This window comes from Streptomyces sp. NPDC001848, assembly GCF_042891915.1.
Classification (GTDB): domain Bacteria; phylum Actinomycetota; class Actinomycetes; order Streptomycetales; family Streptomycetaceae; genus Streptomyces.
Window position 1 is genome coordinate 54257 of sequence record NZ_JBIATP010000005.1, and the last position, 55911, is coordinate 110167.

The 55911-nt window shown below is 71.0% G+C and carries 47 protein-coding genes and 3 pseudogenes (1 of these 50 running past the window's edge); 22 read left to right on the forward strand and 28 right to left on the reverse strand.

Annotation, left to right across the window (positions count from 1 at the left end; translation table 11 throughout):
• The 7 genes from ACFYZJ_RS11530 to ACFYZJ_RS11560 all read right to left on the reverse strand — a co-directional run.
• A protein-coding gene (locus tag ACFYZJ_RS11530; protein ID WP_388565731.1) for a hypothetical protein crosses the window boundary here: on the reverse strand, positions 1-36 show its 5' end (the start). It extends 1050 nt beyond the left edge of the window; 36 of the gene's 1086 nt are visible here — the first part of the coding sequence; it begins with the start codon at positions 34-36; its stop codon lies off the left edge, out of view.
• 104 nt (positions 37-140) lie between these two features.
• The gene (locus ACFYZJ_RS11535; RefSeq protein ID WP_388565734.1) at positions 141-542 is read right to left on the reverse strand and encodes an SseB family protein; all 402 of its coding nucleotides are present in this window, start codon (positions 540-542) and stop codon (positions 141-143) included.
• Between the two features lie 141 nt (positions 543-683).
• Complete coding sequence (locus tag ACFYZJ_RS11540; protein WP_388565737.1) at positions 684-1238, reverse strand: cysteine hydrolase family protein; 555 nt, start codon at positions 1236-1238, stop codon at positions 684-686.
• Complete coding sequence (locus ACFYZJ_RS11545; RefSeq protein ID WP_388565740.1) at positions 1235-2731, reverse strand: purine-cytosine permease family protein; 1497 nt, start codon at positions 2729-2731, stop codon at positions 1235-1237. The genes ACFYZJ_RS11540 and ACFYZJ_RS11545 overlap by 4 nt, the downstream gene beginning before the upstream one ends.
• Positions 2732-3217: 486 nt before the next feature.
• A complete protein-coding gene (locus ACFYZJ_RS11550; RefSeq protein ID WP_388565742.1) occupies positions 3218-5029 on the reverse strand; it encodes a phospholipase C in 1812 nt (603 codons plus the stop codon).
• A gap of 227 nt (positions 5030-5256) precedes the next feature.
• Positions 5257-6495 (reverse strand): iron uptake transporter deferrochelatase/peroxidase subunit, encoded by a 1239-nt coding sequence (gene efeB, locus ACFYZJ_RS11555; protein WP_388565745.1) that lies wholly within the window; start codon positions 6493-6495, stop codon positions 5257-5259.
• Entirely contained in the window at positions 6492-7697 is a 1206-nt protein-coding gene (locus ACFYZJ_RS11560; RefSeq protein ID WP_388565748.1) for an EfeM/EfeO family lipoprotein, read from the reverse strand. Before ACFYZJ_RS11560 ends, efeB begins: the two co-directional genes overlap by 4 nt.
• A gap of 250 nt (positions 7698-7947) precedes the next feature.
• Between ACFYZJ_RS11560 and ACFYZJ_RS11565 the strand changes: the two genes are divergently transcribed.
• Both ACFYZJ_RS11565 and ACFYZJ_RS11570 read left to right on the forward strand, forming a co-directional pair.
• Complete coding sequence (locus ACFYZJ_RS11565; RefSeq protein ID WP_388565750.1) at positions 7948-9036, forward strand: Ku protein; 1089 nt, start codon at positions 7948-7950, stop codon at positions 9034-9036.
• Between the two features lie 101 nt (positions 9037-9137).
• A complete protein-coding gene (locus ACFYZJ_RS11570) occupies positions 9138-9509 on the forward strand; it encodes an ANTAR domain-containing protein (RefSeq protein WP_388565752.1) in 372 nt (123 codons plus the stop codon).
• Between the two features lie 13 nt (positions 9510-9522).
• Here the strand turns inward: ACFYZJ_RS11570 and ACFYZJ_RS11575 are convergent, their stop codons facing one another.
• Complete coding sequence (locus tag ACFYZJ_RS11575; RefSeq protein ID WP_388565754.1) at positions 9523-10086, reverse strand: hemerythrin domain-containing protein; 564 nt, start codon at positions 10084-10086, stop codon at positions 9523-9525.
• A 226-nt stretch (positions 10087-10312) separates the two neighbouring features.
• Here ACFYZJ_RS11575 and ACFYZJ_RS11580 point away from each other — a divergent pair, with 226 nt between their 5' ends.
• The gene (locus tag ACFYZJ_RS11580; RefSeq protein ID WP_388565757.1) at positions 10313-10636 is read left to right on the forward strand and encodes a hypothetical protein; all 324 of its coding nucleotides are present in this window, start codon (positions 10313-10315) and stop codon (positions 10634-10636) included.
• Between the two features lie 100 nt (positions 10637-10736).
• On the opposite strand, the gene ACFYZJ_RS11585 is transcribed toward ACFYZJ_RS11580, so the two are convergent.
• Positions 10737-11324, reverse strand: coding sequence for a hemerythrin domain-containing protein (locus ACFYZJ_RS11585; protein WP_388565759.1), 588 nt, complete (start codon positions 11322-11324; stop codon positions 10737-10739).
• A 248-nt stretch (positions 11325-11572) separates the two neighbouring features.
• Here ACFYZJ_RS11585 and ACFYZJ_RS11590 point away from each other — a divergent pair, with 248 nt between their 5' ends.
• Positions 11573-13000 carry a purine-cytosine permease family protein gene (locus tag ACFYZJ_RS11590; protein ID WP_388566641.1) on the forward strand — a complete coding sequence of 476 codons (1428 nt, stop codon included), beginning with the start codon at positions 11573-11575 and terminating at the stop codon, positions 12998-13000.
• A gap of 20 nt (positions 13001-13020) precedes the next feature.
• On the opposite strand, the gene ACFYZJ_RS11595 is transcribed toward ACFYZJ_RS11590, so the two are convergent.
• The 3 genes from ACFYZJ_RS11595 to ACFYZJ_RS11605 all read right to left on the reverse strand — a co-directional run bounded on the left by ACFYZJ_RS11595 (position 13021) and on the right by ACFYZJ_RS11605 (position 18068).
• Positions 13021-15189, reverse strand: a complete 2169-nt coding sequence (locus ACFYZJ_RS11595; protein ID WP_388565762.1) for a GAF domain-containing SpoIIE family protein phosphatase — start codon at positions 15187-15189, stop codon at positions 13021-13023.
• A gap of 182 nt (positions 15190-15371) precedes the next feature.
• Positions 15372-17594, reverse strand: a complete 2223-nt coding sequence (gene katG / locus ACFYZJ_RS11600; RefSeq protein WP_388565764.1) for a catalase/peroxidase HPI — start codon at positions 17592-17594, stop codon at positions 15372-15374.
• 36 nt (positions 17595-17630) lie between these two features.
• Positions 17631-18068, reverse strand: coding sequence for a Fur family transcriptional regulator (locus ACFYZJ_RS11605; protein ID WP_388565766.1), 438 nt, complete (start codon positions 18066-18068; stop codon positions 17631-17633).
• Between the two features lie 268 nt (positions 18069-18336).
• Between ACFYZJ_RS11605 and ACFYZJ_RS11610 the strand changes: the two genes are divergently transcribed.
• The 7 genes from ACFYZJ_RS11610 to ACFYZJ_RS11640 all read left to right on the forward strand — a co-directional run bounded on the left by ACFYZJ_RS11610 (position 18337) and on the right by ACFYZJ_RS11640 (position 25829).
• Positions 18337-19284, forward strand: coding sequence for an SGNH/GDSL hydrolase family protein (locus ACFYZJ_RS11610; protein WP_388565768.1), 948 nt, complete (start codon positions 18337-18339; stop codon positions 19282-19284).
• A 129-nt stretch (positions 19285-19413) separates the two neighbouring features.
• Positions 19414-20619, forward strand: a complete 1206-nt coding sequence (locus tag ACFYZJ_RS11615; RefSeq protein WP_388565770.1) for an acyltransferase family protein — start codon at positions 19414-19416, stop codon at positions 20617-20619.
• Between the two features lie 429 nt (positions 20620-21048).
• Positions 21049-21906 (forward strand): ABC transporter substrate-binding protein, encoded by an 858-nt coding sequence (locus tag ACFYZJ_RS11620; protein ID WP_388565772.1) that lies wholly within the window; start codon positions 21049-21051, stop codon positions 21904-21906.
• The gene (locus ACFYZJ_RS11625) at positions 21903-22652 is read left to right on the forward strand and encodes an amino acid ABC transporter permease (RefSeq protein WP_388565774.1); all 750 of its coding nucleotides are present in this window, start codon (positions 21903-21905) and stop codon (positions 22650-22652) included. The genes ACFYZJ_RS11620 and ACFYZJ_RS11625 overlap by 4 nt, the downstream gene beginning before the upstream one ends.
• Positions 22649-23419 carry an amino acid ABC transporter ATP-binding protein gene (locus tag ACFYZJ_RS11630; RefSeq protein ID WP_388565776.1) on the forward strand — a complete coding sequence of 257 codons (771 nt, stop codon included), beginning with the start codon at positions 22649-22651 and terminating at the stop codon, positions 23417-23419. Before ACFYZJ_RS11625 ends, ACFYZJ_RS11630 begins: the two co-directional genes overlap by 4 nt.
• Positions 23419-24543: a LacI family DNA-binding transcriptional regulator gene (locus tag ACFYZJ_RS11635; protein WP_388565778.1), complete on the forward strand. Its 1125-nt coding sequence runs from the start codon at positions 23419-23421 to the stop codon at positions 24541-24543. Before ACFYZJ_RS11630 ends, ACFYZJ_RS11635 begins: the two co-directional genes overlap by 1 nt.
• Before the next feature lie 128 nt (positions 24544-24671).
• Complete coding sequence (locus ACFYZJ_RS11640) at positions 24672-25829, forward strand: NAD(P)/FAD-dependent oxidoreductase (RefSeq protein ID WP_388565780.1); 1158 nt, start codon at positions 24672-24674, stop codon at positions 25827-25829.
• 236 nt (positions 25830-26065) lie between these two features.
• On the opposite strand, the gene ACFYZJ_RS11645 is transcribed toward ACFYZJ_RS11640, so the two are convergent.
• Both ACFYZJ_RS11645 and ACFYZJ_RS11650 read right to left on the reverse strand, forming a co-directional pair.
• Positions 26066-26611, reverse strand: coding sequence for a DUF488 family protein (locus tag ACFYZJ_RS11645; protein WP_388565781.1), 546 nt, complete (start codon positions 26609-26611; stop codon positions 26066-26068).
• Positions 26612-26699: 88 nt separating this feature from the next.
• Entirely contained in the window at positions 26700-27137 is a 438-nt protein-coding gene (locus tag ACFYZJ_RS11650; protein WP_388565784.1) for a hypothetical protein, read from the reverse strand.
• Positions 27138-27533: 396 nt separating this feature from the next.
• On the opposite strand from ACFYZJ_RS11650, the gene ACFYZJ_RS11655 reads away from it, so the two are divergent.
• The 3 genes from ACFYZJ_RS11655 to ACFYZJ_RS11665 all read left to right on the forward strand — a co-directional run bounded on the left by ACFYZJ_RS11655 (position 27534) and on the right by ACFYZJ_RS11665 (position 31165).
• Positions 27534-27938, forward strand: a complete 405-nt coding sequence (locus ACFYZJ_RS11655; RefSeq protein ID WP_388565787.1) for a hypothetical protein — start codon at positions 27534-27536, stop codon at positions 27936-27938.
• Positions 27939-28200: 262 nt separating this feature from the next.
• Positions 28201-29601, forward strand: a complete 1401-nt coding sequence (locus ACFYZJ_RS11660) for an amino acid permease (protein WP_388565789.1) — start codon at positions 28201-28203, stop codon at positions 29599-29601.
• Between the two features lie 193 nt (positions 29602-29794).
• On the forward strand, positions 29795-31165 hold the full coding sequence (locus ACFYZJ_RS11665; protein WP_388565791.1) for a protein kinase: 1371 nt from the start codon (positions 29795-29797) through the stop codon (positions 31163-31165).
• A gap of 86 nt (positions 31166-31251) precedes the next feature.
• On the opposite strand, the gene ACFYZJ_RS11670 is transcribed toward ACFYZJ_RS11665, so the two are convergent.
• On the reverse strand, positions 31252-33444 hold the full coding sequence (locus tag ACFYZJ_RS11670) for an MMPL family transporter (RefSeq protein ID WP_388565793.1): 2193 nt from the start codon (positions 33442-33444) through the stop codon (positions 31252-31254).
• 644 nt (positions 33445-34088) lie between these two features.
• On the opposite strand from ACFYZJ_RS11670, the pseudogene ACFYZJ_RS11675 reads away from it, so the two are divergent.
• Positions 34089-34593, forward strand: a pseudogene (locus ACFYZJ_RS11675) (SDR family NAD(P)-dependent oxidoreductase); the annotation flags it as partial.
• On the opposite strand, the gene ACFYZJ_RS11680 reads toward ACFYZJ_RS11675, so the two are convergent.
• Complete coding sequence (locus tag ACFYZJ_RS11680; RefSeq protein WP_388565795.1) at positions 34590-35156, reverse strand: TetR family transcriptional regulator; 567 nt, start codon at positions 35154-35156, stop codon at positions 34590-34592. The pseudogene ACFYZJ_RS11675 and the gene ACFYZJ_RS11680 overlap by 4 nt on opposite strands.
• A gap of 86 nt (positions 35157-35242) precedes the next feature.
• Between ACFYZJ_RS11680 and ACFYZJ_RS11685 the strand changes: the two genes are divergently transcribed.
• Entirely contained in the window at positions 35243-36169 is a 927-nt protein-coding gene (locus ACFYZJ_RS11685) for an SDR family oxidoreductase (RefSeq protein ID WP_388565797.1), read from the forward strand.
• A gap of 45 nt (positions 36170-36214) precedes the next feature.
• Here the strand turns inward: ACFYZJ_RS11685 and ACFYZJ_RS11690 are convergent, their stop codons facing one another.
• The 4 genes from ACFYZJ_RS11690 to ACFYZJ_RS11705 all read right to left on the reverse strand — a co-directional run bounded on the left by ACFYZJ_RS11690 (position 36215) and on the right by ACFYZJ_RS11705 (position 40644).
• Complete coding sequence (locus tag ACFYZJ_RS11690; protein WP_388565799.1) at positions 36215-37180, reverse strand: D-2-hydroxyacid dehydrogenase family protein; 966 nt, start codon at positions 37178-37180, stop codon at positions 36215-36217.
• A 423-nt stretch (positions 37181-37603) separates the two neighbouring features.
• Complete coding sequence (locus ACFYZJ_RS11695; protein WP_388565801.1) at positions 37604-38050, reverse strand: NUDIX domain-containing protein; 447 nt, start codon at positions 38048-38050, stop codon at positions 37604-37606.
• A 181-nt stretch (positions 38051-38231) separates the two neighbouring features.
• Positions 38232-39956, reverse strand: a complete 1725-nt coding sequence (locus tag ACFYZJ_RS11700) for an acyl-CoA dehydrogenase family protein (RefSeq protein ID WP_388565803.1) — start codon at positions 39954-39956, stop codon at positions 38232-38234.
• Positions 39957-40071: 115 nt separating this feature from the next.
• On the reverse strand, positions 40072-40644 hold the full coding sequence (locus tag ACFYZJ_RS11705) for a PadR family transcriptional regulator (protein WP_388565806.1): 573 nt from the start codon (positions 40642-40644) through the stop codon (positions 40072-40074).
• 429 nt (positions 40645-41073) lie between these two features.
• Here ACFYZJ_RS11705 and ACFYZJ_RS11710 point away from each other — a divergent pair, with 429 nt between their 5' ends.
• The 3 genes and pseudogenes from ACFYZJ_RS11710 to ACFYZJ_RS11720 all read left to right on the forward strand — a co-directional run.
• Positions 41074-41748, forward strand: coding sequence for a hypothetical protein (locus tag ACFYZJ_RS11710; RefSeq protein ID WP_388565808.1), 675 nt, complete (start codon positions 41074-41076; stop codon positions 41746-41748).
• Between the two features lie 214 nt (positions 41749-41962).
• Positions 41963-42082 (forward strand): annotated as a pseudogene (locus tag ACFYZJ_RS11715) (carbohydrate ABC transporter permease); the annotation flags it as partial.
• A 158-nt stretch (positions 42083-42240) separates the two neighbouring features.
• Positions 42241-43958 (forward strand): annotated as a pseudogene (locus ACFYZJ_RS11720) (hypothetical protein); the annotation flags it as partial.
• 63 nt (positions 43959-44021) lie between these two features.
• Here the strand turns inward: ACFYZJ_RS11720 and ACFYZJ_RS11725 are convergent.
• The 3 genes from ACFYZJ_RS11725 to ACFYZJ_RS11735 are packed head-to-tail and all read right to left on the reverse strand — an operon-like array spanning position 44022 to position 46155.
• The gene (locus ACFYZJ_RS11725) at positions 44022-45341 is read right to left on the reverse strand and encodes an MFS transporter (protein WP_388565810.1); all 1320 of its coding nucleotides are present in this window, start codon (positions 45339-45341) and stop codon (positions 44022-44024) included.
• Positions 45342-45370: 29 nt separating this feature from the next.
• Positions 45371-45763: an MmcQ/YjbR family DNA-binding protein gene (locus ACFYZJ_RS11730; protein ID WP_388565813.1), complete on the reverse strand. Its 393-nt coding sequence runs from the start codon at positions 45761-45763 to the stop codon at positions 45371-45373.
• Positions 45760-46155: an MmcQ/YjbR family DNA-binding protein gene (locus ACFYZJ_RS11735; RefSeq protein ID WP_388565816.1), complete on the reverse strand. Its 396-nt coding sequence runs from the start codon at positions 46153-46155 to the stop codon at positions 45760-45762. Before ACFYZJ_RS11735 ends, ACFYZJ_RS11730 begins: the two co-directional genes overlap by 4 nt.
• A gap of 128 nt (positions 46156-46283) precedes the next feature.
• On the opposite strand from ACFYZJ_RS11735, the gene ACFYZJ_RS11740 reads away from it, so the two are divergent.
• Both ACFYZJ_RS11740 and ACFYZJ_RS11745 read left to right on the forward strand, forming a co-directional pair.
• The gene (locus tag ACFYZJ_RS11740; protein ID WP_388565819.1) at positions 46284-47225 is read left to right on the forward strand and encodes a helix-turn-helix domain-containing protein; all 942 of its coding nucleotides are present in this window, start codon (positions 46284-46286) and stop codon (positions 47223-47225) included.
• A gap of 343 nt (positions 47226-47568) precedes the next feature.
• The gene (locus ACFYZJ_RS11745) at positions 47569-48951 is read left to right on the forward strand and encodes an MFS transporter (protein WP_388565821.1); all 1383 of its coding nucleotides are present in this window, start codon (positions 47569-47571) and stop codon (positions 48949-48951) included.
• An 84-nt stretch (positions 48952-49035) separates the two neighbouring features.
• Here the strand turns inward: ACFYZJ_RS11745 and ACFYZJ_RS11750 are convergent, their stop codons facing one another.
• From ACFYZJ_RS11750 to lnt, 4 genes are all read right to left on the reverse strand, one after another.
• Positions 49036-50961, reverse strand: coding sequence for a helix-turn-helix domain-containing protein (locus ACFYZJ_RS11750; protein WP_388565824.1), 1926 nt, complete (start codon positions 50959-50961; stop codon positions 49036-49038).
• Between the two features lie 68 nt (positions 50962-51029).
• Positions 51030-51818: a 3-hydroxybutyrate dehydrogenase gene (locus ACFYZJ_RS11755; RefSeq protein ID WP_388565827.1), complete on the reverse strand. Its 789-nt coding sequence runs from the start codon at positions 51816-51818 to the stop codon at positions 51030-51032.
• Between the two features lie 54 nt (positions 51819-51872).
• A complete protein-coding gene (locus tag ACFYZJ_RS11760) occupies positions 51873-52352 on the reverse strand; it encodes an NUDIX domain-containing protein (protein WP_388565830.1) in 480 nt (159 codons plus the stop codon).
• 9 nt (positions 52353-52361) lie between these two features.
• Positions 52362-54023, reverse strand: coding sequence for an apolipoprotein N-acyltransferase (gene lnt, locus ACFYZJ_RS11765; RefSeq protein WP_388565833.1), 1662 nt, complete (start codon positions 54021-54023; stop codon positions 52362-52364).
• 221 nt (positions 54024-54244) lie between these two features.
• Here lnt and ACFYZJ_RS11770 point away from each other — a divergent pair, with 221 nt between their 5' ends.
• Positions 54245-55294 carry an O-antigen ligase family protein gene (locus tag ACFYZJ_RS11770; protein ID WP_388565836.1) on the forward strand — a complete coding sequence of 350 codons (1050 nt, stop codon included), beginning with the start codon at positions 54245-54247 and terminating at the stop codon, positions 55292-55294.
• A gap of 66 nt (positions 55295-55360) precedes the next feature.
• Here the strand turns inward: ACFYZJ_RS11770 and ACFYZJ_RS11775 are convergent, their stop codons facing one another.
• Positions 55361-55906 carry a hypothetical protein gene (locus ACFYZJ_RS11775; RefSeq protein ID WP_388565839.1) on the reverse strand — a complete coding sequence of 182 codons (546 nt, stop codon included), beginning with the start codon at positions 55904-55906 and terminating at the stop codon, positions 55361-55363.
• Positions 55907-55911 lie beyond the last annotated feature (5 nt).

Here is a 55911-nt window from a genome sequence, read left to right on the forward strand (position 1 = left end):
CACCAGCGCGCCGGCCACGCCGGAGATCCACCTCATGCGGTCATTGTGGACCGGACGCCGCTCAGCGCAGCGGATCGCGGGGGATCCCCAACCCCGGCAAGGGCCGGTGAGCCGCCCGGTCCGCCGCCCCCGGGTCAGCCCTACGGCCGGGCCAGCAGGGTGCGCACCCCGTCCGAGTTCAGGGTCAGGCCGTGCGGTGATGCCGCGTCGATGGTGAGGGTGAGGTCGCCGGTGGGCCACTGGGACGCGAGAGCGCCGAGCGGCACCAGGCGGTAGCGGGAGACGAACGGCAGCAGGTCCGCCATCTCCGTCTCGGAGGTGAACACCGGTACGGTCTGTTCGCCGTCCGGCTGCTCCAGGACGGGCAGCGCGACGGTGTTCGGGTTGTTGGCGTCCTCATCGCTGGCGTCGTCCGGCACGGGGACGAGCACGTCGCTCCCGGCCAGCGTGTCCAGCGCCTCCGCGTCCCCGGCGTCCACCGCAAGGGTGTCCAGTGCCGCCTGGGCCGCGGTCGGGTGGTGGTTCTTGTCCGGAGTGTCCATGGCGAATCCCCAGGTAGATGCGGGCGGGCATGCCCTGGAACCAGCGGCTCCGGGCGCACTCCCGCCTCGCGTACCCATCCCACGCCGGGCCATGCATACGGCGCCGCCAGGTGTCGGCCGGTCGTGCGCGGGCGGGGCCTCTCAGGCCCGCCGCTCCTCGAGCAGCTCCTGCACGGTGACCACCCGGATCAGCGGACGGTACAGGTCCATCAGCCGCAGAGCCCTGTCGTGGGCGGTGTCGTCGGCGCCCGCGCAGGCGTCGGCGACCACCAGCACCTCGACGCCGCCGTCCGCGGCGGCGAGGGCCGTGGACAGCACGCAGCAGTCGGTGCTGACGCCGGCCAGCACGAGGCGGCCTTCGGGCCCCACACGCCGGGCCACTTCGGGCGTCCACTTGCCGAACGTCGTCGCGTCCACGACGTGCCGCGCCAGGGCGGCGAAGTCGTCGGTCAGCCGCCACAGCGGTGCGTCCGGTGGTTGCAGTGCGAACGGCCACTGCTCGTAGTACGCCCGCCAGGCGCCCCTGGGCTGCGGGGGTGCCACGAAGCGGGTGAAGGTGACGCGCTCACCGAAAGCGGGCAGCAGGCGCCGTACGCCCTGCGCCGCCTCCCGGAATCGGGGCGCGGCCCAGGGGCTCGCGGGATCGGCGAAGACGCGCTGCATGTCGATCACGGCGAGGAGGTCGGCGGCCGTCATGCGATCGGTGCCGCCTCGTTCGCCGCCCGGCCCGCGGCCTCCTGCTCCTGTCGGCGCACGCGGCCACGGCCCAGGGCGAGGGTGCCCAGGAAGCCCACCACGAGGGCGGCCACCACGCCCAGGTTGGCGTACGCCCAGGCGCCCGACGTGCCGCCGAGGCCGAGCGGACCGAGGAGATAGCCCTGCCAGTCCAGCCAGCTCGCGGCGGTGTTCGTCACCAGGCCCCAGCCGATCGCCGTGGCGGCCAGGGTCAGCAGCAGCGGCGTGAGCGGGACGTCGCCGTAGCGGCCGCTGGGGCGGTAGAGGTCGTCCTCGTCGTAGTCGCGGCGGCGCAGGGCGAGGTCGGCCAGCAGGATGCCGCACCAGGCCGCGATGGGGACGCCGAGCGTGGTCAGAAAGCCCGTGAACGGGCCGAGGAAGTCGTCGGCGAAGAAGACGATGTAGACCGAACCCGCGATCATCAAAACGCCGTCGACCAGCGCCGCCACGGGGCGGGGCACCCGCAGTCCGGCGGAGAGCAGGGCCAGGCCCGACGAGTAGATGTCGAGCACCGCGCCACCCACCAGGCCGAGCACCGCGACCACCGCGAACGGGACCAGGAACCAGGTCGGCAGGATCGTGGTCAGCGCGCCGATCGGGTCGGCGGCGACGGCCTTGCTGAGGGCGTCGGACGAGCCTGCCAGCAGCAGCCCGAACACCAGCAGGAGCAGGGGGGCGACCGAGGCGCCGAAGGTGGTCCAGCCGATCACGCCTCGGCTGGAGGAGGTGCGCGGCAGATAACGGGAGTAGTCCGCCGCGGCGTTGACCCAGCCGAGCCCGAAGCCGGTCATCATGAAGACCAGGGCACCGATGAACTGCTGGGCGGAGCCGGCCGGATGGGCACCGACCGCGTGCCAGTGGATGTGGCCGGCGACGAGCGCGATGTAGACGATGGTGAGCACGCCCGTGACCACGGTGATCACCGTCTGCAGGCGCATGATCAGGTCGAAACCCATGACGCCGCCGACGACGGTCAGCGCGCCGACCAGGACGAGCGCGGCCACCTTGGTCCCGGTGCCGCCGCCCCAGCCGAGCCGTCCGAAGACGGTGGCGGTGGCCAGGGTGGCGAGCGCGGTCAGGACGGTCTCCCAGCCGACCGTGAGCATCCAGGAGATCACCGACGGCAGCCGGTTGCCGCGCACACCGTACGCGGCGCGGCTGAGGACCATCGTCGGCGCGGAGCCCCGCTTGCCCGCGACCGCTATCAAACCGCAGAGGAGGAAGGAGAAGACGATCCCGATCGCTCCGGCGGCCAGGGCCTGCCGGAACGAGATCCCGAAGCCGAGGGCGAAGGCGCCGTAACTGAGGCCCAGTACGGAGACGTTGGCCCCGAACCAGGGCCAGAACAGCGTCCGCGGAGTGCCCTTGCGCTCGGCGTCGCCGATCACGTCGAGCCCGTGCGGCTCCACCTGGAGCTGCCGTCCCCCGGATCTGTGGTCGGAGGGGTTCGTCATCGTCGACCTGCCTGTCTGGACGCGTTCGTGCGAGAGCTGTTCGCAGCTCCGAGGCCCGGCCGGCCCGGGCCGGCGTCCAGGGTAAGCGGGCGCCGCGCCCGGTTCACCCGGCCCTGCCGCGCGGCCCCGTCCCGGGGTGTTCGACCGCGTGGCCCACGAAACCCTGGCGGCCGCCCTGCTGCCTCATGTGGGTGCGATCCGCGATCTGGGCCCCACCTCGTGGCAGATCGCCGACACGGCGGCCGGACCGCCTCGACGCCTTCTGGCGGTTCGGCCGCGACGCCGCCACCTGCTGCCGGGCGCCCTGGTGGCCCGTGAGGCCGGCACCCTGGTCACCGAGGCCGAGAGCCGCCCCTGGGCTGCACGGGCAGCTGGTGGAGATCCTCGGGCGCCGGGGCCGGTAGGGCCTGTCGCGAAAAGCTCCTGGACGCGGGCGGTGGCCCCGGGATGCCGGGGCCACCGCTCATGTGCGTCACGGGTGCCCGGTCAGGCGCCCGCGCGCTCCCTGCGGCGCAGGGTGAGGAAGGTGCCGGACGCGCCGGCCGCGACGAGGGCGCCCGCCGCGATGCCCACCGGGACGGACGGGAACGACGAGGCGTTCGTGCTCGCGGCCGTGTTCTGCATCGCCGGGCCGGGGGTGATGCTGGTGGCGACGGGCTTCACGGGGTGGATCGGGCCGACCGACCGCACGGAACCGTCGGCGTTCAGCAGCACCTGCTTGTTGTTGGGGTGCCGGAAGTCGAACAGGCCTGCGAGGGAACCGGCGGTGGCGTCGAAGGAGTGGTCACCGATGCGGCCGGTGTGCCAGTTGTCCTCGATGAAACGGATGATGGAGGACTGGTCGGTCTGCGTGTGGTCGACCTTGTTGACCTTGCTGTACGGGGAGACCACGAGCAGCGGCTGACGGGTGCCGGGGCCGCAGCGGTCCTGGTAGCCGCCGGATGCCGCCGGGCCCGCCTGGCAGGCCGGGCTGTCGGTCGCCTTGCCGTTGGAGCCGATCGAGGAGTCGGTGGAGCCGTTGCGCGGCTTGGCGTACGCGTGGTCGTACCAGCCGTCGGAGTCGTCGTAGGCGATGACGACCGCCGTGGACTTCCACTGCGGGGACTTCTGGATCGCGTTGATCTCGCTCACCAGGAAGTGCTGTTCGTCGATCGGGTCCGAGTAGCCGGCGTGGCCGTCCTGGTACTCGGCGGCCTTGAGGAAGCTGACCGCGGGCAGCTTGCCCGCCTTCAGGGACGCGTCGAAGTCGGTCAGGTCGTAGTTGTGGTTCGCCTGCCCGTTGTGGCCGATCTCGTCGACGTTCTTCGGCGGCAGGTGGTGCGGGTTGGACGTCGACTTGTAGTACTCGAACGGCGAGTGGTGCGGGCTGTAGTCGACGACCGAGGCACCGCCGACGTTGGTGTGCGTGGTGTCGCACTTGGCGTAGTGGCCCTGCTGACCGTCCCACGCGGTGGACGGGCGGAAGCCGCCCTGGAACCAACCCCAGCTGACCTTCTTGGAGTTGAGCAGGTCACCGATGTTCTGGCCCTGCATCACGGCCAGCGCGTTCTTGCTGGTGTGGTCCTTGCCGGAGCAGTCGTCGTAGGCCGGGTCCGGGTCGTTGATGACCGTGCCGACACCGTTGGCGTCCGGCGACTTGACGGTGTACGGGTCCGGCGTGGAGGTCTGCTTGGGGTTCTCGGTGCCGGTGGTGGGGTCCACGGAGATGACGCCGTGGGTCTGGCCGGAGACGAGGTTGAGCGCGCCGGGGGTGGACGGGCCGTAGACCGAGCTGAAGGAACGGTCGTTCAGGGCGTAGTGCTGGGCGTAGTTCCACAGCCCGGTGACGGTGTTGCCGTCGTAGTAGTCCATGACCAGGCCCGGCTCGCCGAACAGGGTGCCGGAGCACTTGCCGGAGTCGGTGTTCTGGACGAACTGGTCGTTCTTGCCGCCGTTGTACGCGTACTGCTCGGGTCCGTAGGCGTGGTTCTGGTCGCAGGTCATGGCCTGGGACGGGGTGAGCCGCTTGGGCGCGTACTGGTTGGGGTTCTTCGTCAGCAGCCCGGCGTTCGCCAGGGTGTCGATGTCCTTCGGGGTCTTCTTCGACGCCGTGAACTTCGTGCCGTCGGTGTTGGCGGCCTTGGGGTAGGTCGCGAAGTAGTGGTCGAAGGAGATGTTCTCGTCGAAGAGGACGACCACGTGCTTGATGGGCGTGGCCGTCGAGGAGTGAGTCCCGTCCGGCACGGCCGCCCAGGCGGGCGCGTTGGCCCCCAGGGCGGTGAGCGCGGCGGCGCCCGCGAGCGCGCCGAGGCTCCTCATGGTTACTCGTCTTCCCCTGCTGGACATGGTGGTTCACCTTCCGGGCACGAACGTGATTGCGCCATACGGTCAGGGATGCTCTGGTCAACGAACGGCACGATGCTGGAGGCACGGTGGCGGTCAAGTGAACACCGGGTCAGGGAAGCCAGGGGAAATCTTGACCACTTGTTGACCCGGCGGGTGGAGCACGGGCGTTCAGGACCGACCGGTCGGCAGCCCGCACACGTTCAGGAGGTCCCGGACAGCAGTGCCCGTCCGTACCAGTCCTCGCTGTCCCGCACCCCGGGCAGCGCGAGGAAGTAGCCGCCGCCGAACGGCTTGATGTAGTCGGTGAGGGGTTCGCCCGCGAGGCGGCGCTGCACGGTTTCGAACTGCCGGGCGAGGTCCTGTTGGTAGCAGCAGAAGAGCAGCCCCATGTCGAGGTTGCCGTTGCTGTCCATGCCCGCGTCGTAGTTGTAGGCGCGGCGCAGGATCCGCTGGTCGTCCGTGGCCGCCGTGCGCGGGTTGGCCAGGCGTATGTGACTGTCCAGCGGGATGACGTCGCCCTTGGGGTCGTCTGCGTAGTCGGGCGTGTCGTGTTCGGCGTTTCCGTCCAGGGGCGCGCCGGTCTGCCGGGACCGGCCGAACATCCGCTCCTGCTCCGGGAGGGAGACCCGGTCCCAGAACTCCACGAGCATGCGGATCAACCGGACCACCTGGTAGCTGCCGCCGACGGCCCAGTCCGGTTCGCCCGTGCCGCGGCCCACCCACACCAGGCGGTTCATCTCACGGGCGTCCGTGGGGTCGGGGTTGGCCGTGCCGTCCTTGAAGCCCATCAGGTTGCGCGGTGTGCCCGAGGGACGCGGCGGGCTGGAGAACCCGTCGAGGCGCCAGCGGACCTGCAGGCCGCCGCGGGTGTGCCGGGCGATGTCGCGCAGGGCGTGCAGCACGGTGTCCGTGTCGTCGGCGTGGAGTTGGAGGCTGAGGTCGCCGTGGCACCACTCGGGCCTGAGGTCGTCGTCCGGGAAGGACGGCATCGTCGTCAGTCTGCGCGGGCGGTGAGGGGCGAGGCCGAAGCGATCGTCGAAGAGGGAGGCGCCGACGCCGACGGTGACCGCCAGCGCACCGGAGGGCAGCCGTTCACCGAGGATGCCGGAGTCGGCGGGCGGGCCGGTGATGCCGACGGGCGAGGGCGTGCCGCCCGAGGTGAGGAAGCGGGCGCGGGCGGTGAGGGTGCGCAGGAGGTCGCCGAGGTCCGCGCGGTTCCGGGCGGTCACGTCGAGGGCGGTGAACACGGTGACCCGGCGCGGGGCGGCGAGCACCGACTGCTGGTGGGGCCCGTGGAACGGCGCGACCGGCGACGCACTCGTGCCACCGGTGGCGGCCGGGGCCGCCGCGCCGCCCGTGGCGAGCCCGGCGCCCGCGAGGGCCGCGCCGCGCAGGAAGCCTCGCCGCCCGACTCCGCTCGTCTCCGCGGACGCGCTCACACCGTCCTCCGTGGATCGCAGATGGTCGCCACGGAGGCGAGCCGCTCGACGAGGTCGCCGAGGACCGCGTCGACCTGCTCGCGCTGTGTGCGGTCCAGGCGGTCGAGCGGCGTCCAGTTCGCACCGTGGTGGAAGCCGTCCAGGGTGTGCTGGGCGCGGTCCAGCGCCCGGTCGAGGGCGGGCAGGTCCGGGTACCGGGTGGTGAGGAGGGGACGCAGCCGGGACAGTACGGCGCGGGTGCCGTCGAGGTTGGCACGGGCGGTGGCGAGGTTGCTGCCGCTGCCGTAGTCGGTCCGCCCGGTCAGCTCGAACTGCACGGTGTTCTCCAGGATCTCGTGGGCCCTCAGGCCCAGCTGTGCCGGGTCCATACGGGCCTGGGCCCAGCTGTCGCGCAGCGCGGTGACCGCCTTGACGAGGGCTTCCGCCGGGGCGCGCAGGGCGGCAACGGCCGCGCCGTGCCACAGTCCGTACTCGACGCGGTGGAAGCCGGTGAAGGACCGGTCGAGGACGCCCCCGGCGAGCCCCGCGTCCGTTCTGTTGATCTGCTGGTCCGCGTCGCCGAAGGCGTTGTACGCCGCGCCCAGCCGCTCGTACTCCAGGTGCGCCGGAAGCCACGCGGCCCGGGCCCCGGCGAGGTCGCCACGGTCGATGGCGTCCTTCAGCCGTCCGGTCAGCTGTACGACCTCGTTCAGACCGCCCGCCACCCACTTCTGGTAGTCGATCGCCAGGGGGATCAGGTCGTGCTCGGTGACCGGGGCCGCCGCGGGCCCGGGCTGTCCGGAGGTGACGCGGACGGTGGGGCCGGTGACCGCGCCGGCGTCGTCGGGCAGGCACATGAAAGCGTAGGAGCCCTTGCCGAGGCGCACGGTCAACGCCCGCGTCGCGCCGGGGGCGAGGCCCTCCAACTCGCCGTAGACGGCCCGGGTGCGGGCGTCCTCGAGGTAGACCTCGGCAGGGCCGCTGGAGGTGTTGTGCAGATCGAAGACCTGCAGGCCGGCCACCGGCCGGTGCCAGCCCCGTCCGCAGCCGCTCGGTGACACCTCGACGGTGGTGTGCGGCAGCCCGTCGTCGGCGGCGGCCCGGGCGCGCCGCGCCCCGCCGAGGGTCGTGGCCAGCAGCGCCGCCACCAGGGTCAGGGTGAGGAGGACTCCGCCCGCGGCCCAGAGTCGGGCCCGCCGTGAAGTGAGGCCGGGCACCGGCATTTTGCTCCGCGCCTCCCCGGACGACGTGCGAACGTACCGACGCGCCCCGGTTGCGGGCGCGATCACCTGATGCTAGCGGGCACCGTACGCCCGAACAGCCCCGCGGCAGAGGCGGACATCAAGAGTTCGGCCATGGTTCACCGACTGCTCGCCGTTCGTGGTCGTCGTCAGTCCTGTGGACGCTTCACCGTGCCACGGGCCCGCGCTCTTCGTAGGCTGGTTGCCTCGGGGCATGTCACGGAGGTCTGCGATGCCCCGCAGCATCTGGTCGGGAGCGATCAGCTTCGGTCTGGTCACGATTCCGGTCAATGTGGTGCCCGCGACCGAGGATCACAGCGTGCGCTTCCACCAGTACCACCTGGAGGACATGGGCCGGGTCCGGGTGCGCAAGTACTGCGAGTTGGAGGACCGTGAGGTCCCGGCCGAGGAGATCGGCAAGGGCTACGAGCTCTCCCGGGACCGGGTCGTGCCCGTGCTCGACGAGGAGCTGCGTGAGCTGCCGTTGCCGACGGCGAAGGCCATCGAGATCGCCGCGTTCGTGCCGGCCGGGTCGATCGACCCCCTGCGCATCGGAGAGGGCTACTACCTGCAGGCGTCCGGCACGGTCGCCGCGAAGCCGTACACGCTGCTGCGCAAGGCGCTGGAACGGACCTCGAAGGTCGCGGTGGCGAAGTTCGCCTGGCACGGCCGGGAGAGACTGGGGCTGCTGAGGGTGCGGGACGAGGCGATCGTGCTGCACGCGATGCGCTGGCCCGACGAGATCCGTGACCCGGGTGAGCTGTCTCCGCAGCAGGTCCGGCTCTCCGACGACGAGATCACCGAGGCCGAACATCTGATCGACCGCATGACTCGCGAAGACCTCGAGGGCCCCGACTTCGTCGACCACTACACCGAGGCGCTCGAGCAGGTGATCGAGGCCCGGCGTGAGGGGCAGGAGCCGCCCGAGATGCCGGAGCCGGAGGCGGGGCCCGGCACGGTGCTGGACCTGATGACCGCGCTCCAGGCCTCGGTGGCGCAGGCGAAGGCCTCCCGCGGCGAGGAGACGGAGGCCGAGGTCCATGAACTGCCGAAGAAGAAGGCCGCCGCCGGCAGGACGGCGAAGAAGGAGCCCGCCGAAAAGACGGCGGCGAAGAAGGCCGCCGGGAAGAAGGCCACGAAGAAGACCGCGGCCAAGACGGCGGCGAAGACGGCGAGGACCACGGCGAAGGCTGGGGCGCAGACCGCGGCGCGGAAGGAGACCGCGCGGAAGAAAACCGCGACGAACAGCACCACGGCGAAGAAGACCGCGGACAAGGCGACCGCCGAGAAGAGGACGGCCCGTCGGCCGCGCAGCGCCTGACCTCGAGCGCGGCCGACGTCGACACCGCACGTCCGGGTCGTCCACGGCGCCGACCTGGGGGAAGCTGGAACTGCGGCCACTCGTTCATCCAGGGGCACACCATGGCGTTCCACGCGATATCCAAGCGGCACCCTCCGCACCTGCCCGCGCATCTGCTCTCCCCCGCCGACCTGGCGACGGAGAACGAGCGGCTGCACGAGGAGAACGCGCAGCTGAGGCAGGCGGTGACCTCCCATGCCACCATCGACCAGGCCATGGGCGCCGTGGTCGTGCTGGGACGGATCGCGCCGGAGGACGCCTGGTGCGTCCTGCGTGATGTCTCCCAGCACACGAACACCAAACTGCGGGTCGTCGCCGAGCACATCCTGAGGTTCGCGCAGGGGGACGCCCTGCCCGACCCCGAGCTGGACCAGCTGCGGCAGGCGCTCAGCCGGTACGAGATCCGCTCCCGCGCCGACCGGCCCGACCGCTGAACCGCCGGTGCGGTCAGTCCTTCTCTCCGCGCCCCGTGAGCGCGTCACGGATACGGTCCACCAGGCCGGCGCCGGGCGCGAGCAGCTTGTTGGCCGGCGGCTTGTCCGGGGCGGAGGGGTGCGGGCGGGTCGGTGCCGTCCGCTTCGCCCGCCGGACCTTGTCGCCCAGCTCGTCCAGGGCTTCGGCGGAAGCAGTCTCGCCCAGCCTCGGGAAGAGGTTCGCCTCCTCGTCGGCCACATGGGACCGGATCTCGGTCATGAGCATCCCGATGAGCCGGTCGAACTCCGGGTCGTCGGCCTCGTGGCGCTCCAGGTCCTTCATGATCTGCTCGGCCCTGGAGTGGTCCTCGATCTCCTTGTCGGCCACCGCGTCCCCGTCGGGCAGGTACTGCCGTACGGCCGGGTAGAGGTAGGCCTCCTCGGCCACCGAGTGACGCACGAGCTCCATGATGGCCTGATCGGCGTACACCTTGCGGTTCTTGTCGCCGGGCGGCAGTGCCTCGATGCGGCCGAAGAGCTCCTCCACTTCCCGATGGTCCGTCATCAGCTCGTTGATGACGTTCCCTCCATGCCCCATGTCCAACGCCTCCTTGTGGATTCGGCTGGATACGGCGACCCCACGAGGGCTCGCCCGGCACACCGGGTGCCCCCGTCGACGGGCGGATAACAGGGGCGATGATGATGACGTCCTCTCGGCTCGCCATGCGGTCGGCGCCGAGCGACGGGGGGCGGCGAGAGGTGCGTGGCAGGCCACGGCTGGGCGGGCGCGTTGTCGGCACCCCGCCTCTGGGTACTCGGCGCGCATGAACGACAAGCACCGCAACCACGACAGTGACGAGCGGCGGACGGCCGAGGAGGCCGCCCGGGAGCAGCGCGAGGCAGAGGAGCGGCGCGCCGCTTCGCGTCCGTTCGAGTACCCCTACCCGGAGCGCCGGGCAGGGGTCAGGGCCCGGCGCCGTGTGACGGAGGAGGAGGCGGACGCCGACATGGCGCCCGGTGTCCCCGGCGGCTACGGCACCACCGGCGGCACCGGCGGCGGCCGGCCGGGCGGCACGGGCGCGGCGCATCCGCCCCGGCCTTCCCGCCGCCGGCGCGAGGAGGGCGGCGGCGACGCGCAGGAGCCCTGACGGCGCCCGCCGACAGGCGACGCCACCGCCGGTGTCCGCCGACGGTGGCGTCGCCCGTCTCTGCCGGCGCGCACCCCGTCCCAGGGCGCGCTCACGCGTCTCAGGTACGGCCCGACGATCCGGTGATCGCGTCCTTCACCCGGTCGACCATGGACGCGAAGGGGCCGGTCAGCAACTGGGCCGCGGGCGATCCGGCCGCGGTGGGGTGCGGATGGGTCGGTGCGACCTTCTCGACCATCTGGAGCCTGGCCCCGAGGTTCTTGAGCTGTTCCTCGTCGCAACCGCTGCGGACCGCGGGGAACTCCTCCTGCTCCTCGTGCTCGGCGTGGTCGATGACGGCCCTCTCGAAGGCGGCGAGTTTCGCGTCGAACTCGGCGTTGGTGACGTCCATCTTCTCCAGCTCGGCGAGGACCTTGTTGGCTTCCTCCTCCTCGTGGTTGCGGGCGTCGGCCTCGGCCTCACCGGCCGTCTTCTTCGCCGTGGGGCGCAGGATCAGTTCCTCCGCGGTCTCGTGCACCGCCAGCAGCGCCCTCAGCTCGTCGAAGGTCTGCTTCTTCTGTTCGCCCCGCGCGCTCTTCACGCTGTCGAACAGGTCTCGGATACGTGCGTGCTGCTCCAGCAGGACGCGGACCACGTCGCCTTCCGGAAGCCTCGCCGCTTCCTTGCGTTCCATCGTCGCATTGCTCACGGCACTGCCCTCCTCTGCGCGTCGTTCACTGGGCGGGTAACCCCATCCCCCTCAGGCAAACGGAACAAAGTAGGGCACACGCCGCATGGCGGTCCTGCTGCAGGCCCCTCTGCGTGCCGCCCCGAGAGGCGGCACGGCGGGGGTTGTGACGCACCTCTTGACCAGCGGCGATCAGGGGAAGATCGTGTCACCCGAGGGCGGACCGGCACGCAGGAGGCGCCGTGACAAGCACATCAGCACAGCCGCGGATGCCGGGAGTGGAGATCCGCTCCATCGACTACGTCCCCCTCGACGAGCGCCACGGCAAGCTGTGGCACCTCGGGCCCCTGTGGTTCATGTCGAACGCGCAGATCGCCACGCTGGCGGTGGGCCTGATCAGCATCACCGAGGGCGGCAACCTCATCTGGTCGCTCATCGCCATCGTGGCGGGCACGGTCGTCGGCACCTTCTTCATGGCCTTCCACTCGGCCCAGGGGCCCCAGCTGGGGCTCCCCCAGATGATCCAGTCACGGCCCCAGTTCGGCTATGTCGGGGCCCTTCTGGTGTGGCTCTTCGCCTATCTGCAGTACGCCGGGTTCAACGTCTTCAACACCATCCTCGCCGGTGAGGCCCTGCACACCACGCTGCACGGCGGCGTCGATCCGTGGGTGGTCGTGGTCACCGTCGTCGCCTTCGTCGTCGCGCTGGTCGGCTATGACGTCATCCACCGGGCCGAGCAGGTGCTGACGTACACCTTCCTGGTCGTGTTCGGCATCTTCACGGTGGGGATCCTGGTCACCCTGCACTACCCGCCGGGCTCGTTCGACCTCGGCGCCTTCCGGTGGACACCGTTCCTCGCCCAGTTCGGCGTGGTCGCCGGCTACCAGATCAGCTGGGCCATCTACGTCTCGGACTACTCGCGGTACCTCCCGCCGGACGTGACGGTCCGCAAGACCTTCTACTGGACCTACTTCGGGTCGGCGCTCGGCGGCATCTGGCTGATGGTGCTCGGGACGCTGCTCGCCGCCTGGGCGGGCAAGGACTTCGACACCATCCGCTCGATCGACGCCGCGGGCGACAAGGTGTTCAGTGGATTCGGCGCGATCGTGCTGCTGTTCGCCGCGCTGGGGCTGGTGTCGGTCACCGCGCTGAACATGTACGGCGGGTCGCTGACGCTGATCAGCGCCATCGACTCGTTCAGACGGGTGCGCCCGACGCTCGCCGTACGGCTGGTGACCATCGGACTGACCGCCGCGCTCTCCCTGATCGGCGCGCTGTCCGCGACATCCAACTTCCTCCAGAACTTCAACAACTTCCTGCTGCTGGTGCTCTATCTGTTCATCCCGTGGACCGCGGTCAACCTCATGGACTACTACGTCGTGCGCCGCGGGCACTACGCCATCGCCGAGATCTTCAATCCGCGCGGGATCTACGGGCGCTGGGGATGGCACGGCATCATCGCGTACCTGGTCGGGTTCGCCGCCATGGTGCCGTTCTTCTCCGTCGCGAACCTCTACGTCGGGCCCGCCGCCGAGGCGCTCGGCGGAGCCGACATCTCCCTGTTCATCGGGCTGCCGGTCGCCGCTCTGCTGTACTGGCTGCTCACACGGTCCATCGACGTGGAGGCCGAGAAACGACTGGCCGAGGCGGAGGCCGCGGAACTGGAACGAGCGGCACACGAGCACCGCGAGCCCTAGGACCGATACAGCCAGGTCGTTCACACCGCGGTCACGACGAGCGCTGCCTGGTCGTCCCGGGAGGTGTCGTGGGTGAAGGCCGCGACGGCGGTGGTGACGGAGTCCAGCAGGGCGGTGGCGGTGGGCGGAACGCTGGTCAGCGTGTCGGCCAGCCGTTCCTCGCCGAACAGCTCGCCGTCCGGGGACCGCGCTTCGGTGATGCCGTCCGTGACGAGGACCAGACCGTCGCCCGGGTGCAGGTCGAGGCGCACGGGCGATCCCGCACCGTCCCAGCCGAGGCCGAGCAGCAGGCCGGGCGGCACGAGTCGCTCGACGGTGCCGTCGGCGCGGCGCACGAGCGGCGGCACATGTCCGGCGCGCATCAGGGTCACCGCCTGTCCGGTGGTGGTGTGCCGCAGTTCGCCGTAGACGAGCGACACGAAGAGGTCCTGGTCGGCGGTGTGCTCGGCCAGAGCGTCGTTGATCGCGGCGACCACGGACATGGGGTCGTGCAGCAGCCGCGCGACCGCACGTGCCGTGTGCCGGACCATACCGGTCGTGGTGGCCGCCACCGCCCCGTGACCGCACACATCTCCGATCATGACGGCCCAGCGGTCGTCGGGCAGGGGGAAGACGTCGTAGAAGTCGCCGCCGACGTCGAGACCCTCACCGGCCGGATGGTAGGAGGCCGCCAGGTCCGCGCCCGGCACCTGGGGCAGCTTCGGCGGCAGCAGGCCGGCCTGGAGGTCATGGGCGAGCCGGACCCGGTACGTGAACTGGCGGGCGTTGTCCGCGCTCAGGGCCGCGCGGCCGGCCAGCTCTTCGGCCAGGGCGACGACATGGCCGTCCCAGTCCCGCTCAAGGGTCAGCAGCGCCAGGGCGCCGAAGGTGGACCCACGGGCCGTGAGCGGTACGCACAGGTAACCGGCGCCGTGTCCGCCGGCCTCCGTGCCGGGGCGGACGTCGAGGGACCCGGTCTCCGTGGTGCCGGAGGCCAGCACGCGGGCGACCACATGGTCCACCACCTCGCACCACTCCGGCGCCACGAGCAGCGCCTCTTCCGCCCGGGTCGCGGCCGCGGAGGCGATCCGGCTGCGGTAGCCACCGTCGGCCACGTAGACCCCGCAGAGCTGCGCCAGGCCCGGAACCACCAGCTGGGCCAGACGCCGCAGGCTGTTCGCGAAGTGCTGCTCACGCGCGATGGCGGTGCTCGCCTCGAGGACGAAGGCCAGGTCCTCACGGGCCGAACGCTCACGCTCCCGCGACGCACGGCCCGCCGCCACGGCCTGGTGCCGCTCGATGGCCAGCGCCGCGATGCGCGTGAAGGCGGCGCCGAGCGCCAGGTCCTTGGGTTCCGGGGTCTTCGGCGTGCGGTGGTAGACGGCGAACGTGCCCAGCAACCGGCCGTCCGTGCTCAGGATCGGGGTGGACCAACAGGACCCGACCCCGGCCCGCTCCGCCAGCCTTCGGTACTCCGCCGCCCACAGCGGATCGGTGGCGATGTCGGCGCAGACCACCCGTTGGCGCCGGTGCGCGGCCGTACCGCAGGCGCCCTGGCCCTCGCCGATCGCAACCCCGTCGACCCCCTCGTTGTAGAAGTCGGGCAGGCTCGGACCGGTGCCGTGCCGCAACCTCCGCCCGTCGGCGTCGACGAGCAGCACCGAGACGAGCGTTCCCGGCGCGAGGTCCTCGATGGTCCTGGCCATGCCGGTGAGGATCTCCTCCAGCGGGGCCTCGCGAGCGATCTGCTCCAGCAGGGCGCGCTGCTCCGCCGCCAGCAGTTGCGTGTCACGGTAGGCGGTGGTGTCCATGGCGATCACCACGACCCCGTCGACCCTGCCCTGGGCGTCGCGCCGGGGCTCGTAGGTGAGGTCGAAGGTCCTCTCCTGTTCCGCGCCGGACTTTCCGAGGATCAGCCGTTTGTCGCGGGTGCGGTGGGGGACGCCGGTGCGATACACCTCCCGGATGCGGTCGATCACCCCCTGCACGGCCGGATCGGGCATCAGCTCGACGATCGGCACGCCGGTCCGCCTCCGGCCACCGCAGACGATGTCGAAGAACGCCGGGTTCGCGCTCTCCACGATATGACCCGGACCGCTCAGGGAAGCGAAGATCACCGGGGCCGGTCCGAACAGGTCCGGGTCCGGCGGCCACTGGGGTGAGAGCGTGGCCGCACCGGGTGGTCCTGGGAGATCGGGCCTTATGGACATGACCGGGCCCCTTTCCACTCCCCCACGTCCGCTGCTCACTTTCAGACAATTTATACGGATTTTCAGCGTAATTTCAGGTGTGAGCGGATTTTGGTGAAATTCGGAGAGGTGGTCGCGGTGCGACGAACGGGCGACGCCCGGGCCGGCCGCGTCGGCCTGCCCGGGCGTCGTGATCGGAAGAATCAGACGAGGTCGAACCGGTCGAGGTTCATGACCTTGTCCCACGCCGCGACGAAGTCCTGCACGAACTTCTCCTTCGCGTCGTCGCTCGCGTAGACCTCCGCGAGCGCGCGCAGCTCCGAGTTCGACCCGAAGACGAGGTCGGCACGGCTGCCCGCCCACTTCAGCTCGCCCGTGGCGGCGTCGCGGCCCTCGAACGTGGTCTGGTCCTCGGAGGTCGCCTTCCACGTCGTGCCCAGGTCGAGCAGGTTGACGAAGAAGTCGTTGGTCAGCACGCCGGGGGTCGCGGTGAAGACACCGAGCTGCGACTGCTGGTGGTTCGCGCCCAGGACGCGGAGGCCACCGACCAGGACCGTCATTTCGGGGGCGCTCAGGGTCAGCAGGTTCGCCCGGTCGAGCAGCAGGTACTCGGCCGGCAGGCGGTTGCCCTTGCCCAGGTAGTTGCGGAAGCCGTCCGCGGTCGGCTCCAGCGCCTCGAAGGACTCCGCGTCGGTGTGCTCCTCGGTCGCGTCGACACGACCGGGGGTGAAGGGCACCTCGACCTGGAAGCCGGCCTCCTTGGCGGCCTTCTCCACCGCCGCGACACCGCCGAGGACGATCAGGTCGGCCAGGGAGACCTTCTTCGTGCCGGAGGAGGCGTTGAACTCCTGCTGGATGCCCTCGAGGGTGCGCAGCACCAGCGCCAGCTGGTCGGGGTCGTTGACCTCCCAGCCGCGCTGCGGCTCGAGGCGGATGCGGGCGCCGTTGGCGCCGCCGCGCCTGTCGCTGCCGCGGAAGGTGGACGCGGACGCCCACGCGGTGCTGACCAGCTGGGACACGGAGAGGCCCGAGTCGAGCAGCTTGGTCTTCAGGGCCGCGATGTCGGCGTCGTCGATCAGCTCGCCCTCGCGCTCCGGCAGCGGGTCCTGCCACAGCAGGGTCTCCTCCGGGACCTCCGGGCCGAGGTACAGCGACTTCGGGCCCATGTCGCGGTGGGTCAGCTTGTACCAGGCGCGGGCGAAGGCGTCCGCGAACTCGTCCGGGTTCTCGTAGAAGCGGCGGGAGATCGGCCCGTAGATCGGGTCGAAGCGCAGCGACAGGTCGGTGGTGAGCATCCTCGGGCGGTGCTTCTTCGACGGGTCGTGCGCGTCGGGGATGATCTCCGGGGCGTTCTTCGCCACCCACTGGTGGGCGCCGGCCGGGCTCTGCTCGAGCTCGTACTCGTACTCGAAGAGGTTCTTGAAGAACCCGTTGCTCCACTGGGTCGGGGTCGCGGTCCAGGTGACCTCCAGGCCGGAGGTGATCGCGTCCGCGCCCTTGCCGGTGCCGTAGGTGCTCTTCCAGCCCAGGCCCTGCTCCTCCATCGAGGCGGCCTCGGGGTCGGCGCCGACGTGGTCCGCCGGGCCCGCGCCGTGCGTCTTGCCGAAGGTGTGACCACCGGCGATCAGCGCGACGGTCTCCTCGTCGTTCATCGCCATGCGGCGGAACGTCTCACGGATGTCGCGGGCCGCGGCGATAGGGTCCGGGTTTCCGTTCGGGCCCTCCGGGTTGACGTAGATCAGGCCCATCTGGACCGCGCCGAGCGGGTTCTCCAGCTCGCGGTCGCCGGTGTAGCGCTGGTCGTCGAGCCAGGTGGTCTCGGGACCCCAGTAGACGTCCTCCTCCGGCTCCCAGACGTCCTCGCGGCCGCCGCCGAAGCCGAAGGGCTTGAAGCCCATCTGCTCCAGCGCGACATTGCCCGTGAGGATCATCAGGTCGGCCCAGGAGATGCTCTGGCCGTACTTCTTCTTGACCGGCCACAGCAGACGGCGGGCCTTGTCGAGGTTGCCGTTGTCCGGCCAGCTGTTGAGCGGGGCGAAGCGCTGCTGCCCGGCGCCGGCGCCGCCGCGGCCGTCGCTGATGCGGTAGGTGCCCGCGCTGTGCCACGCCATACGGATCATGAGGGGGCCGTAGTTGCCGAAGTCGGCGGGCCACCAGTCCTGCGAGGTGGTGAGCACCTCGGCGATGTCCCGTTTCACGGCCGCCAGGTCGAGGTTCTTGAACGCCTCGGCGTAGTCGAACTCCTCACCGAGGGGATTGGCCACGGCGGGGTTCTTGGCGAGGATCTTCAGATTGAGCCGCTCCGGCCACCACTGGCGGTTGCCGCCGCCCTGAGTCGGGTGCAGGGCGCGCCCGTGGGCGACGGGGCAGCCACCTCCGCCCTCCGTCTTCGGGTCTGTGACGACTGCGTCGTGGTTCTCAGTCATGGCAATCCTTCCGGATGAGAGCGGATCAGGTGCTGCTCAGGAACTGGGGGCGGTGGAGCACGCGGGGCACAGGCCCCAGTAGACGACCTCGGCCTCGTCGATCGAGAAGCCGCGATCGTCGGACGCGGTCAGGCAGGGCGCCTCGCCGACCGCGCAGTCGACGTCGGCGACGGCGCCGCACGATCGGCACACGACGTGGTGGTGGTTGTCGCCGACGCGCCCCTCGAACCGGGCGGCGCTGCCGGCCGGTTCGATACGGCGTATGAGACCTGCCGCGGTGAGCGCGTGGAGGGCCTCGTACACGGCTTGGAGCGAGATGTGCCCTACACGGTCACGGACTCCGGAGGCGATCGCCTCGACGCCGAGGTGGTCACCTTCCCGGACGGTCTCCAGCAGCGCGACGCGGGCCGCCGTCACCCGCAGGCCGGCACCGCGCAGCTCCTCGGCGGTGGTCGGAGTCTGGGATGCGGTCATGGCGCCGAACCTACCCTCACAAACACGAATAGTTCAAGGAAACGAGCGAGCCAAGTTTCATGTGTCGCGCCGGGGCCCGTGCACCCGGACCGCGCCGAAGCGACCGAGACACGGAATTGAAGTGGCCATGCCACAAAGTGCTCGCTTCCCACCCCTGGCCCCGGCAAGGCGGCGAACGGTATACAGGCCCCGGCGAATGCGCGCCGGCCGCCGGCCGCCGCCCTCCGCGGGCTCCGCGCGCCGCTCCGGGCTCAGGGGGAGGATTTCCATGGCGCACGACACGCATCCGCATGGAGCGGCGAGACGTGGAGCAGCGAGGCCTGGAGGGGCGAGACGTCGCCGATGGCCGCTCGCCGTGGGCGCGGCCCTCGGCGGTTGCGCCCTCTTCGCGGCCGCCGCGGCACCTGCCGCGGCGCACGGCGTGGGACCCGGCCGCGCCACACGCTACGTGTCACTCGGGGACTCCTACACCTCCGGCCCCGTCATCCCCCGGCAGGTGGACGCCGACTGCGCCCGCTCGGACCACAACTACCCCTCGCTCGTGGCGGCGGAGTTGCGCGCGACCACGTTCAGGGACGTGAGCTGCGGCGGAGCGACGACCGAGAACATGTGGAAGGCGCAGGGCACCAGCGCGCCCCAGCTGAACGCGGTGCGGCGCGACACCGATCTGGTGACGGTTCAGATCGGCGGCAACGACATCGGTTTCGGCTCCATCATCGCCACCTGCGCCCGCCTGGGCTCCCAGGACCCGACGGGAGATCCGTGCCGGCGCTCCTACACCTCTTCCGGGATCGACCGATTGACGCTCGCCGTCGCACAGACGGCGCCGAAGGTGGACCGGGTCCTGCGGGCCGTGCACGCCAGGGCACCGCACGCCCGGGTGCTCGTCGTCGGCTACCCGGACCTGCTGCCCGACGACGGCAGCGGCTGCCACCCCTCGGTTCCGTTCGCGTCGCAGGACTTCCCCTATCTGCGGGACACCGAGAAGCGACTGAATCTGATGCTCCGGCTGGTGGCCGAATGGAACCGGGCTGAGTACGTCGACACCTACGCGCCCACGCGCGGCCACGACATGTGCAAGGCCCCGGCGGACCGCTGGATCGAGCCGTTGCAGCCGGCCTCGCCCGCGGCCCCCGCACACCCCAACGCCCAAGGCGAGGAAGCCATGGCACAGGCCGTACTCGAGCGCTTGAGCGAGGGACACGGACGCCACTGAGCCGGGCGACACCCTCGGCCCCACGATTGCGGCCAATCCGGACACGCGGCCGGAGGGAATCGTCCGTGCCGGTGTGACGTTCCCAACTGCCCCCGAATGAAACCTGGTGAACGGGCAACGTTCCCCTTCATGCCCGTTCGCACACCCCCGGTAGATGACACGACGACGGCTCCCGCCGCCACCGCCCCGACCAGAAGGGTTCCTCCGTCCCCTCCCGCGCCGTCGCTGCCGTCCCTCACCGGACTGCGCTGGATGGCAGCGCTCCTTGTCTTCGGACTCCACGTGCGCAACCTCGGCTTCTTCGGCGGCACCGGCGGCCGTCTGATGACATGGGCGTTCGACGCCGGCGGCACCGGGGTGTCGTTCTTCTTCATCCTCTCCGGGTTCGTTCTGATGTGGACCGCGCGGCCGAACGACCGCGTGGTCTCCTTCTGGCGGCGGCGCATCGCCCGCATCTTTCCCGTTCATCTGGTCACCGTCGGGATCGCGCTGCTCATGGTCTACACGCCGCCTCATCTGGCGAAGCCGACGGCCGCCGAGGGACTGGCCAACGTGCTGCTGGTGCACTCCTGGCGGCAGTCGTGGTGGCAGACGCTGAACCCGGTGAGCTGGTCACTGGCCTGCGAGGCCTTCTTCTACGCCGCCTTCCCGCTGATGGCGGTCATCCTGCGCCGTCTCGGCGCCCGGGCGTCGGCGGCACTGGCCGGGGCGTCCGTACTGGCGGTTCTGGTGCTCGCCCGGGCGGACGCCCACGGCTGGCTGAGCCAGTCGCTCTACTCCTTCCCCGCCGCCCGCCTGCCCGAGTTCGTCCTCGGCGCCGCCACCGCCCGGCTGGTGCTGCTCGAACGGTGGCGCGGTCCCGGCCTGGAAGCCTCCCTCGCGCTGGCGCTCATCGGCTACTTCCTCGTCCCGCAGATCACCGACGGCGGGTACCCGGCCACCGCCTGCACCCTCATCGGGTTCGCGCTGCTCATCCCGGCGGCGGCCATCGCCGACCTACGCGGTCTGCCCTCGCTGTGGCGGCACCGGCGGCTGGTGCGCCTGGGGGAACTGTCGTTCGCGTTCTACATGATCCACCTCCTGGTGCTGCGGGCCGGCACCAGCCTGGTCGGCAGCTCGCCCCACTTCGCCCTGCCGACGGCCCTGACCACCACAGCCCTCGCGTTCGGCGTGTCGCTCGGCCTGTCCTGGGTGCTGTACGAGGCGGTGGAATGCCCGGCACGACGGCTGCTGCTCCGCGGCCGCCGCCTCTCCCGCACGCAGCCGGCGCCGAGGGCCGCTCTGCCGGAGCCCGCCGCGCCCACCCGCGAAGCTCCCGCCGCGGCACCCGACTGACGGCGGCGCCCCGCGTCGCAGCGCAGCCCTCCCCCCGGGACGGCGACATCTGGACGGCCCCGGCCCCGGCGTCTCGCCGAGCGCCGGGGCCGCCCTTCGCCTGCGTTCGCCCCACCCTTCCGGCCGACGCGGGTATTGACCGCCCGTGACACGCGTGAGAACGTTCTCCCATCCGATCCAGAGAACGTTCTCCCACCACCATGAGAGAACGTTCTCAGCAAGCGCGGGAAAACCCTCTCGCGCCCCTCGCGTGCCGTCCGCCGGACACCGAGGGCATCCGGCACCCGCAGTCGTCGAGCACCGGCCACCCGCCGTCCGGCCCCGTGGATCAGGCCGTCACCACCCGCACCACCGGCCGGAATCCCGTGCGCTCCGGCACGGGGCCGGCTCTCAGCGAACGTATGACGTTCCCTCACGCATGGAGGAGACATGGGGAAGTTCCGCTCGGTCAGGGGGCTGGCCGCCGCGGCGGCCGTGCTGGCCCTCGCGGCGACCGGCTGCGGTGCCGGTTCCACGGCGGACGGGAGTTCGTCGGCCGCGAACGCGTCCGGCGTGGCCCAGGCCGGCACGCTGAAGGTCGGCACGTCGAACAACACCAAGCCGTACACCTACGAGGAGAACGGCAGGCTGACCGGCTTCGACGTCGACCTGATCTCGGCGGCGGCGCAGAAGCTGAAGCTCAAGCCGGAGTTCGTGTCGCTGGACTTCGCGGGACTGCTGCCGGCGGTCAACAACCGGCAGTTCGACGTGGCCGCCGCGGCCGTGGGCATCACCACCGACCGCGTGCAGATGGTCGACTTCTCCGACGGCTACCTCGCGGGCTACTTCGGCCTGTTGACGGCGGTGAAGAGCGGCATCACCGCCAAAGTCGCCAGCGTCAAGGGCAAGAGGATCGCGGTTCTGCAGGGCTCCATCACCGACGTCAACTCCGCGACACTGATCCCCGGCGCTGAGATCGTCCGCTTCCCCGACAACAACACCGCCGCCCTCGCGCTGAAGAACGGCCGCGTCGACGGGTTCTTCAACGACTACGGCCCCAACCGCGCCATCGCCGCCAAGTACCCGGCGCTGCACCTGAGCCAGCCCCTCACGGTCCCCGCCACCGACTTCCCCGCCGGCTGGGCGGTCCGCAAGGGCAACACCGTGCTGCGGAGCAAGCTCGACACCGCGCTCAAGGAAGTCGTCGCCGACGGCACCTGGCTGAAGCTGTACAAGAAGTACTTCCCCGACGACCCGGTGCCGAGCAGCAGCCAGCTGCCTCCCTACAAGGCGAAGGCACTGAAGTGAACGACCTCATCGGCAACTTCTTCGACTGGCGCCTGATCGGGCAGGTACTTCCGGACCTGCTCACCTACGGCCTGCGCAACACCCTGCTGCTGTCGGTGGTCTCCGCACTCCTCGGCAGCGTCATCGGCATGGTGCTCGCGGTGATGGCCCTGTCCTCCCGCGCCTGGCTCCGGTTCCCCGCCCGCGTCTACACCGACGTCTTCCGCGGCATGCCCGCCGCGCTCACCATCCTGGTGATCGGCGAGGGCGTGTTCGCGGCCCGGATCAGCTGGCTGGCCTCGCCCTACCCGGCGGCCATCCTGGCGCTGAGCCTGATGTCGGGGGCGTACATCGGGGAGATCTTCCGCTCGGGCATCCAGAGCGTCGACAAGGGCCAGGGCGAGGCGTGCCGGGCCCTCGGCCTGACCCACGGCCAGGCGCTGCGCCTGGTGGTGGTGCCGCAGGGCGTACGGCGGGTGCTGCCGGCCATGGTGAACCAGTTCATCGGCATCATCAAGGATTCCAGCCTGGTGTACTTCCTGGGGCTGATCACCACCCAGCGCGAGCTGTTCCGGATCGGCGAGGACGAGTCGGTGACCTCGGGCAACCTGTCACCGCTGCTGGCCACCGGTCTGTGCTACCTGCTGCTGACGGTCCCCCTCACCCACCTCGTCAACCACATCGACCGGCGGCTGCGCGAGGGGGCCCGTCCGGCCGAGGCACCCGAGGAACCCTCGCTCGTCGACCCGAAGGAGGTGCTGGTGTGAGGACGCCGGACCTGACCGTCCCCCCGACGGAGCAGCGGTACACGGGCGCCTCCCTCCAGGCGCGGGACATCCGGATGCGGTTCGGTCCCGTCGAGGTGCTGCGCGGCGCGGACCTGACCGCGCCGGCCGGTGAGGTGGTGTGCGTCATCGGCCCCTCCGGCTCGGGCAAGTCGACCCTGCTGCGCTGTCTGAACGGGCTGGAGACCCGCACCTCGGGCGAGGTGCTGCTGGACGGCGAGGACACCGCGGCGATGGACCCCAACGTGCTGCGGCAGCGCATCGGCATGGTGTTCCAGCAGTTCAACCTGTTCCCGCACAAGACGGCCCTGCAGAACATCACGCTGGCGCTGCGCACGGTGAAGAAGCTGCCGAAGGAGGAAGCCGCGGAGATCGCGATGCGGCGGCTGCGGGACGTCGGGCTCGGTGACCGCGGTGGGCACCGGCCCGCCCAGCTGTCCGGGGGACAGCAGCAGCGGGTCGCCATCGCCCGGGCCCTGGCCATGGAGCCGCAGGTGATGTTGTTCGACGAGGCCACCAGCGCGCTGGACCCCGAACTCGTCAAGGGGATCCTGGAGTTGATGGCCGAGCTCGCCGACGCGGGCATGACCATGGTGGTCGTGACCCACGAGATGGGCTTCGCCCGGCAGGTCGCCGATACAGTGGTGTTCATGGATGCGGGAGTCGTCGTGGAGTCCGGGCCGCCGGAGCAGATCTTCGACGCGCCGCGGTCCGCGCGGCTGAAGAAGTTCCTCTCGCAGGTGCTGTGATGGCGGCGAACGGTACGGGGGCGCAGGGCGGGCGCAAGCGTCCGACGGTGGCCGACGTGGCCCGCGAGGCCGGCGTGTCGGTGGCCACCGCGGGCCGTGCCCTCGGCGACTACGGCCGGGTCGGCGATGCCCTGCGCGACCAGGTGCGGGCCGCCGCCGCCAGGCTCGGCTACTCCCCCAACGGCGTCGCCCGCAGTATGCGCTCCGGCGGCACCCGCACGATCGGGTTCATCGGGGTCGACATCTCGAACCCCTACTTCGCCACGGCGATGCGCGGCATCTGCGACGTGGCCCGCGAGGAGGGCTACGAGGCGATCCTGGCCAACAGCGACGACCGCATGGACGCCGAGCGGGCCGCGGTGAAGGTCTTCCTGGAGAAGCAGATCGAGGGCCTCGTCGTCGCACCGAACGCCGTGATCGACGTCGCCCACCTGCGGCGCGCCCAGGATCTCGGGGTGCCCGTGGTCCTGCTCGACCGCCACAGCAGCGCCCTGGACGCGGACAGCGTCGTCATCGACAACGAGGGCGCCGCCCGCGAGGCGGTCGAGCATCTGTTGGGGCTGGGCCACCGGCGGATCGGGATGCTCCTGTACGTGGATCCCGACGAAAGCCCCGAACTGGTGACGTCGGACGACGGCCGGCTGACCGTACGGGGTGCGGCGCGCCCCTCGATCGACCGCATCCGCGGCTGTCTGGCCGCTCTGGACGAGTACGGCGCGGAGTCGTCCCGGGAGCTGATCCGCTGCTCGGTGATCGGGGATGCGGCGGAGTTCGAGAAGGAGGCCCACGCGCTGCTGTCGCTTCCCGAGCCGCCGACCGCCGTCTTCGCCGCCGACAACGTCGCCACCCAGGGGCTGTTCACGGCCGTCCGGCAGCGCGGCCTCACCATCCCCGGCGACATCTCGCTGGTGGGCTTCGACGACCTGGACTGGACGACGCTGGTCGATCCGCCGCTGACCGTGGTGGGCCAGTCGCCGATGGACATGGGGCGCACCGCGGCCGAGCGGCTCTTCGCCCGCATCAAGGGCGATGACAGCCCCGGCGAACGGATCGTCCTGCCCACCCGGCTGCTCGTCCGCTCCAGCGCCGCCGAGCCGCGGCGCGGCGGCGCCGGCGCCGACTGACACAGGTCCTCTTCGCCGAGGCCCTCACCGTCATCCTCACTCAGCGCGCGCGATCACGACCCGCGCACGCGCACCACACGCTCATGCGAGCGCATCCCTCACAGCGCACTCGGAAAGGCACGCTCATCATGCCCGTTTCCTCACTTTCATCCTCTTTTTCCTCCAGTCGTCGTCGCATCGCCGTGGTCGGCGGTGGTGTGCTCGGCGCCGCAACCGCGGCGCAGCTCGCACGGCGCGGCGCGGACGTCGTCCTGGTCACCGACTCCGACCTGGCGTCGGGCGCGTCGGGGCGCTCCCTTTCGTGGCTGAACTCCTTCGGCGGTCCCGGCGTGCGGTCGGCGGCCTATCACGACCTGCGGATGCTGGGCCTCGACCGGTACCGCACCTTCGCGCACCGGGTTCCGTCCTCCTCCGCCTACCTCCGCTTCGACGGCGGGCTGACCTGGGCGCCGCCCGGTGCCCCGGAGCCGCATCGCTCGGCGTTCGCCCATCTGCGGCGGTGCGGCTACGACGCGGTGTGGCTGAGCCGCGACGAGGTCGCCGACTGGACGCCGGGCGTCGACCCGGCCGCCGTCCCCGACGAGGGGGCGATCTTCAACCCCGGCGAGGGGTGGGTGGACCTCGCGGCACTCGTGCGGCAGCTCACCGCGGACCTCACCGAGGCCGGCGGCCGGATCGTCACCGGTGCGGGAGCGGCCTCCGTCGTGGTGGAGCGGGGCCGTGCCAGGGCAGTCCGGACCGGGGCGGGTGAGCGGATCGACGTCGATGCCGTGCTGCTGGCGACCGGTGCCGCCGTGCCGCGGATGGTTCAGGCGTACGGCGTCACGATCGAGGACGCCACCCCGGTGGCCCTCCTGGTGCGGACCCCGCCCGTGGACACCCCACTGCGGGCGGTGCTCAACACCCCGCGCGTGGCGGTGCGTCCGGCGCCGGACGGCTCACTGGTGATGGACTCCGACGCGGCGGCGGAGGAGGTGGTCGTCCACCCGGACGGCAGCTACGAGGTCAAGGACGCCACGGTGGAGCAGTTGCTGCGCGAGGCGTCGGCCGTGCTGGAGGGCGATCCCGTCCTGACCGCCGCCTCCTACGGGGTCGGGCCCAAGCCGATCCCCGGCGACGGCGAGCCGGTCTTCGGCGAGCTGGGCGAAGTGCCCGGCCTGTTCGTGGCGTTCACGCACAGCGGGGCGACCCTCGCCCTGATCGCGGGAGAACTGCTCGCCGACGAGATCCTCACCGGGGAGCCCAGCCCGCTCCTCGCGGCCTTCCGTCCGGGCCGCTTCGGCTGACACCACCGGGGACGGCAGGGTGTGCCGGGGCACCCCGCCGTTCCCGCACGCGGTTCCCCCGCGCCGGTCCGGCGGCCCGCCGTTCCCCATACCGGTGCGACGTCCCGCCGTTCCCGCTCGCCGGTCCGGCGTCGCCGATGGCCGCTCGGCGTGGGCGCGGCCTGACGTTGCGCCGCGCCGGTCCGGCCCCTGACCTGGCGGTGCGGCGGTCGGCCCCCTCCGTGGAGCCGCCCCGGTCATTCCCCGTCCGGGGGCTGAACGTCGTAGACGAGCAGTCCGTCGTCGCGCAGCCGCACTCCCCGGCTGGGGGAGTGCGGGACGAGCCGCCCGTCGTGCATCAGATGCAGGACGGGCTGTCCGCGTGCGAGGACCACGAAGTCGGCGATGAGGCGACGATGGCAACGCCACCAGACGGCTTCCCCGCACATCACGGCCGTCCGGCGCTGTGCGGCTTCCTCGAGGAGCAGCGTGATCGCGTCGACGAACTCGGCCGTCCGGGTGTGTCCGGCGTACCCGCGGAAGGACTCATTGCGCCACACGGTGTCGGGTGAATCCGGCGGCACCTTGCGGAATCCGCCCAGTCGCGGCTCCCAGCGGTAGGCGATCCCGCACTCGGGCAGCCACTGTCGCAGCCGCTCCCTGCCGACGTCCGGGTTGCGGCGGCTTCCGGGCGCGGTCCTGACGTCGACCACGGCGGCGATCCCCGCCGTGCGCAACAGGTCCGAGAGCCGGTCGCGGTCCGCCGTACCGTGTCCGAAGGTGACGAGCGCCGACTCCCTCATACATCCAGGATCGTCCGAACGCGTGCCCCCGCAGCCGCTGCGGCTCGGCGGCCGGACCCTGTCATGCGCCTGCCCAGTATGGTTCGGGTCACCGTGTCAGCACGCTGATGCCCAGCGCGAGCAGGCCGACGACCTTGAGGAGCTCCAGGGCCACGTAGTACAGGTGCGCCCGGGAGCGGGGGGCGTCCTCTTCCGTCTCGCCGGCCAGCACGCGATCGGACCGCCGGTTGAGAAGCGGCCGGACCGCACAGAGCTGCACCGCGAGCAGCGCCACCACACACGCGGTGAGTACGACGACACCGGTCGGCGGGCTTCCGGCAGCCACCGCCGCGATCACGACGACGGCCGATACGGCCTCAACGAGGTTCAGCGCGCGGAAGACCAGGCGGCCGATGCCGAGCCCGATGGGGACCGTCACTCCGGGGGCGCGGAACTTCAACGGCGCCTCCAGGAAGGAGATCGCGAGGACCATGCCTAGCCATACGAAGGTCACCGCGGACGCGATCGCGGCCCCTGTCGAATTCATCGCCTCATTCGCCCTTCTGTGCGGCGGTAGCCCCGGTCGGCGCCGGGTCCCTCGGATCGTCCGGCCATCCTCATGCTCCGGGCCACGCGGCGCGGGCCTGCCCGGCGCCGGGCAGGCGCCGGGACAGGCGAACGGCTCCCGTGCGGTGGCGGTAACCGGACCGGCCCGTTCCGCGAGCGCACCCTGGCGGGCGCGGCGGGCAGACGACGGGGCCGGAACGGAGGTGGCGGGTCCGCCAGGCAGCGGCCCCAGGCGCGACCGGCCTCCGGCGTGCCGGGCGGGCCGATGCCCAGGCGGCTGAGCGGTAGCTGGGGGAGCTGCGGTGCCGGTGTGGATGCCGAGCCGCTCCGCGACAGGATGATAGGGCTCACGTACGCACCGGACGAACGGCCTTCGATGACTGACCCCTCCGCAACCGGACCGGACGGCACGCCCATGGACGCCCCCGTTCCGCGCCTGTTGTGCGACATCCGAGCCCTCACCGACATCGCCCCGGAGTCGGCCGGTGCCGTGTGGAAACTCGCCGAGTCCGGACGCCAGCTCGACGCCAACCTCATCCGCCTGCCCACCCTGCAGCGCGTGGACACCCACACCGAGCCGGACCTGGACGTCCTCCTCCTGGTCCTCACCGGCGACGGCATCCTCGGCAGCCCGGACGGACCACGCCGCCTCACCGAGGGCACCCTGCTCTGGCTGCCGCGCGGTTCCACCCGCAGCGTCACCGCTGGGGAAGACGGCCTGTCCTACCTCACCGTCCACAAACGCCGCCCGGGCATGCGGATCGGTCGCCACACCGGATGACGCGGGGAACCCGGACGCGTGGCCCGCCGGACCCTGACCCGGACCGCGGTCCGCAGGACGCGCAGCCGGTACGGATGCGCACCGCGCGCCACCTCGCACGCCGAACGATTCCCGGACCGGTGCCCGCCACGGCACATGTTTTGCGGCGTTTCACGGGGCCGTACAGGACAAACACGTGCGATTTGGAGCCGCATCGGGCCATGCCGGACCATAAGTCCGCCTCGGCAATCCCGGGCACCAGTTCGATGAAAGGCACCACCCCATGCACGTCACCGGAACCGTCCCACCGTCGGCTCCGGCCCCTCAGGAGGCCCTCGCGGCCCCCGCCGCCGAAGACTCCGCAGGCAACACCGGCAGGCACGCCCGCCGCTTCGGACTGCCCGTCGCCACCGCCCTGGTCATGGGCAACATCATCGGCGGCGGCATCTTCCTGCTCCCGGCCTCCGTCGCCCCGTACGGTACGGTCAGCCTGGTCGCCTTCGGCGTCCTGACCGTCGGCGCCATCGCCCTCGCCCTCGTCTTCGGCCGGCTCGCCGAGCGTGACCCGCGCACCGGTGGGCCCTACGTCTACGCCCGCGAGGCCTTCGGTGACTTCGCCGGCTTCCTGGCCGCCTGGGCGTACTGGATCACCACGTGGGTGTCGAACGCGGCGCTCGCCGTCGCCGCCGTCGGCTATCTCGATGTGCTGATCCCCGTGAACGGTCACCGCTGGAGCGCCTGCCTGGCCGCGCTCACCCTGCAGTGGCTGCCCGCCCTCGCCAACTTCGCGGGCACCCGCTACGTGGGCGCCGTTCAACTCGTCTCCACAGTGCTGAAGTTCGCGCCGCTGCTGCTGGTCGCGGTGGGTGGGCTCTTCTTCTTCGACCCGCACAACCTCGGCCCGTTCCACGCGGGCGGCGGCAGCGCGATCGGCGCGGTGTCCGCCTCGGCCGCGATTCTGCTCTTCTCCTACCTCGGTGTGGAGTCCGCCGCCGTCAGCGCGGGCGAGGTGAAGGACCCCAGGCGTACGGTGGGCCGCGCCACCGTGATCGGCACCATGGGCGCGGCGCTGGTCTATCTCCTCGGCACCCTGTCCGTCTTCGGCACGGTCGCGCACGACCGCCTGGTGAAGTCCACCGCCCCCTTCTCGGACGCCGTGAACGCCATGTTCGGCGGCAGCTGGGGCGGCTGGGCCGTCGCGCTGGCCGCGCTCGTGTCGATGACCGGCTGCCTCAATGGCTGGACGCTGCTGAGCGCCCAGACCCCCTACGCCGCCGCCCAGGACGGCCTGTTCCCCGCCGCCTTCGCGCGCCGGCGACGGGGCGTTCCGACCGTCGGCGTAGCCGTCACCGTCGTCCTCGCCTCGCTGCTCACCGTCTACAACTACACGTCCGGCTCGGGCAAGGTCTTCCAAATCCTGGTCCTCGTCACCACGTTCACCGCGACCGTGCCGTATCTGCTGGCCACCGCCGCGCAGATCTTCCACCTCGTCTCGGGGCGGCACGAGCTCGTCGACCGGGCACGGCTGGTGCGGGACGCCGTGGTCGCGTCGGTCGCGGCCGCCTTCTCACTGTGGCTCGTGGCGGGCGCCGGCTACGCGGCGGTGTACCAGGGCGTGCTGTTCCTGTTCGCGGGAGTCGTCGTGTACGCGGTGCTCGCGGCCCGGCGGCAGAGGGCGGCTTGATCCTGCGGCGACCGTCGCCGTCGGAGCGCGCTCCGAAATGTCCAGAAGGGGTGCCGGATTCGGCGGCAGGCCCGACGGTGCAGGCGTGAGAGGTGGTTGTTGCCGACTCCGTCCGGTTGTGTGACGCCGCGGGGGGTACTCGCGGCACAGCAATTCGCTGGTTGCACTGCTCGGTGACGGTGACGGAGGACAGATGAAGCGCCCGAGTTCCGCGTTCCGGTCGGCGCTGCAGACCTCTTCGGACATGGTGGGCGGCCGGTACCGGTTGGGAGCCCGAATCGGCCGGGGAGGCGCCGCCGACGTCCACGAGGCGTTCGACGTCCGCCTCGGTCGGGAGGTGGCGGTCAAACTCTTCCGGCCGGACACCGATCCGCGGATGGAAGAGCGATTCTCCGAGGAGGCCGTCCTCCTCGCGCGTATGCAACACCCTGGACTGGTCACCGTCTACGACGCCGGCCGGCACCGGGAGCGCGCCTACCTGGTGATGCAACTGATCAAGGGCGAGACTCTGCGCACGCGTCTGGCCGCCGGGCCCCTGTCTCCCGGGCTCACCGCCGAACTCGGTGCCGCCCTGGCGCAGGCGCTCGCCCATGTGCACGGCGTAGGCATCGTGCACCGGGATGTGAAGCCGTCGAACGTGCTGCTGGACGCCTCCGGAGCTCCTCACCTGGCGGACTTCGGTATCGCGCGACTGGTGAACGCCACGCGGCACACGGTCTCCGACGTACTGATCGGAACCGCGGCCTATCTGGCCCCGGAGCAGGTCCTGGGTCAGGAAGTGGGACCGTCCGCCGACGTCTACGCGCTCGGCCTGGTCCTGCTGGAGTGCCTGAAAGGCGAACTGGAGTACGAGGGAACCCCCTTGGAGTCCGCCGTGGCCCGCCTTCACCGCCGACCCGTGGTTCCGCCCTCGGTGCCCCACCAGCTCGCCCGCCTTCTGCGCGCCATGACCGCTCACGACGCGGAGACCCGTCCCGGCGCCGAGCACTGCGCTCAGGCGCTGTCCGCTCTGCGCGCCGATACGGACGTGCAGGCTTCTACCGGCGGGACCGCGGTCAAGGAGGCAACAGAGCTTGCGGTCGAGCCCACAGCCGTGCATCCGCGCCCCGGAACGCGGCATGCGGACAGGACGAAACACACACGCCGCCGTACGGCCGGCGCCGTCCTCACAGCGCTCTCGGCAACGCTGACGGTCAGTCTCGTCGTGGCTCCGGGCAGCAGCGAGACCAACGGCGGACGGGCCGACTCCGCCCCGCCCACGTCCCCGTCGGCCGAGCCGCCCACCAAAACCACGACCAGGGAAGCACCCTCCACAGCGGCCCCTCGACCGACCAGGTCCACGTTCCCGACACAGTCGAGGACTGCGGCCTCCCCCGTCTCGCACACCTCGGGCGACGGCAACGGCGCTGACGACCGTACTCGACCAGGGGCCGCACCCCGCGACGCGCGTAAACCGGAACAGAAGGCCAAGAAGGCCCCGCAGGCCCCGAAGGCCGCAAAGGATGCAAAAGACACGAAGGACAAGAAGTCTCAAGCGTCCAAGGGACACCAAGACCACGGTTGACCCGCGTGCAAGCCGGAGTGCGGAGCCACGAGTTCGGTCTGCCGGGCGGCCTCACGGCCCGGCAGACCAGCCCCGTGACACTGTCGCTAGTTGCGGCGCCCGGACGAATCGTGCGTGACCGTGTCCCGGTCGTCGCCGGGGACGGGCCCGGAACCGACGACCGGCACGGCCGCTCCGGACACCGTCTCCTCCGCACGATCCCCGTGCCCCGGCCACCACGCCGCGTGGCCGATCAGCGCGGTGAGGCTCGGCGTGAAGAACATCGCCATGACGAAGGCGGCAACCGCGATGCCGAAGGAGACCGCGAAACCCATCTCCGTGAGCAGCGAGTTGCCCGCCAGCATCATCGTGGCGAAGGTCGCCGCCAGGATGAAGCCCGCGGCGGCCACGGTGGGCCCGGCGTGCCTCAGCGCCATGCCGGCCGCCTCACGGGGCTCGCGGCCCTCCCGGGCCTCCTCGCGGAGCCGGGCGATCATGAGGATGTTGTAGTCGGTGCCGATGGCGACCACGAAGAGGTACATGATCACCGGGAGCATGAACATCAGGCCGGAGTGGCCCTGTCCCTCCTGGAAGATCCAGACGGTGGCACCGAGAGTGGCGCCGAACCCGAGGCCCACCGAGGCCATCAGGTACCAGGGTGCGACCACACTCCGCAGCAGCAGCCCCAGGATGACCATGATCAGGACGGCGGCCACGGGGAAGACCGTCCGGTAATCGTGGTTCACCGCCGCATTGATGTCCTTGTAGATCGAGGACATGCCACCGACGAGGGCTTCCGTGCCCTGTGGAGCGGAGGAGTGGGCGATGTCGCGCACCCTGCCCACCGTGTCGATCGCCTCGTCCGTCGAGGCCTCGTACTTGAGCGTGACGGTGAAGTCGGCGGTGGTGCCGTCCTTGTTCACCTGGGTCATCCGGGCGCCGGCGACGCCGTTTACGGCGCCGAGTTTCTGCGCGTACGCGTCGAAGGCGGCCTTGTCCAGCGGCTTGCCGTCGGTGCTGGACAGGTAGACGTCGGTGGGGGCGGCGGCGCCCGCCGAGTACGCCTTCTGCAGCTCGTCCTGGACGACCATGGACTCCTTGGTCTTGGGCATGGAGCCCGACGCCAGGTCGAACGTGGCCTTGTAGCCGAACGTGCCGAGCGACAGTGCGACCAGGACCAGTCCGGATACGGCAGCGGTCAGCGCCGGGCGGCGCCGCACACCGCGGCCGAGGGCGGCGAACCGGGCGTTGTCGGGCTCCCGTTGCCAGGACTTGGAGGGCCAGAAGACCTTCGGCCCGATGAGCGAGACCACGGCCGGGATGAGCGTCAGGCCCGCGACGAGGGTGGCGGCGACCGCGATGGCGAGCGCCGGGCCCATCTGCTTGAGGAAGCCCAGCGTGGAGAGCACCAGTGCGAGGAAGGCGATGATGACCGCTCCGGCGGCCGAGGCGATGGCCTCGCCGACCCGGCCGACCGCATTGACCATGGCCTGCTTGGGCTCGTCGCCCGCGCGCAGGCGTTCGCGGTAGCGGAACATCAGGAAGAGGAAGTAGTCCGTGCCCACGCCGAAGAGCACGACGATCAGGATCGACGAGATCGAGCTGTTGGCCTGCAGGTCGAACAGCTTGGTGGCGTAGGCGATCAGCCCGTTGGCGACGGCGGACACCAGGCCGATGAGGATCAGCGGCAGCACGGCCAGGATCGGCGCCCTGAAGATGATCAGCAGCGTCACCAGGATAATCACGAAGGTACCGATGCCGATCAGCGCATCGCCACGCTTGGACGAGTCCTGCTGGTCGAGCACCTGCGCGGCGGAGCCGCCGAGCTTGGCGTCGAGATGCGTGCCCTTGGCCAGCTGTTTGACGTCCTCACGCAACACCTTGGCCGCATCCGCCTGTTTGGGCTGGCCGGCGTTCTTGCTGTCCATCTGGACCAGGGTCAGGGTGAAACGGCCGTCCTTGGACGGCTGGCCGGGGACGACCTTCTGCACCTGGTCGATGTGCTTGTTGCCCAACTCGGTGGTGATCCGGGTGACATCCTGCTGGTCCGCTGCGGTCAACTTGCCGCCGTCGGTACGCTGGTACAGCACGATCGCGGACGGGGTGAAGGCGCTGGGGAACGCCTTCTGCTGGAGATCCGCCGCCTTGATGGACTCGTAACTCTTGGGCAGGAAACTGCTCTCGTCGCTGTTCGAGGGCAGGCTGGGAGCGGTGGCGACGATCGCCACCACCGCGATCAGCCATGCCACGATCGTCCAGACGGGATGTCGGACGACAGCGGTTCCAATGCGTCGGAACATGCGGAAGGTCCTCCTGGGTAGGAAGATCACCGCAGCCCGGGGAGCGGACCCTGGCATCGGCGACCCCGACCGGCGCGCACGTAACGCGCCGGTCGAACAGTTGTCTTGGGGTCCGATCGTAGTGGCCGCATGCCGAGATCATTTAATCGGGCGTCCCCTGACGTGAGGAACCGTCACCTTTCGAGACCAGGGCTGCCGGGTCTCGATGGTCTCGACCGGCGAGGGCGAACTCCGATGGAGCAAGGGCGCATTGGGCGTGTTGCGCCAGGCATTGTGCAGGCCTACGAAAGAGGGCGTCAGCGGCGGTGCCAGGGCAGGGCCGCCGGGTGCCCGTCCCGCGCCCGGCCGAGTCGCCGGGCGCGGCGTCCGCGGTCGTTCCCCGTCCATTCACCGCATGGATGCCGCGGATCCGGAATTTCGATCCCGTGGAGGATGGCAGCGGGCCACCCGACACCTCATAGTCGTCCCTACCCGCACACCGCTGTCCGGATCCACGACAGGCGTGCGGCCGTCCCCAGCCCTCAGCATGCCGTGCGCCGTCGGCGCATGTGAGGCGTGCCCGCTCCCGTACACCGTCTTGCACCCGGACCCTGGAGTCGCCATGCCCGGTTCCGCGCCTCTGCCTTCCACCGCGGTGGCGGCCCCTGGTCAACAACGCGGGCATCACCTGGCGCGCCCGCCTCGGCGAGGTACGCCCCGAGGACTTCGACCGCGTCCACGCCGTCAACGTCACCGGCCCCCTGCTGGGCATCCAGCACCTGACCCCGCTGATGCCGCCCGGCTCGTCGATCGTCAACGTCGGCTCCTCCGCCGCGCTCACCGCCCGCCTACACCGCCGGCAAGTGGGCGCTGCGCGGCCTGTCCAAGACGGCGGCGATGGAACTCGGCCCGCGCGGCATCCGCGTCAACACGGTCCGCCCCGGCTTCATCGAAACCGACATGACCGCCTCGGCACCGCGCGCCTTCCGCGAGGTGAATGTGCGTGAGACTCCGCCGGGCCGCACCGGGACCGTCGACTAGATCACCCCGCTCGTGGTGTTCCTGCTCTCCGACGAAGCCTCGTTCATCACCGGTGCCGAGATGCCCATCGACGGCGGCCTCACCGCGCACGGCGGCGTCAAGTCGGTCTCGGACGCCCTGAGTTACTAGCCCCCCGCGGCCACGGCCTTCAACTCGTCCAGCGATTCCCGCATCAGCTGCGACATCTCGCGTTCCTCGTCGGGCGCGATCCAGCGGTCGAAGCCGACCTTGAAGACGGCGACCCCCGCCTCGGCGGTCAGGCTCGCGGCCGGCTCCGCGACGCCCCGTCGGCGCAGTGTGTCGGCGAGCGCGGCCGACATCGAGGCGAGCTTGATCAACTCGCGCTCCCGGAGTTCCGCGTTCGCCATGATCACAGCATGCCGCTTCCGCGCGTACGCGCGCCGGTCGGCGAACACCTCACAGAGCGCGTCGAGGCCCACCGCCAACGCGTCGATCGGCGCCGCGGACTTCGGAGCGCCGGCGACCGCCTGTACGAGCAACTCCGCCAAGTCCCTGGACCCGGCGAACAGCACCTCGCGCTTGTCGGCGTAGTGCCGGAAGAAGGTCCGCTCCGTGAGCCCGGCCCTTTTGGCGATCTCCGCCACGGTGGTCTGCTCGAACCCGCGCTCGCTGTAAAGCTCCAACGCCGCCTCCGCCAGGCGCCCGCGCGCGTTCGGCTCCCATCTACCCATGGATCGATCCTACGCGATGACAGCAACTGACATCGAATGCTAGCGTTGATGTCAGTAACTGACATCAACGGTCAGGGGACTCTCCCATGCGCATCTTCGTCACCGGCGCGTCCGGCTGGATCGGTTCCGCCGTCGTGCCCGAACTCATCGACGCGGGACACCAGGTCGTCGGGCTCGCCCGATCCGAGGCCTCCGCCGGCGCGCTCACCGCGGCCGGGGCGGAGGTCGTCCGCGGCACCCTCGACGACCTCGACGTCCTACGGGGCACGGCCGCCGCGTCGGACGGGGTGATCCACCTCGCGTTCAAGCACGACATCGCCTTCACCGGCGACTTCCAGGGCGCCGCGGAGGCCGATCGCCGCGCCGTCGACGCCTTCGGCGACGCGCTCGCCGGCACCGACCGCCCCTTCGTCATCGCCTCCGGTGTGGTCGGCCTCGCGCCCGGGCGTGTGGCCACCGAGCGGGACATGCACACGATCGACGCCCCACCGCTCTCGCTCCGTGCCGCCACCGCCCGAGCGGTGCTCGCACTCGCCTCGCGCGGCGTGCGCTCGTCGGTGGTGCGGCTGTCTCCGACCTGCCACGGCGAAGGAGACCACGGCTTCATGGCGACCCTGGTCGCCATCGCCCGTGCCAAGCAAGTCTCCGGCTACATCGGCGAGGGCGCCAACCGCTGGCCGGCCGTCCACCGCCTCGACGCCGCACGGCTGTTCCGCCTGGCGGTCGAGAAGGCCCCCGCCGGATCAGTGCTGCACGGCGTGGCGGAAGAGGGCGTCGCGATCCGCGACATCGCCGAGGTGATCGGCCGTCACCTCGATGTGCCGGTGGTCTCCGTGGCCCCTGAGGCCGCAGCCGAGCACTTCGCCTGGCTGGGCGCCTTCCTCGGCCTCGACGCCCCGGCGTCGAACACCCTGACCCGCGAACTGCTGGGGTGGGAACCGACCCAGCCCGACCTCCTCACCGACCTCGACAAGGGCCATTACTTCCACACCACTGCCACCACCACCGGCTGACCGGCCGGCGAGGCGCCTAGGCGATGCGCGGGTCGGGGCGCCGGCTCAGCCGCCCGTCAGCAGTCGGACGGGACTGCCGGCGAGGAAGGCGGTGATGTCCTCCACCGCTTGCGTGTAGAAGGTGCGGTAGTTCTGCTCGGTGACATAGCCCAGGTGCGGGGTGGCGAGCACGTTCGGCAGGGAGCGCAGGGGGTCGTCGGCGGGGAGCGGCTCGGTCTCGAAGACGTCGAGCCCCGCCCCGGCGATCCAACCCTCGCGCAGTGCGCGCAGCAGTGCGCTCCGGTCGACGATGGCGGCGCGGGAGGTGTTGATCAGGTAGGCGTGCGGGCGCATGGCGCGCAACTCCGGCTCGCCGAGCAGGCCGCGTGTGCGGTCGGACAGGACGAGGTGGATGGACACGAAGTCGCTACGGCTCAGCAGGTCCTCCTTGTCATCGGCGAGTTGGGCTCCGGCGTCGGCTGCCCGCTCGGCGGTGAGGTGCTCGCTCCAGGCGAGGACCTCCATGCCGAAGGCGGTGGCGACGCGGGCGACCCGGGTACCGATCTTGCCGAGTCCGAGCAGGCCCAGGGTCCGGTCGGCGAGGTCCTGGCCGACGGTGGACTGCCAGGGGCCCCCTTCGCGCAGCGCCCGGTTCTCGGCGGTGACATGCCGGGCGAGGCCGAGGAGGAGCGCCCAGGTCAGTTCCACGGGCGGGGTGGAACTGCTCGCCGTACCGCAGACGGTCACGCCCTGGGCCGCCGCCGCGGCGAGGTCGATGGAGGCGTTGCGCATACCGGTGGTCACCAGCAGACGCAGCCGGGGCAGGCGGTGCAGGAGGTCGGCGTCGAAGGGGGTGCGCTCCCGCATGGCCACGACGATCTCGCAGTCGGCGAGTTCGGCCACGAGCTTGTCCCGGTCGGTGAGGTGTTCCCGGAGCGTGCGCACCTCGATCTCGGCGGGGAGGGCGCTCCAGTCCGCCAGGGTCAGGGCGGCGCCCTGGTAGTCGTCCAGCACGGCGCAGTGCATCGTCATGCGGACATTCTGCCTTTCATCCGGCTGCGCACCGGGTGCGGGGCGTTGCTCCCCGCACCCGCTGACGATCAGCGGGATCGCGCTACGGCCGAACGTCGTGCAACCGACCCGGGTCCAGTTCGCCCGACACTGATCCCACCACCCGCTCAAGGCCGTCGACGGCTCCCGTCGACATGGCCATCCCGCATCTCGGACTCGCGTCCACCTCGAGAGGGTGCAGTGGGCCACACCTCCGGTTCGGGAGGGTGCTCCCTCGTGGCGACAAGCCGCCGACGGAATCGTGGAGGCGCCGGAAGGACCCCTCCCAGCTCCCCTGGCTCGCGGCCCTCGGAAGCTCCTCCTCGCCCGCCCCACACAGGCAAGTCCCCCCTGGCTACCCGATGTCTGGCACGGGACGCCGACAACCCTGCTCCAGCGATTTGATCACAGAGTCGCGCAGACGTAGGTGATCCGGTTCTCGGTGTGCGCGATGAGCGCCTGGTCCCACACTTCTGTCAGGTGCGGCGGTATGAGGCCGTCCTCCATGCCCTCAGGCCGACAGAAGCGGTACTCGCTGAGTTCGCTTCTCTGCAAGATGATCGCGTTCTGATCCTCGGGGCTGAGGGTGCCGCCGTCGAAGACGTACAGGGCCTGGGCTCCCTTGCCGGTGACCGTGATCCACGCGTGGACGAGCAGGCGGCCAATGGCAGGAGCGATTCCCAGCTCTTCGCGGACCTCCCGGACGGCCGCTTCGTAGGGGGTCTCGCCGCGATCGACGTCGACGGCTCCGCCGGGCAAGTTCCAGTAGTTCTTGTAGGTCGGGTTGACGATGAGGACCTCCCCGTCCTGGTTGAAGAACAGGGCGGCGGCCGAGGCGGTGAGATGGTTCATGGTCAGCTCTCTACGCTGCGGGAACGGGGGTCGGAGGCTGCTGTGTGGCGCTCGATTCGGCCCGCCTACGGGCGCGTAGTCGCCGCCGGCCTCATCGGCACCACCATCGAGTGGTACGACAACCGATACTGACCGGTGGCCGGGCCCACGCGACCCGGCCACCGACGATGCACAGGCGCGCTTACGGGGCCATCTCGTACGCGCCGGACAGCGCCTCGACCCGCTGCCAGACCCGCTCCGTGCGCGCCTCGTCGACGACCGGCCGCCGGACCGAACCCAGCGCCCACTCCTGCTGCTGTTCGGTCGCCGAGTCCTTGCCGTGCAGTTCGACGGCGTGCGCGGAGAAGTCCCGCACGAGGACGGCGAAGAGTTCGTCGAGCACGTCCTCGTCGAGTCCGGTCAGGGCGGCCTGCTCCAGGACGAGCTGCCCGTGCACGACGAGGGCGAAGAGCTGACCGATCGCGAGGACGAGGTCGAGGTCGCGGCTCTGCTCCGCGTCGGGGGCGGCCGTGGCGACGAACGCGCAGAGTGCGTCGGCCTGTTCACGGAAGCGGGTCACGTTGGGCAGGTGCGCGTACGCGTCGAACGCGGGCCGCCAGTCGTGGAACCGCACGGAGCCGAGGCCGCGGGCCGGTCCCTGCCGGAACAGGAAGTCGTCGTCGGCCGCGTCCAGGCGGGTCGGCACGGCGGGGTACTCGACGGGGTCGAGGAGGTGGCTGCGCATGAACTTCAGGATCAACGCCAGGTTGACGTGGACCGTACCCTCCAGCTTCGGCAGACCGCGGATCTCCACGGCCGCCTGGCCGAAGTAGTTGTCCTTCTCGAAGCCCTTGGCCGCGATGACGTCCCACATCAGGTCGATGACCTTCTCGCCCTCCGTGGTCACCTTCATCTTCGTCATCGGGTTGAAGAGCAGGTAGCGGCGGTCGTCCGGGCCGGCGGAGCGGAAGTAGTCGGCAGCGCGGTCGCTGAAGAACTTCATTCCGACGAGCCTGACGTACGCGTCGGTCAACTCGCGCCGTACGTGCGGGAAGCTGGTGACGGGGCGGCCGTAGAGAATGCGGTTGTGGGCGTGGGTGACCGCCTCGTACATCGCGTGCTCGCAGATGCCGATCGAGGCGGTGCACAGGTTGAACTTGCCGACGTTGACGGTGTTCAGGGCGGCGTCGAAGGCGGCGCGGCCGGTGTGCAGGACGTCTTCGGCCGCCACGGGATAGTCTTCCAGGCGGAACTCGCTGACGAACTTCGAGGAGTCGACGACGTTCTTGACCAGGCGGTAGGCCGGGTGACGGCTGTCGGCGGCGAAGAAGACGTAGCCGTCGGGCCCCTCGACGTCGGTGCGACGGCCGAAGACGGAGACGAGTGCGGCGGCGTTGCCGTTGCCGATGTAGTACTTGGAGCCGGTGGCTCGGAAGCCACCGTTGCCGTCGGGCTCGAGCAGCATGTCGGTGGAGTAGATGTCGGCGCCGTGGGCCTGCTCGGACAGGCCGAACGCGAACACCTCTCCCTGCGCGAGGAGTTCAGCGGCGCGGGCGCGGGCGGCGGCGTTGTCGCTCTGCCAGACCGGGCCGAGGCCGAGGATCGTGACCTGCCAGGCGTACCAGTAGTCCAGGCCGTAGAAGCCCAGGATCTCATTGAGCGCGGCGATCCGGGCGGTGTCCCACCGCTTGTCCGGTTCCCCCTCCCCCGCAGCGGACGACGGCGTCAGGAAGGTGGCGAACAGGTTCTCCTTCGCCGCGAAGGCGAGGAAGTCTCCGAGCCACGCGCGGGTCCGGTAGTCCTCGATCAGCCGCCCCTTCCCGCGCTCCTCGAACCAGTCGACGGTGGCACGCAGCAAGCGGCGCGTCTCGGTGTCGAAGTGTGCCGGGTCGTAGGTGCGCGGGTTGAACAGCAGCTGGTCAGCCATGGTGATGATGCCTTTCGGCTGGTGGACGGGTGGAAATCGGGAGGTCTGACGGCCGGACCGGCCGGATCGGGAGGACCGGGAGGACCGGGAGGACCGGCGGAGGGTGCGGTGGCGATCAGCAGCCCGGACCGAACCGGGCCAGCGTGGCGAGCACGTCGTCCAGCCAGCCGATCATCATCCGCTCGTACGCGATGCCGCCGCGCAGTACGACGTGCTGGAGCTCGCGCTCCGCGTCGAGCGGCACCTCTGAGCCGGCCGCGCCTGCCTCGGGCCCCGTGAAGTCCCGCGCCTCTCCTGCGAGATAGTGCGCCAGCCGGTCCCGGTGCGCCTGCCGGTGCCGCTCGACCTCGTTCACCAGGGCGGCCGGGTCGTCGAAGGCGGCGCCCCGGATCTTCACGGCCAAGTCATGGCGGACGCTCTCCGGCTCGGTCGGGTCATGCAACCAGGAGGACAGCGCGGCCCGGCCGAGGTCGGTGACGCTGTACTCCTTCTTGTCCGGCCGGCCCTGCTGCGGGACGTCCCGGACGTCGACCCAACCGTCGGTCTCCATGCGCTTGAGCACGCGATAGATCTGTTGGTGGGTCGCGGTCCAGAAGTAGCCGATGGACCGCTCGAAACGCCGGGCCAGCTCATAGCCGGATCCCGGTTTCTCCGAAAGCGACACCAAGATCGCGTGTTCGAGCGCCATGACGCCGAGCCTGCTATGCAACTCGTTGCATAGCAAGCCTCTCCCGCCCCGATGCGACGCGGCTCACTCCCCGTCTCCCGTCCGGGACTCCATGAGGAAGCGGGCCATGAGCAGCAGTGTGCTGCCGCCCGTCACCGGCCGCAGCGATGCGACGCCCCCGCCAAGGAAGGCAGCGGGCAGGCCGATGACCTCATCGAGCAGTTGCAGCCCGGTACTGCTGTGTCGCGGGCGGAGGGCACGGCGAGGCGTCCCACGACCGCCGATCACTTACCGGCAGAACGCCGCCCACGGTTGGGATTTCCTCAACTGGTGGTGTAGATAGGTCAGTTGTTGCGAACTTTCTCAATCGCAACAGGCGGTGATCGCGGTACCTTCGGTCGCTCTTCCTGCGATCACCGACCCCCCTCATGCACAGCGAAAGGCACACATATGGCGAACAACCGCAGGATGCGCTACGGCGGACGAATGCTGGCGCTTTCAGCGGCTGCCCTGGGCATGGCCGTGACGACAGCCGTTCCGGCCTCGGCCGATGACCAGCCCACCCGGGCACAGCTCATAGCCGACTGCGACTCGGGTGAAGGAAAGTGCACCTTCAACGACCCGCAGTTCGGCCAGGCGTATCTCGGAGACTTCCACCGAGTCTCCGACTCGCTCTACAACTGCAGCACCTCGCCTGCCACTCAGTCGATGACCTGGTCCGACACGGTCGGGTCCACGGATTCGGCGGGCGTGTCCGTGACCGCCGGCGGCAAGATAGCGGGAATCATCGACCTCAGCGTCACAGCGACTTACAGCCACACCTGGTCGAGCACGCACTCGGAGACCAGCTCCGTCAACATGACGGTGAAACCCGGTGAAGTCGGCTGGATCTCCCGTGCGCAGGTGATGCAGACGGTCTCCGGTACATGGCAGACCCATTACGACACCCGAAAGTGGGGTCACTACTTCTGGTTCGTCCCCGACGTCATCACCGGGCCCGCCCCGAACGGAACCGACGGCCAGAGCAACGCGGTGGTCGTCAAATCCAGGAAGATGACCGCTGAGGAGAAGCGGTCCTGCTCCAGCCGCTCCGGTAAGACCAAGACGTTCCTCGTCCAAGGCTGACCCACCGAACACGCGCCCGGCTGCCTCGCGGTCCATATACTCGCGAGGCGTTGGCCACATCGATGAAGTGCGCGGGATCGCCCGCGATGTAGAGCTTCGATCCGTCTGTGGTGCCGTAGGCGGTCGGCCCGGCCTTGCCGTTGGCGTCGAGGTAGTCGACCGCGACCTGGATGTCGCCTGGTGGCACGTTGTCGAGTTTGACCGATGCGGTCCAGTCCAGCGCCCGCGGCTGGCTCTGGCGACGCTCGTGGCCATCACGCCCGTGCTGATCGTCTTCCTCTTCGCCCAGCGCTTCCTGGTCAGCGGGATGCTCGCCGGCGCCACCAAGGAATGACACAGGCCTGGTCCGCCCGGCCGTCGTCCCCGGCGTGCGCCGTCCCCGCCGCCCGCCCCGAACGGAGATCCACCATGCCCTTCAACTCCGCCAGTCGCACCTCGGGCGAGGACGCCCCCTGCGACCAGCCGGTCGCGCCACCCGAGATCTAGGCGGGGGTGCCGCTGCTCGAACCACCCGGCTGGGCCGTGGCCCAGCGGTCCCTGTTCGACCTGCTCGACCACGCCTGGCGGCGCTTCGCCCGCGACTTCACCGGTCCGGACGGACGGCTGAACTACGCCGGCCGGCTGACCACCCGTGATGGCGTGGACGATTTCTACGAGGTGTTCTTCAACTGGCCCCAGCTGTATCTCCTCGGCGGCGCCGACGATCTGCTGCCCGCCAGTGAGCGGCACTGCGAGGGCGTGACCCGGCAGCTCACCGAACTGGGCATGCTGCGCGGGGAGTTCGAGCGCGGCTACGACTGGTTCCGCCAAGGAGAGAGCCTGCTCCTGCTCTACTTCCTGTGCATGGCCGCCCCCGACCGCCGGTCCGAACGTGCCCTGCGGTTCGCCGAGTTGTACGTCGACCCGGCCAAGGCCAACTACGACCCCGAGCACCGCGTCATCACCCGCCCGCACAACGGCAGCGACCCCGACCGCAGGGGCCTGTTCGACGGCGACGTCTATCCCTGGCTGGAGAAGGAAGCGGAGACGTACGGCTTCCCGCTGGGCTGGATACCCGAGGCGGACGGCGGCCCGTACCGGCTCTCGGAGGATCCGCGTCTCGGCGCGCAGATGCGGGACCGTATGGGCGTCGGCGACACGGCGGTCGATCTCGCCGCGGCGGGACTCGTCCTCAACGCCTGGATCCTGTCCGGCGAGGACCGCTACCGCGACTGGATCGTCTGGTACGTGGGCGCGTGGCGGGAGCGCACCGAGGCGAACGGCGGTCTCATCCCGGAACAACGCCGGCCCGAACGGCGTCGTCGGCAGCCTGCTGGAGGGCCGCTGGTACGGCGGCCACTACGGCTGGTCCTGGCCGCACGGCTGGCACAGCGTGGGCCACGCGGCCTGTGTGGCGGCGCTCGCTGCGGCAACGGTCACCGGGGACGACGACCACCTCTCCATGGTCGCCACCTCGCTCGACGCCCTCATCGGCCACGCCAAGGTGATGCCCCACAGCGAGGCGGACTCCAGCCTGCCCTCCAAGTGGGCGGTCGAACTCGGCTCCGACATCCACACACCCACACCGCACCTCCCGTTCCGCCACAACGACTCGGGCCGGTTCGACTACAACCCGGTCACCCCGCCCGTACCGGTGGCACTGTGGCACCACACGGCCTCCGCCGCCGACCGCACCCGTCTGGAACGGCTGCGCGAAGCCGACGGCATCGACCGGCGTACCGTCCGGCCGTTCCGGGCCAAGGAGGAGTCCGGGCACGAAAAGGCGTGGTTCGCCTTCCTCGCCGGCGACGACCCCGGCTACCCCGAGCGCATCCTTGCCACCGCCCAGGCCCAGGTCCGCCACCGCCTGAGGCGCATCGACCGCTACCGCGACCTGGACGTGCCCGAGGCCGACACCCATGTGTGGCAGCAGTGCAACCCGGTGGCCACCGAAGCCCTCATCCAGCTGACCTGGGGCGGACCCCAGGTGCTCTACAACGGCGGCCTCCAGCAGGCCCGGCTGCGCTACCACGACGCCGAGGCCCGCCGCCCCGGCCTACCCCCCGGACGTGGCCGCGCTGGTCACCTCCATCGACCCCGAGACGACGACCGTCGAACTGGTGAACCTCGCCCCCGAGGCGAAGCGCACGGTGATCGTCCAGGCGGGCTCCTTCGCCGAGCACACCATCACCACCATCCGGTACACCACCTGCCAGGACGGGTTCGTGGGCGGGCGGCGGTGGGATCGGCGGCGGGTGTGCCGACTTCGCAGACGGTGCTGACAGTTCGCCGGCTCAGCCGACCGGCGCCTGCGGATCTGTTGTGCCTTGTCGCCGCAGCAGCATCGGCGCGGTCTCGCGCATCGTCCAGATGACCGGCAGTGCGATGAGGGCGACGGCAGCGGTGAGCACGCCGGGTGCCAGGTGCCAGCCGGTGGCCTGGATCAGTTGCTGGGAGGTGTAAGGGGCGAGGCCGCCGAAGATCGCGGTGGCGGTGGCGTTGCCCAGGCCCAGTCCGGTCATGCGGTCGCGGGGTGCGAACAGTTCGGGGCTGGCCGAGGCGGCGACCGCGCTGTAGGCGCCGGCGATCGCCGCGAGCACGCAGGCGCCGGTCAGGGCGAGGGCGGTGCCGTGGTGGTGCATCAGCGCGAACATCGCGACCGACAGCACCAGCGAGGACACGCACAGGCCGCGCAGCAGCCCACGTCGCCCCCACCGGTCGGAGAGGTGACCGGCCGGCGGGCTGACCGCGATGACGACGACGGAGGCGCCGGTGGACAGCCACAGGGAGGAGCGTTCACTGAATCCGGCGTCCTCGGTGAGGAACGTGGTCACGTAGGTGACGCCGCCGTAGTACGTGATCGAGCCGACCGCGGAGATGAGGAAAGCCCGGCCGATGGGTTTCCAGCCGGTGCGCAGGAGGCAGGCGAGACCGGTCACTTCGACGGTGCCGTCGTGGTCCTCGGTCCCGGCGCGCTGTTCGAAGTCGGGGGACTCCTCGATCGAGCGCCGGGCCAGCAGCGTCGCGGTGGCGAGCAGCGCGCCGAAGACGTACGGCAGACGCCAGCCCCACCTGTCCATCGCCGGGCCGGAGACGATGCTGGTGGTCACCGCCGCGGCGCCGACCGCGAGGAGGGCACCGATCTCGCTGCCCGCCGAGGCCAGGGAGGTCATCAGGCCGCGCCGGGCCGGCTTCGCGCCCTCGACGAGGTAGGTGAGGACGCTGCTGTACTCGCCGCCGACGGAGAACCCCATCACACAGCGCAGCATCAGGAGCAGCACCCCGGCCACCGCGCCGATCTGGGCGTTGGTGGGCAGGGCTGCGGTGACCCACATGGCGACGGCCATCACCGTCATCGAGGTCAGCATCACCCGGCGCCGCCCCAGCCGGTCGCCCAGGCGCCCGAAGAACACCGCGCCGAGCGGCCGTATCACGTACGCGACGCCGAAGACGGCGAGGGTGATCAGGACCGAGGTGTCGTCGCCGCCGTAGAAGACCCTGGCCATGATCGTCGTCATGTAGAGGTAGAGCGTGAAGTCGTACCACTCCACGACGGTCGACAGACCGGCGACGACCAGGCTCCGCGCCGGCAGGGCCTGGGGCGCGACCGCCATCGGGGCCGGTGTGGGGGAGCCGGCGGCGCTCATAGTGCACGAGGGCGGTCGCGCTGCGGCAGGCTCTCGACGACCAGGTCGTAGGAGTGCTCGACCGCGTCGGTGACCACCCGCTTCGTGATGCCGGGTCCCGGCCCCAGCGAGATCCAGTGCCGTTTGTCGAGGTAGCGGCCCGGTGTGATCGTGGCGTAGCCGCGCTCCTGCGCGCGGGCGTGCTCGGGTTCGCACGTGACCGTGATGATCTGCTCGTCCGCGTCGTCGGTGATGATCTGCTCGTCCGGGTCGTCGGTGACGATCAGGAACACCTTGCCCGCGACCTTGTACACGTCGAGCCCGGTGAAAGGCCGCCCGTGGCTGACGTTCGCCAGAGCGAGGGCCGCCCGGCGGGACGAGTCCTGGAGCCGGTCACCGGCCGCGCTCACCGGGCCGCCCCGGTGGCACCGCCATAGGTGTGCGGGTCGACGGGCTGCTCGGCCTTGGGCAAGTGGGCGACGACGAGCCGGTAGGACTCGGTGACGAGTTCCTCGACCAGCTTCTCGTCGACGCCCTGCCCGCCTTCCAGCGTGATCCAGTGCTTCTTGTTCATGTGGTAGCCGGGGGTGATGTGGCTGTACTGCTCCCGCAGGGCACGGGCCTCGCCGGGGTCCGCCTTGAGGATCACGACGGGGCGCCCGGGGGCCTCGGTCATCAGCATGAACACCTTGCCGCGCACCTTGAAGACCTCCCAGTCGTCGCCGAAGGGATGCTCCAGCTCGGCTCCGGGCAGTTCCTCCGCGCAGTCGGCGGCGGTCTTGTGCAAAGTCGATCCATCCATGGGCGTTTTCCTCCTCAAGGGGTGACGGACTGCGGTATCGAAGGACGCAGAAGGCAGGCCGCGCGGTCGCGGCGGCATGTCCCATCCTTTCCCCGGAGCCGACAGATCGGGCAGTAAGGTGCGGACACGTGATGGTCGAGAAGCGACACCCCAGGCCGAACGGGCAGGAAGGACCGGCTGCGGCCGCGGTTACGCTGTACGGTTTCCAGCCCCCGGCGGGCACTCCGTACGGCCTTGAGGTGACCACCGTCGAGGACTTCTTCGCCCAGCACGACGACTGGCCGTGGAACCCGCCCCGACCGGGCCGCGCCACCTTCCACCACCTGATCATGGTCACCGAGGGTGAGCTGCGGCACGACGTCGACCACGTCACGCGGACCGTCGCCGTCGGCCAGTGGCTGTGGGTGCGTCCCGGGCACGCGCAGTGCTGGCATCCGCCCGGCGCCGCCCGCGGCCCGTTCATCCTGTTCGAGCCGGACGTTCTGCGGCCCGACACCGCTCGCCTCCTTGCCCCGCTCACCGCGCACCAGGCTCCTGCCGTGCTGAGCCCGCACCCCGATGACGCCGCCTGGCTCCGCGAGACGGCGCTCCACCTCCTGGACGAACACCGTGCTCTCGGACGCCGTCCCCTCGATGTCCACCACGCTCTGCGGCGCAGCCTGCTCGAATCGCTGCTGCTGCGTCTCGCCGACTCCCCCGGCATCACCCCCACCGACACGGCCACGGCCGGCACGGGCCGTCGTGACACATACGGACGGTTCGTGGATGCCCTGGAATTGCACTTCCGCGAGCTGCACCGGGCCGCGGACTACGCCGAGTTGCTCGGCTGTTCGGTCCGTACTCTCAGCCGCTCCGCCCGCGACGCCACCGGCAAGGGAGTGCGTGAGCTCATCAATGAGCGGCGGCTGCTCGAAGCCCGGCGCCTGCTGGGAGGCGCCGGGTGGAACGCCCGGGCCGTGGCCGTCCATCTCGGCTTCACCGATCCCGCGAACTTCGGCCGCTTCTTCCGCGGACACACCGGTCTCACCCCGGCCGCCTTCGCGGCCGGCGAAGCGGGGACCGGTACGTGAGGCGAGCGCGGCGGAGGCCGCGCTCCCATGGCTGATCCGATCCTCCTGCCGGGCGGGCCGCCACGGTCCGCCCCGGCCGGTCCGGTTCAACTGAGCGTAGTCAGCACCAAACCAGCACCGGAGTCAGCACCGTACGGTCAAATCGCCGCGAAATGCGCCTCTCGGAAGGCGCTCTTTTCGCCCGCTTCCATCGGCCCAGCCATCCTTCGGTGGGCGGGCATGGTGGCCGCACGCACAGCCGACCTCTGAACTATGTTGTCCCGCCACATGTGCGCCTGACCTGCATGTTTCTACGGTGTGGCGACACACAAACGTCCCCACCGCACACGAGGAAGTGGCGCACATGGCATCCGGAACCACCGCTCCCCCACCCCCGGCGAACCTCCCCCGCATCGTCGCCGCCAGCCTCATCGGCACCACCATCGAGTGGTACGACTTCTTCCTCTACGGGTCCGCCGCCGCGCTCGTCTTCAACAAGCTCTTCTTCCCCGACTCCGACCCGCTGGTCGGGACGCTGCTGTCGTTCCTGACGTACGCGGTCGGGTTCGCCGCCCGGCCGCTCGGGGCCCTGGTGTTCGGGCACTACGGCGACCGGCTCGGGCGCAAGAAGCTGCTGGTGCTGAGTCTGCTGCTGATGGGCGGGGCGACCTTCGCCATCGGGCTGCTGCCCACGCACGCCACCGTCGGCACCGCCGCGCCCGTGCTGCTCACCACGCTGCGTCTGGTGCAGGGCTTCGCGCTGGGTGGCGAGTGGGGCGGCGCCGTGCTGCTCGTGTCGGAGCACGGCGATGCCCGGCGGCGGGGCTTCTGGGCCTCCTGGCCGCAGACCGGCGCGCCGGCCGGGCAGTTGCTCGCCACGGGTGTGCTGTCGTTGCTGACCGCCTTGCTGTCTGACGACGCGTTCGGCTCCTGGGGTTGGCGCATTCCGTTCCTCCTGTCCGGGGTGCTGGTGATCGTCGGTTTGTGGATTCGTTTGTCCGTCGATGAATCGCCGGTGTTCCAGCAGGCGTTGGCTCAGGCTGAGGCCCGTAAGGCGGACTCGGGCGGTGTTGCGGAGAAGCTGCCGCTGGTGTCCGTGCTGCGGCACCACTGGCGGGACGTACTGGTCGCGATGGGCGCGCGCATGGCGGAGAACATCAGCTACTACGTGATCACCGCCTTCATCCTCGTCTACGCCACCACGTCGGCAGGCGTCTCCAAGCAGACGGCACTCAACGCCGTCCTGATCGGCTCCGCCGTGCACTTCGCCGCCATCCCGGCCTGGGGCGCGTTGTCGGACCGGATCGGCCGCCGCCCCGTGTATCTGCTGGGCGCGGCCGGGGTCGGTCTGTGGATGTTCCCGTTCTTCTCGCTCATCGACACCGGCGGCTTCGGCAACCTGATCATCGCCGTGACGGTCGGTCTCGTGCTGCACGGGGCGATGTACGCGCCCCAGGCGGCGTTCTTCTCCGAGATGTTCGCGACCCGGATGCGCTACTCGGGTGCGTCCATCGGCGCCCAGTTCGCCTCGGTGGCGGCCGGTGCTCCGGCCCCGCTCATCGCGACCGCGCTGCTCTCCGACTACGGCAGCTCCACGCCGATCGCCCTGTACGTGATCGCCGCGGCTGTCCTGACTCTGATCGCGGTCGGTGTCGCCAAGGAGACACGCGATCGCGACCTTGCCCGGGTCGAGTCAGCGGATGCCGAGCCCTCGGGGGCGCGGGCGGCGGATGCGCGTACCGCCTGAGTCCGGGTGTTTTCGACCGGCCCCGTGGCGTTCGCGCGTGCGGGGCCGGTGCGCGTCGTACCGGCGGTGTACCGGGGGAGCCGCTCAGGGTCCGGGCCGGGACGACAAGCGGTGCAGCCGCAGCGCCAGTTGTATCTCCAGGGCGCGGGCCGGGCTCTGCCAGTCGTCGCCGAGCAGCCGGCCCACCCGCTCCAGGCGCTGCGCCACCGTGTTCACATGGACGTGCAGTTCGTCCTTGGTGCGGGCCGGGCTCATCCCGCAGGCGAAGTACGCGTCGAGGGTGCGGACGAGGTCGGTGCCGCGCCGATCGTCGTAGGCGACGACCTCGCCGATCGTGCGTTCGACATAGCCGGCGATGTCGCGGTCCCCGGCGAGCAGCAGTCCCAGGAAGCCGAAGTCCTCGGCGGCGGCCCCGTCCCCGGCGCGGCCCAGCAGGCGCAGGGCGTCGAGGCAGCGCTGTCCCTCCGCGTAGGCGGCGGCCACGGCGTCGGGGCGGCGGGCCAGGTCCTCGACGGGGGCCGAGGCGCCGACGGTGACCGGTTCGTGGACCGCGGTGCCGAGATGCCGGGCGGTGCGGCGGGCCAGGTCCGTCGCCGTGTCGCCCGGGTCGAGCGGCAGCAGCAGGACCGTGCCGCCGTCGCGGGCGGCGGCGAGCCCGTGCCGCGTGGCCGCCAGGTGGGACGCGGCGGACCACAGGCGGCGGCGGGCCGCCGCTTCCTGGTCGGCGTCGGCTGCGGCGCCGAAGAGGCGGGCGGCGAGCACCACATGGGTGGCGTCGAGGTCCGCGTGCAGGCGGGCGGCACGCTCGCGCAGCACGCGCGGATCGCGGTCGCGGGCATCGAGCAGGTCGTCCAACAGCTCGCCGCGGACGCGCTGTTCGGCCTCGGCGGCCGAGCGGCGGGCGAGCAGCAGCAAGGAGGTGACCATGGCCGCGCGCTCCAGGGTGCGCTGGTCGACGGGGTCGAGCCCCGGGTGGCCGCGCAGCACCAGCGCGCCGAGCAGTTCACCGCCGGCCGCCACGGCGGCGATCCAGTCGTCCCCGTGCCGTACGGCGTGGCCCTCGGCGCGGGACGCCTCCAGGGCGGCGGCGGGCGTGGCGTCCGCCTCGGCGAACTCGACCGTGCCGTCCAGGACGTGGGACACCGCCGCCGCCACGTCGTGGACGCCGCCGCCGCGCAGCACGAGCTCGGCGAGCCGGTCGTGGACGTCCGAGGCACGCTCGATGACGGCGCTGCGGTCGCGGATGATCTCGTTCGCACGGGCGAGCCGGTCCAGGGCCGAACGTGTCTCGGTGAGGAGGTTGGCGGTGTCGATGGCGGCGGCGGCCAGCGCCGCGAAGGAGCCGAGGAGCGCGATCTCCTCCCGCTCGAAGACGCGGGCCCGCCGGTCGGCGGCGAACAGCACCCCGATGACCTGGGCGCCGATCATCAGCGGCACCCCGAGGATCGCCACGAGCCCCTCGTCGTGCACCCCCGTGTCGATCGTCCGGGTGTGCTGGAAGCGGTCGTCCTGGAAGTAGTCGGGCGTCACATAGGGGCGGGCGGTCTGGGCGACGAGCCCGCCGAGTCCCTCCCCCATGCCCAGCCTGAGCTGCTGGAAGCGTGCGGCGACCGAGCCCTCGGTGACCCTCATATAGGTGTCGCCCGCCTCCTCGTCGTGCAGGGTGAGATAGGCGACGTCGGTGCTCAGCAGGGAGCGGGCACGCTGGACGATCGCCTGCAGCACGGCGTCCAGGTCGCGCAGCCCGGCCAGGTCGTGGGCGGTCTCGAAGAGCGCGGACAGCTCCGCCTCGCGGCGGCGTCTGCCTTCCATCTCGGCGCGCACGTGCAGCGCGAGCCGCTTGGCCTGCTCGAGCGCGCGGATGCGCTCGGGTGGCAGACCCTCGGCGCGGGCGAGCAGCACCGGCTGCTCGTAGGCGTCGGCCGACGCGCCCCGGGCCAGGAGCTCCAGGAACGGCGCCTCGGCACCGGTGCCGGGGCGCTGCGCGGACTGTACGTGATCGCGAGACATGCCCCCAGAATGGCCCACGGCAGGCTCGGGGGCGCCGGGCCTGTGGACAACTTCCGGCATGTCCCTGCTCAGTGGGCGGTCCAGCCGCCGTCAAGGACCAGCGACGTGCCGGTGATGAAGGACGCCTGTGGGCTGCACAGATAGGCCACCGCCTCGGCGACCTCCTCCGGTTCGATCAGCCGTTTGACGGCGCTGTCCTGGAGCAGCACCTCGGACAGCACGCGTTCCTCGGGGATCCCGTGTGCCCGTGCCTGGTCGGCGAGTTGCTTCTCCACGAGGGGGGTGCGCACGTACGCAGGGTTCACGCAGTTGGAGGTGACTCCGTGCGGGGCGCCCTCCAGGGCGGCGGTCTTCGAGAGCCCTTCCAGCCCGTGCTTGGCGGAGACGTACGCCGACTTGTACGCGGAGGCGCGCAGCCCGTGGACCGACGAGATGTTGACGATACGGCCCCAGCCCTGCCCGTACATGTGGGGCAGGGCTCCGCGGATGAGCCGGAAAGGGGCTTCCAGCATCACCGTCAGGACGGTGTGGAAGACGTCGGGCGGGAACTCCTCGAGCGGCCGCACCAGTTGGATCCCGGCGTTGTTGACGAGGATGTCGGTGCCGGCGGCGGCGTGTTCGGCGGCGTCCAGGTCGGTGAGGTCGAGGACATGTGGTTCGACGGTGCCCGCGAGGTCGCGGGCCGTGCCGGCGAGGGCGTCGAGGCCGGCGGCGTCCCGGTCGACCGCTCTCACCTTGGCCCCGGCGGCGGCCAGCCGCAGCGCGCAGGCGCGGCCGATGCCGCCGGCGGCGCCGGTGACGAGGGCGGTGCGTCCGCCCAGATCTACGGAGGTGGTGTGGGGGTGGGGCACGGTCATGGGTCGACCCTAAGCAGGGCCAGTGCCCCACCCCATATGGTCACCACCCATACTTCACAGTGGATTAGTGGGGTCGAACCATGTGGGTGCATCCGATAAGGCCTGCTTGATCCGCAACAGGCCGAACTCGTTCAGCTCCGGCAGGGCGTCCACCGGGAACCAGCCGACCTCCAGCGACTCGTCGTCGTTCACACGGGCTTCGCCCCCGACGGCCCGGCAGCGGAACGTGATGTCCATGTACTGGCAGGTGTCGCCGTTGGGGTAGGTCACCGGGGCCAGGGCCTGTACGAGGACCACACGCTCGGCGACGCACCGCACGGCCGTCTCCTCGTAGACCTCGCGCACGGCGCAGGCCGCGGGCTGCTCCCCCGGATCCGGGATGCCGCCGATCGCGGACCACCGGCCGGTGTCGGCCCGGCGCCCCAGCAGCACCCTGCCGTCGTCGTCGAGGACGATGGCGGTGACGCCGGGGAGCCAGAGCAGCTGATGACCGGCGGACGCCCGGATGGTCCGGATGAAGTCGGGAGTAGCCATGGGCCGACCCTAGCGGGTCGGTTCCGTCACTCCCGCGTCTTCGGGGCGGACGACCCGAGCATGGCGGTCGCGGCGGCCACGCGCCGCCGACGCCACCGCCCACCCGAGACCGCCGGCCGCGACGAGCACGAGGAGCATCTCGGGGAGGGTGCCGAGGCGGGTGGCCGGGGTCGTGGAGGAGCGCAGCGGCACCTTCTGGACGAGCGAGTCGGCGACGAACATGCCCGTCCGCCGGGTGATCCTCCCGTCCGGCATGATGATCGCGCTGACGCCGCTGGTCACCGGGACGGTGACGGTACGGCTGTGCTCCACGGCCCGCACCCGGGACATGGCGAGCTGCTGGTAGGTCATCTCGCTGCGGTCGAAGGTGGCGTTGTTGCTGGGCACCGAGATCAGCTGGGCGCCGTCCGTGACGGTCGAGCGCACCGTCCAGTCGAAGGCGGCCTCGTAGCAGGTGACCAGCCCCACCTTGGCGCCCGCCATGGTGAACACGCCCGGTTTGTGTCCCCGGCTGAAGTCCTGGCGGACCATCGCCGTCCAGTCGGGGTTGATGGCGCCGAGCAGCGAGCGCAGCGGAAGGTACTCGCCGAAGGGCTGCACCTGCCGCTTGTCGTACGTGTCGACGGGACCCTTGGCGGGGTCCCACAGGATCTGCTCGTTGTAGAGCCTGCCGCCCCGCTCGACGACGCCACCGACCGAGATGGGCACCCCGATGGCCTTGGCGGCGCGGTCGATCACGGCGGCGGCGTCGGGGTTGGCGAAGGGGTCGATGTCGGAGGAGTTCTCGGGCCACAGCACGAAGTCGGGCCGCGCGACCTTGCCGGCCTTGACCTCGGCGGCAAGACGCTCCGTTTCCCGTGCGTGGTAGTCCAGGACGGCGCGCCGCTGGGCGTTGAACTCCAGCCCGGAGCGCGGCACGTTGCCCTGGATGACGGCCACGGTCGTGGTCCCGTTCTCCGCCTTGTCGCTGACCAGCGAGCGTGCGGCGACAGCGCCCACCACGGGAGCGGCGACGCTGACCAGGGCCGCGACGGCCGCCCCGCGCCGCAGTGCGCTTCCGGTGCGCCGCCACCGAACGACGAGCCGCACCATCTCGTAGAGCCCGAAGCCGCACAGGGCGACCGCGAAGCCGAGCACCGGGGTGCCGCCGACCGCGGCCAGCGGCAGGAAGACACCGTCCGCCTGCCCGAAGGCGATCTTCCCCCAGGGGAAGCCGCCGAACGGCACGCGTGCGCGTGCCGCCTCTCCGGCGATCCACACGGCCGCCGCCCACACCGGCCAGGCCGGCAGCCGGGAGACCAGCGCGATGCCCGCGCCGACCAGCGCGATGAAGATCGCCTCGATCGCGACGAGCGCGAGCCACGGTCCGGAGCCGACCTCGACGCCGGTCCACACGAGCAGCGGCAGCAGAAAACCGAGACCGAACAGATAGCCGAGGCCGAGACCCGCCTTCCAGGTACGGCCGCGCAGGGCCCAGCCCAGGACGGCGAACGCCGGAACGGCCAGCCACCACAGTGTCCGCGGCGGAAAACTGACGTAGAGCAGCAATCCGGACAGCGACGCGGCGGCGGCCGGAACGACACGCCGCACCCGGCGAAAGACAGGGGCTGCGGGTGCGGCCTGGGGTTCGAGCTGGTCCGGCTCGCCCACGGATGTTGCGGTGACGGTCACCCGGGGAGTCTACGGCGCGCGACCATGGCGCGGACAGCGCGGCCTGTGGCGCACCATGGACGGTACGCCCGTTCTTCCGGGACATGGGCGGCCCTCCTGCCGCATCGTTTCTGCACAGCCCGTCCACAAACCGGCGCATCACCCGATACGGTGTGCCGGAGCTCTGGACCACGGCCGAATGGGGCGGCCGGGACGTTCGGGTCCGTCACAGGGGGGCGGCGGTGGGATCCACGGGGACGAAGTCCGGGGCCAGGGCCGCGGACACGGAAGACGAGAGACGAAACGCCTCGGACACGGCGGGCGTCCTGGTGCTCGGCGCGTGCGCGGTGTGGTCGCTGATCACGGCCGCCGCACACGGCGGCAGGCCCGAGGGTGTCCTGCTCGCGGTGCTGGCGGTCGCCGCGGGATACGCGTCGGGACGCATCTTCGGGGCGCTGCTGCCGGTCGCGGCACCGGTCGCGGGCGCCCTGGCCGGTCTCGGACCCGCCGTGGCCGCCCCGCATCTCGCGGTGGGCCCGCAGTTCGCCACGCCGCTCGGACGCACCGGCGGGACCGCAGCACTGCTGACGCTCTCCTCGGGGGCGGCGTGCTGCGCCGCGTGGGCCGCCCGGGCACCCGCGGCACGGCTGGCGCTGCGCCTGTCGGCCGCCGGGATAGCGGTCGTCGCGGCGGCGGTCGGTTCCACGACCGGGCTCGTGGCCTGCACCGGTGTGCTGCTGTGCTCGCTCGCCGCCGGCCGGACGCAGCACCGCGGCCCGGCACTCGCCGCCCTCGGGTTCGTGGCGGCCCTGGTGACCGGCTTCACCTGGGCGGTCACCGAGGACCTGCTCCCGGACGGACTCAGGTCGTTCCTGGCTGACCAGCTCAGCCGGCACCGCATCCTGCTCTGGCACGACGCGCTGGCGCTGGCGCACCGGGACCCCGCGCTGGGCGTGGGCCCCGGACGCTTCAGCGACCTGAGCGCCACAGCCGCGCAGTCCCTCCTGCCCGACGGGAAACCGCACTCCGCCCCTTGGCAGCAGGCCGCCGAAGAGGGGCTGCTCGGCGTGGCGCTGCTGGCGGCGGTCTTCTGCTGGGTTCTGTACGCGCTGTGGCGCACCCGGCGCCCCACTCCGCTCGCGCTCACGGCGGGCGCCGCGCTGACGGCGCTGGCGGTGATCGCCTCGCTCGGCAACGCGCTGAGCTTCACGACGGTGACGGCGGGAGCGGGACTACTGGCCGGGATCGCGACCGCGCGACCACTGGTGGACGAGGGACCGTCGGGCCGATGAGGGAGAAGGCCGGCCGATGAAGCCGTCTGGCCGACGAAGAGGAGGACGAGTCGGCGGGAGTCAGGTTCAGTGCGTGGCGCCGGGAAGCGTGGGGTGCAGCCGGGCGCGGATGACCCGTACCGCCGTCTCGGCGTTGTCCACGGTGATCGTGAAGGTGTGACCGTCCCACAGGCGCAGGACGACCCCCTCACCGCGTCGTACGACGACGGCGGTGCCCTTCTCGGGTCGCCAGCGGTACCCCCAGCCGCCCCACTGGCGTGGTGTGACGCGTGGCACGAATTCCGCGCCGGCGACATGGGCGAGGGGGATACGGCGGCGCGGCACACCGATGTGGCCGCAACGCACCTCGAGGCATTCCTTGTCGACCTTCACGGCGACATGCACGAACGCGAGTGTGCCGAACAGGACCAGCAGCCCGGCCGCGATACAACCCACCACCGACATGACGAGCGGGGCGGTGCCGGACGTCCACGCGGAGTCGACGGCCAGTTCGATACCGAGCGCCATGCAGGCGGCGCCGACGAGCGCCGCCAGCCACTGCGCCCGATTGGTCGCCCGCCCTGTCCAGATGTCGGGGTGCGGGGCTTCGTCGCCGTGGGGGTGGTCCCTCATGCCAC

What these genes read in the sequence shown, in the direction of transcription:
- ACFYZJ_RS11565 (WP_388565750.1), top strand. Translation starts at nt 7,948, where the DNA reads ATGCCCCGCAGCATCTGGTCGGGAGCGATCAGCTTCGGTCTGGTCACG.
- ACFYZJ_RS11705 (WP_388565806.1), bottom strand. Translation starts at nt 40,644, where the DNA reads ATGGCGCTCGAACACGCGATCTTGGTGTCGCTTTCGGAGAAACCGGGA.
- ACFYZJ_RS11540 (WP_388565737.1), bottom strand. Translation starts at nt 1,238, where the DNA reads ATGACGGCCGCCGACCTCCTCGCCGTGATCGACATGCAGCGCGTCTTC.
- ACFYZJ_RS11620 (WP_388565772.1), top strand. Translation starts at nt 21,049, where the DNA reads ATGGGGAAGTTCCGCTCGGTCAGGGGGCTGGCCGCCGCGGCGGCCGTG.
- ACFYZJ_RS11760 (WP_388565830.1), bottom strand. Translation starts at nt 52,352, where the DNA reads ATGGCTACTCCCGACTTCATCCGGACCATCCGGGCGTCCGCCGGTCAT.
- ACFYZJ_RS11670 (WP_388565793.1), bottom strand. Translation starts at nt 33,444, where the DNA reads ATGTTCCGACGCATTGGAACCGCTGTCGTCCGACATCCCGTCTGGACG.
- ACFYZJ_RS11680 (WP_388565795.1), bottom strand. Translation starts at nt 35,156, where the DNA reads ATGGGTAGATGGGAGCCGAACGCGCGCGGGCGCCTGGCGGAGGCGGCG.
- ACFYZJ_RS11735 (WP_388565816.1), bottom strand. Translation starts at nt 46,155, where the DNA reads ATGGATGGATCGACTTTGCACAAGACCGCCGCCGACTGCGCGGAGGAA.
- ACFYZJ_RS11610 (WP_388565768.1), top strand. Translation starts at nt 18,337, where the DNA reads ATGGCGCACGACACGCATCCGCATGGAGCGGCGAGACGTGGAGCAGCG.
- ACFYZJ_RS11570 (WP_388565752.1), top strand. Translation starts at nt 9,138, where the DNA reads ATGGCGTTCCACGCGATATCCAAGCGGCACCCTCCGCACCTGCCCGCG.
- ACFYZJ_RS11640 (WP_388565780.1), top strand. Translation starts at nt 24,672, where the DNA reads ATGCCCGTTTCCTCACTTTCATCCTCTTTTTCCTCCAGTCGTCGTCGC.
- ACFYZJ_RS11725 (WP_388565810.1), bottom strand. Translation starts at nt 45,341, where the DNA reads ATGGCGGTCGCGCCCCAGGCCCTGCCGGCGCGGAGCCTGGTCGTCGCC.
- ACFYZJ_RS11710 (WP_388565808.1), top strand. Translation starts at nt 41,074, where the DNA reads ATGGCGAACAACCGCAGGATGCGCTACGGCGGACGAATGCTGGCGCTT.
- ACFYZJ_RS11655 (WP_388565787.1), top strand. Translation starts at nt 27,534, where the DNA reads ATGACTGACCCCTCCGCAACCGGACCGGACGGCACGCCCATGGACGCC.
- ACFYZJ_RS11535 (WP_388565734.1), bottom strand. Translation starts at nt 542, where the DNA reads ATGGACACTCCGGACAAGAACCACCACCCGACCGCGGCCCAGGCGGCA.
- ACFYZJ_RS11590 (WP_388566641.1), top strand. Translation starts at nt 11,573, where the DNA reads ATGCCGGGAGTGGAGATCCGCTCCATCGACTACGTCCCCCTCGACGAG.
- ACFYZJ_RS11745 (WP_388565821.1), top strand. Translation starts at nt 47,569, where the DNA reads ATGGCATCCGGAACCACCGCTCCCCCACCCCCGGCGAACCTCCCCCGC.
- ACFYZJ_RS11695 (WP_388565801.1), bottom strand. Translation starts at nt 38,050, where the DNA reads ATGAACCATCTCACCGCCTCGGCCGCCGCCCTGTTCTTCAACCAGGAC.
- ACFYZJ_RS11575 (WP_388565754.1), bottom strand. Translation starts at nt 10,086, where the DNA reads ATGGGGCATGGAGGGAACGTCATCAACGAGCTGATGACGGACCATCGG.
- ACFYZJ_RS11755 (WP_388565827.1), bottom strand. Translation starts at nt 51,818, where the DNA reads ATGACCGTGCCCCACCCCCACACCACCTCCGTAGATCTGGGCGGACGC.
- ACFYZJ_RS11685 (WP_388565797.1), top strand. Translation starts at nt 35,243, where the DNA reads ATGCGCATCTTCGTCACCGGCGCGTCCGGCTGGATCGGTTCCGCCGTC.
- ACFYZJ_RS11690 (WP_388565799.1), bottom strand. Translation starts at nt 37,180, where the DNA reads ATGACGATGCACTGCGCCGTGCTGGACGACTACCAGGGCGCCGCCCTG.
- ACFYZJ_RS11700 (WP_388565803.1), bottom strand. Translation starts at nt 39,956, where the DNA reads ATGGCTGACCAGCTGCTGTTCAACCCGCGCACCTACGACCCGGCACAC.
- ACFYZJ_RS11635 (WP_388565778.1), top strand. Translation starts at nt 23,419, where the DNA reads ATGGCGGCGAACGGTACGGGGGCGCAGGGCGGGCGCAAGCGTCCGACG.
- ACFYZJ_RS11775 (WP_388565839.1), bottom strand. Translation starts at nt 55,906, where the DNA reads ATGAGGGACCACCCCCACGGCGACGAAGCCCCGCACCCCGACATCTGG.
- ACFYZJ_RS11650 (WP_388565784.1), bottom strand. Translation starts at nt 27,137, where the DNA reads ATGAATTCGACAGGGGCCGCGATCGCGTCCGCGGTGACCTTCGTATGG.
- katG (WP_388565764.1), bottom strand. Translation starts at nt 17,594, where the DNA reads ATGACTGAGAACCACGACGCAGTCGTCACAGACCCGAAGACGGAGGGC.
- ACFYZJ_RS11665 (WP_388565791.1), top strand. Translation starts at nt 29,795, where the DNA reads ATGAAGCGCCCGAGTTCCGCGTTCCGGTCGGCGCTGCAGACCTCTTCG.
- ACFYZJ_RS11560 (WP_388565748.1), bottom strand. Translation starts at nt 7,697, where the DNA reads ATGCCGGTGCCCGGCCTCACTTCACGGCGGGCCCGACTCTGGGCCGCG.
- ACFYZJ_RS11660 (WP_388565789.1), top strand. Translation starts at nt 28,201, where the DNA reads ATGCACGTCACCGGAACCGTCCCACCGTCGGCTCCGGCCCCTCAGGAG.
- ACFYZJ_RS11580 (WP_388565757.1), top strand. Translation starts at nt 10,313, where the DNA reads ATGAACGACAAGCACCGCAACCACGACAGTGACGAGCGGCGGACGGCC.
- ACFYZJ_RS11750 (WP_388565824.1), bottom strand. Translation starts at nt 50,961, where the DNA reads ATGTCTCGCGATCACGTACAGTCCGCGCAGCGCCCCGGCACCGGTGCC.
- ACFYZJ_RS11605 (WP_388565766.1), bottom strand. Translation starts at nt 18,068, where the DNA reads ATGACCGCATCCCAGACTCCGACCACCGCCGAGGAGCTGCGCGGTGCC.
- ACFYZJ_RS11550 (WP_388565742.1), bottom strand. Translation starts at nt 5,029, where the DNA reads ATGAGGAGCCTCGGCGCGCTCGCGGGCGCCGCCGCGCTCACCGCCCTG.
- ACFYZJ_RS11595 (WP_388565762.1), bottom strand. Translation starts at nt 15,189, where the DNA reads ATGTCCATAAGGCCCGATCTCCCAGGACCACCCGGTGCGGCCACGCTC.
- ACFYZJ_RS11545 (WP_388565740.1), bottom strand. Translation starts at nt 2,731, where the DNA reads ATGACGAACCCCTCCGACCACAGATCCGGGGGACGGCAGCTCCAGGTG.
- ACFYZJ_RS11645 (WP_388565781.1), bottom strand. Translation starts at nt 26,611, where the DNA reads ATGAGGGAGTCGGCGCTCGTCACCTTCGGACACGGTACGGCGGACCGC.
- ACFYZJ_RS11615 (WP_388565770.1), top strand. Translation starts at nt 19,414, where the DNA reads ATGCCCGTTCGCACACCCCCGGTAGATGACACGACGACGGCTCCCGCC.